At 61.4% G+C, this 57,671-nt stretch carries 47 protein-coding genes, 1 tRNA gene and 1 pseudogene (1 of these 49 running past the window's edge); 36 read left to right on the top strand and 13 right to left on the bottom strand.

What is annotated here, in order from left to right; genetic code table 11:
- Window positions 1-1,122: 1,122 nt before the first annotated feature.
- From VKS22_15725 to VKS22_15740, 4 genes and pseudogenes are all read right to left on the bottom strand, one after another.
- Window positions 1,123-1,452, bottom strand: a pseudogene (locus tag VKS22_15725) (IS1595 family transposase).
- Window positions 1,453-1,478: 26 nt separating this feature from the next.
- Window positions 1,479-2,063 (bottom strand): IS1595 family transposase, encoded by a 585-nt coding sequence (locus tag VKS22_15730; GenBank protein HLW72062.1) that lies wholly within the window; start codon window positions 2,061-2,063, stop codon window positions 1,479-1,481.
- Between the two features lie 266 nt (window positions 2,064-2,329).
- Complete coding sequence (locus tag VKS22_15735; protein HLW72063.1) at window positions 2,330-3,976, bottom strand: NAD(P)/FAD-dependent oxidoreductase; 1,647 nt, start codon at window positions 3,974-3,976, stop codon at window positions 2,330-2,332.
- Window positions 3,977-4,180: 204 nt separating this feature from the next.
- On the bottom strand, window positions 4,181-5,380 hold the full coding sequence (locus VKS22_15740) for an acyl-CoA dehydrogenase family protein (protein HLW72064.1): 1,200 nt from the start codon (window positions 5,378-5,380) through the stop codon (window positions 4,181-4,183).
- A 173-nt stretch (window positions 5,381-5,553) separates the two neighbouring features.
- On the opposite strand from VKS22_15740, the gene VKS22_15745 reads away from it, so the two are divergent.
- The 4 genes from VKS22_15745 (at window position 5,554) to VKS22_15760 (ending at window position 9,802) form a co-directional block, all read left to right on the top strand.
- Window positions 5,554-7,059, top strand: coding sequence for an amidohydrolase family protein (locus tag VKS22_15745; protein HLW72065.1), 1,506 nt, complete (start codon window positions 5,554-5,556; stop codon window positions 7,057-7,059).
- Window positions 7,060-7,205: 146 nt separating this feature from the next.
- Window positions 7,206-7,484 carry a metal-sensing transcriptional repressor gene (locus VKS22_15750; GenBank protein HLW72066.1) on the top strand — a complete coding sequence of 93 codons (279 nt, stop codon included), beginning with the start codon at window positions 7,206-7,208 and terminating at the stop codon, window positions 7,482-7,484.
- The gene (locus VKS22_15755) at window positions 7,481-8,155 is read left to right on the top strand and encodes a hypothetical protein (protein HLW72067.1); all 675 of its coding nucleotides are present in this window, start codon (window positions 7,481-7,483) and stop codon (window positions 8,153-8,155) included. The genes VKS22_15750 and VKS22_15755 overlap by 4 nt, the downstream gene beginning before the upstream one ends.
- A gap of 42 nt (window positions 8,156-8,197) precedes the next feature.
- Window positions 8,198-9,802, top strand: a complete 1,605-nt coding sequence (locus tag VKS22_15760; protein HLW72068.1) for a 4-hydroxyphenylacetate 3-hydroxylase N-terminal domain-containing protein — start codon at window positions 8,198-8,200, stop codon at window positions 9,800-9,802.
- A gap of 589 nt (window positions 9,803-10,391) precedes the next feature.
- Here VKS22_15760 and VKS22_15765 read toward each other — a convergent pair.
- Window positions 10,392-11,579, bottom strand: a complete 1,188-nt coding sequence (locus VKS22_15765; protein ID HLW72069.1) for an acyl-CoA dehydrogenase family protein — start codon at window positions 11,577-11,579, stop codon at window positions 10,392-10,394.
- Window positions 11,580-11,782: 203 nt separating this feature from the next.
- Between VKS22_15765 and VKS22_15770 the strand changes: the two genes are divergently transcribed.
- Window positions 11,783-12,721, top strand: a complete 939-nt coding sequence (locus tag VKS22_15770) for a hypothetical protein (protein ID HLW72070.1) — start codon at window positions 11,783-11,785, stop codon at window positions 12,719-12,721.
- A gap of 90 nt (window positions 12,722-12,811) precedes the next feature.
- Here VKS22_15770 and VKS22_15775 read toward each other — a convergent pair whose 3' ends face one another.
- Complete coding sequence (locus tag VKS22_15775) at window positions 12,812-13,645, bottom strand: enoyl-CoA hydratase-related protein (protein HLW72071.1); 834 nt, start codon at window positions 13,643-13,645, stop codon at window positions 12,812-12,814.
- 103 nt (window positions 13,646-13,748) lie between these two features.
- On the opposite strand from VKS22_15775, the gene VKS22_15780 reads away from it, so the two are divergent.
- From VKS22_15780 to gcvH, 3 genes are all read left to right on the top strand, one after another.
- Window positions 13,749-14,519 carry a 3-oxoacyl-ACP reductase family protein gene (locus VKS22_15780; protein HLW72072.1) on the top strand — a complete coding sequence of 257 codons (771 nt, stop codon included), beginning with the start codon at window positions 13,749-13,751 and terminating at the stop codon, window positions 14,517-14,519.
- 72 nt (window positions 14,520-14,591) lie between these two features.
- A complete protein-coding gene (locus tag VKS22_15785; protein HLW72073.1) occupies window positions 14,592-15,662 on the top strand; it encodes a class I SAM-dependent methyltransferase in 1,071 nt (356 codons plus the stop codon).
- 136 nt (window positions 15,663-15,798) lie between these two features.
- A complete protein-coding gene (gene gcvH / locus VKS22_15790; protein ID HLW72074.1) occupies window positions 15,799-16,191 on the top strand; it encodes a glycine cleavage system protein GcvH in 393 nt (130 codons plus the stop codon).
- A gap of 36 nt (window positions 16,192-16,227) precedes the next feature.
- Here gcvH and VKS22_15795 read toward each other — a convergent pair whose 3' ends face one another.
- The gene (locus VKS22_15795) at window positions 16,228-17,535 is read right to left on the bottom strand and encodes a zinc-ribbon domain-containing protein (GenBank protein HLW72075.1); all 1,308 of its coding nucleotides are present in this window, start codon (window positions 17,533-17,535) and stop codon (window positions 16,228-16,230) included.
- 98 nt (window positions 17,536-17,633) lie between these two features.
- On the opposite strand from VKS22_15795, the gene VKS22_15800 reads away from it, so the two are divergent.
- The gene (locus VKS22_15800; protein ID HLW72076.1) at window positions 17,634-18,752 is read left to right on the top strand and encodes a glycosyltransferase family 4 protein; all 1,119 of its coding nucleotides are present in this window, start codon (window positions 17,634-17,636) and stop codon (window positions 18,750-18,752) included.
- Window positions 18,753-18,769: 17 nt separating this feature from the next.
- Here VKS22_15800 and VKS22_15805 read toward each other — a convergent pair whose 3' ends face one another.
- The gene (locus VKS22_15805) at window positions 18,770-19,618 is read right to left on the bottom strand and encodes a glycosyltransferase (GenBank protein HLW72077.1); all 849 of its coding nucleotides are present in this window, start codon (window positions 19,616-19,618) and stop codon (window positions 18,770-18,772) included.
- A 100-nt stretch (window positions 19,619-19,718) separates the two neighbouring features.
- Between VKS22_15805 and VKS22_15810 the strand changes: the two genes are divergently transcribed.
- From VKS22_15810 to VKS22_15855, 10 genes are all read left to right on the top strand, one after another.
- Window positions 19,719-19,801: transfer RNA gene (locus VKS22_15810), tRNA-Leu, on the top strand.
- A 171-nt stretch (window positions 19,802-19,972) separates the two neighbouring features.
- Window positions 19,973-22,684 (top strand): valine--tRNA ligase, encoded by a 2,712-nt coding sequence (locus tag VKS22_15815; GenBank protein ID HLW72078.1) that lies wholly within the window; start codon window positions 19,973-19,975, stop codon window positions 22,682-22,684.
- Window positions 22,685-22,688: 4 nt separating this feature from the next.
- Window positions 22,689-23,540, top strand: a complete 852-nt coding sequence (gene nadC, locus VKS22_15820) for a carboxylating nicotinate-nucleotide diphosphorylase (protein ID HLW72079.1) — start codon at window positions 22,689-22,691, stop codon at window positions 23,538-23,540.
- A gap of 41 nt (window positions 23,541-23,581) precedes the next feature.
- On the top strand, window positions 23,582-24,256 hold the full coding sequence (locus VKS22_15825; protein HLW72080.1) for an iron-containing redox enzyme family protein: 675 nt from the start codon (window positions 23,582-23,584) through the stop codon (window positions 24,254-24,256).
- Window positions 24,257-24,265: 9 nt separating this feature from the next.
- Window positions 24,266-25,063 (top strand): biotin--[acetyl-CoA-carboxylase] ligase, encoded by a 798-nt coding sequence (locus VKS22_15830; protein HLW72081.1) that lies wholly within the window; start codon window positions 24,266-24,268, stop codon window positions 25,061-25,063.
- A 118-nt stretch (window positions 25,064-25,181) separates the two neighbouring features.
- The gene (gene fusA / locus VKS22_15835; protein ID HLW72082.1) at window positions 25,182-27,290 is read left to right on the top strand and encodes an elongation factor G; all 2,109 of its coding nucleotides are present in this window, start codon (window positions 25,182-25,184) and stop codon (window positions 27,288-27,290) included.
- Window positions 27,291-27,381: 91 nt separating this feature from the next.
- Window positions 27,382-29,646, top strand: a complete 2,265-nt coding sequence (locus VKS22_15840) for an ATP-binding protein (protein ID HLW72083.1) — start codon at window positions 27,382-27,384, stop codon at window positions 29,644-29,646.
- A 49-nt stretch (window positions 29,647-29,695) separates the two neighbouring features.
- On the top strand, window positions 29,696-30,955 hold the full coding sequence (gene lpxC, locus VKS22_15845) for a UDP-3-O-acyl-N-acetylglucosamine deacetylase (GenBank protein ID HLW72084.1): 1,260 nt from the start codon (window positions 29,696-29,698) through the stop codon (window positions 30,953-30,955).
- A 25-nt stretch (window positions 30,956-30,980) separates the two neighbouring features.
- Window positions 30,981-31,715, top strand: coding sequence for an SDR family oxidoreductase (locus tag VKS22_15850; GenBank protein ID HLW72085.1), 735 nt, complete (start codon window positions 30,981-30,983; stop codon window positions 31,713-31,715).
- A gap of 10 nt (window positions 31,716-31,725) precedes the next feature.
- Window positions 31,726-32,448: a 7-cyano-7-deazaguanine synthase gene (locus VKS22_15855; protein HLW72086.1), complete on the top strand. Its 723-nt coding sequence runs from the start codon at window positions 31,726-31,728 to the stop codon at window positions 32,446-32,448.
- Window positions 32,449-32,497: 49 nt separating this feature from the next.
- Here the strand turns inward: VKS22_15855 and VKS22_15860 are convergent, their stop codons facing one another.
- Window positions 32,498-33,679: an amidohydrolase family protein gene (locus VKS22_15860; GenBank protein ID HLW72087.1), complete on the bottom strand. Its 1,182-nt coding sequence runs from the start codon at window positions 33,677-33,679 to the stop codon at window positions 32,498-32,500.
- A 255-nt stretch (window positions 33,680-33,934) separates the two neighbouring features.
- On the opposite strand from VKS22_15860, the gene VKS22_15865 reads away from it, so the two are divergent.
- The 9 genes from VKS22_15865 (at window position 33,935) to VKS22_15905 (ending at window position 41,793) form a co-directional block, all read left to right on the top strand.
- Window positions 33,935-35,059, top strand: coding sequence for a hypothetical protein (locus VKS22_15865; GenBank protein ID HLW72088.1), 1,125 nt, complete (start codon window positions 33,935-33,937; stop codon window positions 35,057-35,059).
- A complete protein-coding gene (locus tag VKS22_15870; GenBank protein HLW72089.1) occupies window positions 35,056-35,331 on the top strand; it encodes an MmoB/DmpM family protein in 276 nt (91 codons plus the stop codon). Before VKS22_15865 ends, VKS22_15870 begins: the two co-directional genes overlap by 4 nt.
- Before the next feature lie 36 nt (window positions 35,332-35,367).
- Window positions 35,368-36,924 carry a hypothetical protein gene (locus VKS22_15875; GenBank protein HLW72090.1) on the top strand — a complete coding sequence of 519 codons (1,557 nt, stop codon included), beginning with the start codon at window positions 35,368-35,370 and terminating at the stop codon, window positions 36,922-36,924.
- A 35-nt stretch (window positions 36,925-36,959) separates the two neighbouring features.
- Entirely contained in the window at window positions 36,960-37,970 is a 1,011-nt protein-coding gene (locus VKS22_15880) for a 2Fe-2S iron-sulfur cluster-binding protein (protein HLW72091.1), read from the top strand.
- Between the two features lie 114 nt (window positions 37,971-38,084).
- Complete coding sequence (locus VKS22_15885; GenBank protein ID HLW72092.1) at window positions 38,085-38,336, top strand: hypothetical protein; 252 nt, start codon at window positions 38,085-38,087, stop codon at window positions 38,334-38,336.
- Window positions 38,337-38,350: 14 nt separating this feature from the next.
- Entirely contained in the window at window positions 38,351-39,766 is a 1,416-nt protein-coding gene (locus VKS22_15890) for a hypothetical protein (protein ID HLW72093.1), read from the top strand.
- A 102-nt stretch (window positions 39,767-39,868) separates the two neighbouring features.
- Window positions 39,869-40,777: an IS1595 family transposase gene (locus tag VKS22_15895; protein ID HLW72094.1), complete on the top strand. Its 909-nt coding sequence runs from the start codon at window positions 39,869-39,871 to the stop codon at window positions 40,775-40,777.
- Between the two features lie 84 nt (window positions 40,778-40,861).
- Window positions 40,862-41,020: a hypothetical protein gene (locus tag VKS22_15900; protein HLW72095.1), complete on the top strand. Its 159-nt coding sequence runs from the start codon at window positions 40,862-40,864 to the stop codon at window positions 41,018-41,020.
- Window positions 41,008-41,793: a hypothetical protein gene (locus VKS22_15905; protein HLW72096.1), complete on the top strand. Its 786-nt coding sequence runs from the start codon at window positions 41,008-41,010 to the stop codon at window positions 41,791-41,793. Before VKS22_15900 ends, VKS22_15905 begins: the two co-directional genes overlap by 13 nt.
- A 170-nt stretch (window positions 41,794-41,963) precedes the next feature.
- Here VKS22_15905 and VKS22_15910 read toward each other — a convergent pair whose 3' ends face one another.
- Window positions 41,964-45,074, bottom strand: coding sequence for an adenylate/guanylate cyclase domain-containing protein (locus VKS22_15910; GenBank protein HLW72097.1), 3,111 nt, complete (start codon window positions 45,072-45,074; stop codon window positions 41,964-41,966).
- Window positions 45,075-45,442: 368 nt separating this feature from the next.
- Between VKS22_15910 and VKS22_15915 the strand changes: the two genes are divergently transcribed.
- From VKS22_15915 to VKS22_15935, 5 genes are all read left to right on the top strand, one after another.
- Window positions 45,443-46,327: a xanthine dehydrogenase family protein subunit M gene (locus VKS22_15915; protein ID HLW72098.1), complete on the top strand. Its 885-nt coding sequence runs from the start codon at window positions 45,443-45,445 to the stop codon at window positions 46,325-46,327.
- A 47-nt stretch (window positions 46,328-46,374) separates the two neighbouring features.
- Entirely contained in the window at window positions 46,375-46,866 is a 492-nt protein-coding gene (locus tag VKS22_15920; GenBank protein ID HLW72099.1) for a (2Fe-2S)-binding protein, read from the top strand.
- 59 nt (window positions 46,867-46,925) lie between these two features.
- The gene (locus tag VKS22_15925; protein ID HLW72100.1) at window positions 46,926-49,217 is read left to right on the top strand and encodes a xanthine dehydrogenase family protein molybdopterin-binding subunit; all 2,292 of its coding nucleotides are present in this window, start codon (window positions 46,926-46,928) and stop codon (window positions 49,215-49,217) included.
- A gap of 20 nt (window positions 49,218-49,237) precedes the next feature.
- Window positions 49,238-49,549: a MoaD/ThiS family protein gene (locus tag VKS22_15930; protein HLW72101.1), complete on the top strand. Its 312-nt coding sequence runs from the start codon at window positions 49,238-49,240 to the stop codon at window positions 49,547-49,549.
- Window positions 49,550-49,643: 94 nt separating this feature from the next.
- On the top strand, window positions 49,644-52,094 hold the full coding sequence (locus tag VKS22_15935) for a xanthine dehydrogenase family protein molybdopterin-binding subunit (GenBank protein HLW72102.1): 2,451 nt from the start codon (window positions 49,644-49,646) through the stop codon (window positions 52,092-52,094).
- A gap of 221 nt (window positions 52,095-52,315) precedes the next feature.
- Here VKS22_15935 and VKS22_15940 read toward each other — a convergent pair whose 3' ends face one another.
- Window positions 52,316-52,618 carry an RNA-binding protein gene (locus VKS22_15940; GenBank protein ID HLW72103.1) on the bottom strand — a complete coding sequence of 101 codons (303 nt, stop codon included), beginning with the start codon at window positions 52,616-52,618 and terminating at the stop codon, window positions 52,316-52,318.
- Window positions 52,619-53,032: 414 nt separating this feature from the next.
- Between VKS22_15940 and VKS22_15945 the strand changes: the two genes are divergently transcribed.
- Window positions 53,033-53,428: a hypothetical protein gene (locus VKS22_15945; protein HLW72104.1), complete on the top strand. Its 396-nt coding sequence runs from the start codon at window positions 53,033-53,035 to the stop codon at window positions 53,426-53,428.
- 177 nt (window positions 53,429-53,605) lie between these two features.
- Window positions 53,606-54,634, top strand: a complete 1,029-nt coding sequence (gene mtnA / locus VKS22_15950) for an S-methyl-5-thioribose-1-phosphate isomerase (protein ID HLW72105.1) — start codon at window positions 53,606-53,608, stop codon at window positions 54,632-54,634.
- 147 nt (window positions 54,635-54,781) lie between these two features.
- On the opposite strand, the gene VKS22_15955 is transcribed toward mtnA, so the two are convergent.
- Window positions 54,782-55,795, bottom strand: coding sequence for a phosphotransferase family protein (locus VKS22_15955; protein HLW72106.1), 1,014 nt, complete (start codon window positions 55,793-55,795; stop codon window positions 54,782-54,784).
- Window positions 55,796-55,813: 18 nt separating this feature from the next.
- Window positions 55,814-56,464 carry a glutathione S-transferase family protein gene (locus VKS22_15960; protein HLW72107.1) on the bottom strand — a complete coding sequence of 217 codons (651 nt, stop codon included), beginning with the start codon at window positions 56,462-56,464 and terminating at the stop codon, window positions 55,814-55,816.
- 446 nt (window positions 56,465-56,910) lie between these two features.
- Between VKS22_15960 and VKS22_15965 the strand changes: the two genes are divergently transcribed.
- Window positions 56,911-57,671 carry the 5' portion of a tetratricopeptide repeat protein gene (locus VKS22_15965; GenBank protein ID HLW72108.1) on the top strand. 235 nt of this gene lie beyond the right edge of the window, so the window shows 761 of its 996 coding nt (coding positions 1-761); the start codon lies at window positions 56,911-56,913; its stop codon lies beyond the right edge, outside the window.

Raw genomic sequence — 57,671 nt, forward strand, 5'->3', positions numbered from 1 at the left:
CGCCGCCTCGTCGGCTGGCACGACCTGACCACAATCAGCGAACAACCGGAGGCAGCGTAATAGCAAGTTGATACTTCAACCGCTCAACTCGTCGCCTGGCCGATGCTTACTGCTTTTCCACCACTTGACCGACACTACCCGTCAAGTCTCGCGGCTGATCTGGACCTAGGTCGGGAACCTAAATTTTCACGCCGCCCGACAGGATATAACTCCTCGGAACTTTTGTGCGCTCATAATCTAAGACAACCTTCGCCTCAAGCCCGCAGTGTCGCGTAACGTCACTCGCAGATAAGGCTGTAAACATGGATACGAGGGGCACTCTAGTAGAGTCCAGCCGTCTTTCGTTGCAGTGCGACTGGCGAGCGGTCCGTCTCACAGGCTCTTTTCAAGGTCATATTTGGATACATCCCAACGAACGGCACCTTTCAGCGACGAAGAGAGTTCATATAGCTTACCCGCCGGAATTGGCAGTACTTGAAGTTCTGTCCAGCCGCCGTCCGGCGAACCGGTTTCTACCCCGAAATCTTCAATCCGAGATGGTACTGGCTGTAAATTTGTGACCTTTAGGAGCATACGGGTCCACGGGCGACATGACGTTCTTGTTGTCGAGACGGTACACCAACATGCGTGGCGCAAACGGGATCAATGGAAGGTAGCCGTTGATGAGCACCGGTCCGGAGATATGTATTCTAAAGGGTTCGGGTCGTGCAAATACCGTTTCACTGAGCTGAAATGCGTCAGGAATAAAGAATACGAAAAATATAGTCAAACACGAAATTACCATCCAGTAATTCGGGTTCTGTTTTTTGTATGTCTTGTGCCGATATTGAAGATGTACCGAAAGCGCCAAAGCTGCAAGGCCAGCGAAAATCCAATGACGAAAATTACCCCACACACCACCGACAATTATAAGCGCAAGGCCAGTAAGCCCAAGAACTGCGTTGACAAACTCTATATGGTGCAAGAGGAAGTGGCGTTTTATATAGCCAGTTTTATTACTATTGGTTTTGGCGTAGGGGGTTCTTGCGACCCTCTGGCTTCATGGCATTTATTAACTCCAAAACTCCAGTTGCTCAGGTTTACTGGCGGCGCGATGCAGGAGCGCTCGCCAGTTCGAGCGCCTCAGCATCCTGCCAATGCCGCCTTGAAAATATCTGGATTCTTGCGGTTGTTATGCCGCCACGAAAATTCGTTCAAATACAGCGGCAGATACTGCTTGCTGACGTTGTGCTGAGTGCCGATGATTCCACGCTTGAGCAACGCCCAGAAGGAATCAAGGTTCGCGGTGTGGACTTCGCCGCGTACATACTCGCCAGCGCCATGGTTCACGCTCTCATGCGGATAACCGATGGCGCTCAGATAATGGTAGCCCTTGTGCTCATCGGTCGCTACCAAGTCAACCTTGTCGCTCACAACCTTGTTGACGAAACCATTGAGCGTCTTGGCGTCCGTGTTTTTCGATGATTTGACAGACGACGTTACCCTTGCGAGCGATTGCGCCGATTAACGGCAACCTTGCCGATCGTGCCGCGTCCAGCATTGAGCCGCTTGTTGGCGTGCTTGTTCTTCTCTTTGCCGCCGATGTATGCCTCATCAACTTCGACTTGACCCATAAGCTTAGAGAAGTCGTTGCCGTTATCCGGCATCGCGCGCACACGATGGCAGATGTAGAAGGCCGTCTTGTAAGCGGTTGGCCTGCCGCTCTCTTTGAGCATCCGCTGGATTTGAAGCGCGCTCATTCCCTTTTTGGACTGGCAAATGAGGTAGATTACCTCAAACCAAATTGGCAACGGGTAGTTGGTGTTCTCGAACACCGTGCCGACCAGAGGCGAGAAGCGGTAGCCATTCTTCTTATGGCAACGCCAGACTTCGCCCGTCTCCCGATTTACGGTCTCAGCGCCGCTTTTGCAGACCCAATTCCAAGCGCGATTCTTTACCTTGAAAACCTTCGCGCTATTGCAGCGCGGGCAGCGCACCCCCTCCGGCCAGCGCAAGCTAACCAGCAATTCAAGGCAAGCATCCTGAGTGTTGTACTGCTCGTGAATCTGTCGAAGGCTAATCATGAACAGACTTTACACCTAAATCAACCAATGGTGTCAAGTCCGTAATAATTCCCAAAAAAACGGGCCACTGATCGAGGGGGAATACTCAATCAAGGCCCGTCATATCAGCCGCCCTCTGGCGCGAGCGACTGTCCGATTGCAAAGGGAGGAGTCTCGCAATCGGAGGACGGAAGCCGAAGCCGCCGTCCTGTAAAGTTGGACGGCGGCCCGATGCGAATTATTCAACTGATCTTGCGCACGCTCAGGGCAAACCGATCGCGTGGAGTTTAGGCGAACTCAAACCCCTCGTAGCCGCTCGCCGCAACCTCCTGCACCTTCTTGCGATAGTTCGGCGCCGTGTTCGCGTAGAGGACCAATGCACGCTTCTTGCCCGGAATATTCGACCCCATAAACCAGGATTCCGCCCCGCTCAGCAGCGTATGGTTGGCCATCTCGATCGTGTGTTCCACCCATGCCTGTTCCGCCTGCGGAGTGGGCGCGACGCGGGCCAGACCCTTCTCGCGCATGTAAGCGATGCAATCGGAAATCCAATCGACCACCAGCTCGGCGCAGACCGGGTAGTTGCAGAAGGCGGAGTTAATCGCCATGAAGAAGTTCGGGAAGCCCGCGGTCTGCATCCCTAGGTAGCTGCGCGGACCATCCGCCCAGGTGTCCTTGAAGGTTTGTCCCTTCAGCCCGCGAATATCCATGCGGGTCAACGATCCGCTGACGGCGTCAAAACCGGTCGCGTAGATGATGACGTCGAATTCGTACTCTTTCTCGCTGGTCCTGATGCCCTTGGGCGTGATGCGCTCGATCGGGGTCTCACGGACATCAACGAGTAGCACATTGTCGCGGTTGAATTGCTCGTAGTAGCCGCTTTCGAGCGGGATACGCTTCGATCCGAATGGATGGTCCTTGGGCACGAGCTTTTCTGCCACCTGCGGATCCTTGACGCGCTCACGGATCTTGTTGCGGACGAACTCGGCGAAGTCCTCGTTGGCCACGCGATCGGTCATAATGTCGTGGAAGTTGGCCAGCCATTTCGAGAAACCGGGCTTTGCCCAGAGCTCCTCGTACAGTGCTAGGCGCTCTTCGCGCGGCACCTGCATCGTGTAGCGGTAGTCGAAGTCGTAAATAAATCCGGCCGGGGTCTCGCGAATCCGCTTGTGGATTTCCGGATAGGTCTCCTTGAAGCGGCGCTGGGTCTCCGGGCTGACCGGCCCGTTGCGCAACGGCGCGCAGTAGTTGGGCGTGCGCTGGAAGACCGTAAGCTGACCGACTTCTTTCGCGATCTCCGTGATGAGCTGGACGGCCGTCGGTCCCGTGCCGATGACGGCGACGCGCTTGCCGGCAAGGTTCACGTGTTCCTGGGGCCAGCGGCCAGTGTGAAAGGTTTCGCCCTTGAAGTCCTTAACGCCCTCGAATGGCGGCGTAAAATCCGCGGAGAGGATGCCGACCGCGGCGATCAGAAACTGGCATCGCGCCCGCCGGCCATCCTTTAAGCCAACGTCCCACCGATTCTCACGCTCATCATAAACTGCCGACGTTACCCGGGAATTGAGCTGAATGTCCTTGCGCAGGTCGAACTTGTCGGCGACATAATTAAGGTAACGCTCGTTCTCCGGCTGGGCGGAGAAATGCTCTTTCCAATCCCACTCCTCATACAATTCCTTCGAAAACGAGTAGCCGTAAGTTTCGCTCTCTGAATCGAAGCGGCAGCCTGGATAGCGGTTCCAGTGCCAGGTGCCGCCGACGCCGCTGCCATCGTCGTAGAGCCGTACCGAAAGTCCGAGCTGCCGGATCCGGTAGAGTTGATAGAGACCGGTGACCCCGGCGCCGATAATGATAACGTCAAATTGATCTACTGATTGCCTGACGGCAGTTGGCGTGGCTTCGAGCGCACTCGACATTTTGACCTCCGTGCTTTCCACCTTTGGACTCATTGTGTGGGACAGAATACTTGTCAACGGACAATATTTACGGTCGAAAGGAATTTGTCAAGAAAATCGGCGGCTGATCAGGAATCTTGACGCAGCTCCAAGGGGCGGCCGAGTCGTGTCTTTCGCTGAGCCTCGCGGACTCGGCCACCCACTGGACGTGCGGCCAAGGTAAAGACTCGCTCGCTCCCTCCTATGTTAGCCTTTGGGCAGGCCCAGCGCGCGTTCGCCGATAATGTTGTGCTGAATCTCGCTGGTGCCGCCCGCGATCGTCATCATCCGCGCCCCGAGCATCCGATTGCTCCATTTGCCGCCGTCGAGGGACAAGCCGGCGTCCCGTTCGAACTGGCTGTAGGGCCCCAGCAGCTCCATCGCAAACTTCGCGATGCGCAGGTTGAGGTCGCTGACCGCGAGTTTGCTGCCCGAGCCTTCGGGGCCGGGCGGCAAGCCTTTCAACCGGCGGGTTAACTGACGCAGGTTCGTATAGCGCAGGCCGGCAGCCTCGCAACTGAAGCCCGCGAGCTTCTGGCGGACGCTCGAGTCCTCCCAGGCGGTCCCGCCGTTGCGCGAGGTTTGGCGCGCGATCGCCGCCAGCTCCTTGAGTCCGCTCAGCGTGTCGCGCACCTGCCCAGAACCGATGCTGCTGCGCTCGAACATCAGGGTGGTCACCGCGACCTGCCAGCCCTGATTCTTTTCGCCGACCAGGTTCGCCTTGGGCACCCGCACATCCTCGAAGAAGACCTCGTTAAAACCGCGATCGCCGGTCATCTGCACCAGCGGCTTAACCGTGACCCCGGGACTGTGCATATCGACCAGTAGATAGCTGATGCCCTTATGTTTGGGCGCAGCGCTGTCGGTGCGGGCGAGCAGGATGCACCAGTCGGCGTGATGGGCGCCGGAGGTCCAGACCTTCTGGCCGTTGACGATGAAATCGTCGCCGTCTTCGACCGCACGGGTCTGCAACGCGGCGACATCGGAGCCGGCGTTTGGTTCGGAGTAGCCTTGGCACCAGATCTCATCGGCGGAGAGGATCTTCGGCAAGTAACGCTGCTTTTGCGCTTCAGTGCCCCAGTGCATCAGGGTGGGGCCGACCAGGGCGATGCCGAGGCCATTGACCATTGTGGGCGCCTTAACGCGTCCCAGCTCCTCGCCGAAGACGATGCTCTGTTCGAGCGTCGCGCCGCGTCCGCCATAGGCTTTGGGCCAGGTGATGCCGACCCATCCGCCCGCGTGCAGCTTCTTATGCCAGGCAAGACGAGTCTTGTAGCCGGCGCTGCCCGCTTCAAGAAATTCCGCGATCTGGTCGTCGTCAGGACGCGGTTCCGGCCGATTGACTTCGAGCCACGCCCGAAACTCCCGCCGGAAGGCCTCCGCCTCTTCGCTAAAGTTGAAATCCATCAATCACTCCCCGGGATTTATTCCCTGCCAGTCTATGGTTCGACCGGGTGGATCGCCAGCACGCCAGTTGCGGGGTACTGACGTAAGTCAGTACCCGTTGCGGGCGCATCTTGTCCTTGGAGTCCTATATCCGGCAAGCTGTCCGGATAGATTGAAACGCGCGGGGTAAGGACATGACCGCACCTCATGCTTCCAAGTCTGCACAAATTCGCGCCCGCCTTAATCATCCGATCATCGATTCCGACGGCCACACGATCGAGAACCCGAATGTTCTGGCCGAGTACATCAAGTCCGAGAGCGGGCCCAAGACGGCAGAGCGATTCCTCGCGCTGCGCGCAGCCTACTCAAACCTGCAAGCGGGCGGGCGCTCGGCTGATGGCAGCCCAGTGGTCCCGGGCGAGAGCCTCGCCGAAGCGCGTGAGCGCGGAATAACGCGCGGTCCGTGGTGGGGCATCCCCGCGGCCAACACACTCGATCGCGCGACCGCGATGCTGCCGAAGTTGCTATACGAGCGGATGGATGAACTCGGACTCGACTATTCGGTTCTCTATACCACGCTCGGATTTACCCTGATCGAAATCGAGGACGAGGAGCTGCGGCGCGCCTCTTGTCGCGCCTTAAATCGCATGCGTGCGGACATGACGGCCGGATTTGGCGATCGCCTCACGGCCGCTGCGGTCATTCCGATGCATACGCCGCAGGAGGCGATCGCAGAGCTCGAATTCGCGGTTGGGGAACTCGGCATGAAAAGCGCGATGATGGCGAGCTTCGTCAAACGGCCGATCCCGAGCATCGCGCGAAAATATCCTGCCGCCGCCCAGTCCGCTTACACTCTCGATGTATACGGAATCGACAGCGATTACGATTACGATCCGTTTTGGGCCAAGTGCCAGGAGCTCGGCATCGCACCGACCTTTCATTCGCTCGGCTATACCTGGGGCAGCCGCCAGTCCTACAGCAATTACGTTTACAATCACGTCGGCAGTTTTGCCGCGAGTGCAGAGGCCATCTGCAAGGGTCTCTTGTTGGGGGGCGTGCCGCTACGTTTCCCCAAACTACGCTTCGGGTTCCTCGAAGGCGGGGTGGCCTGGGCGGTTATCTGCTATTGCGACTTGATCAGTCACTGGCATAAGCGCAACGGCAAGGCGATGCGCGAGTCGCTCGATCCCGCGCTGGTCGACCAAAACCTCCTCGCCAGCCTGGTGGCGCATTATGCGCGGCGTCAGACCGATGGCGACCTGCGGATGCTTCGGGGTTTAGGCGCCGTCCCGGCCGGAACGATTTCCTCAGATATCCCGCTCGACGAGTTCGGAAAGAGCGGTATCCAATCAGCCGAAGACCTCCGCAAAATTTTCACCGAGAAGTTTTACTTCGGCTGCGAGGGCGATGACCCGCTCAATGCGATGGCCTTCAACGCGCGCGGGATTCCATTCGATGCTCGGCTTAGGCCGCTCTATGGCTCCGACATCGGTCATTGGGATGTACCCGATATGGCGAAGATTGCCGAGGAAACTTACGAACTCGTAGAGCACGGAATAATTAATGAAGAAGCTTTGCGCGCATTTGTGTTTGATAACGCGGTTACATTCTGGACCGCGAATAATCCTGATTTTTTCAAAAACACAATAGTGGAACGAGCCGTCGGCCGCAGGCGCGCCGAGCTGCTCGGCTCGAATTGATCTTTTGGCGAAGTTTCGGCCCTTATTTCGTCAACTCGACACGCGCCGCCGGTTCACTATCCAGCGACGGTATGGAGGGCCTGAGATCGAGCACCGGAGTGCGTCGAGCTTGCATATCCAGTCCGGGAGGATAGGATATGCGGAATATGAAGGATAGGCAGCTTCATCAGAGCCATCCGGAGATCCTCAAGCGCCTGCACCGCGCGGAGGGCCACCTGCGCAGCATCTGCACGATGATCGAGGAGGGCCGCCCCTGCCTCGACGTGACACAGCAGCTCCATGCCGTCGAGAAGGCGATTTGCCAGGCGAAGCGTACCCTCATCCAGGACCACGTCGGCCAGTGTCTCGAACGGGCGATGGGACCGATGCAGCGTGAGCAGCGTCAATCGCTGGCCGAGTTCAGCGAGATCACCAAGTATCTATGAGCGCTGCGGCGCCTCAAGTTTCGGCGGCCCTCTTAATCACCGCGGTCGGCGCGGTTGGCGTGCTGCACACGATGGTGCCCGACCATTGGCTGCCGATCACCGTGCTGGCGCGCCGCGAGGACTGGACACTGGGCGAAACCGCCGGGGTCGCGCTACGGGCGGGGATCGGGCACGTCAGCTCGACGCTTGCGATCGCCGCGATCGCCTGGATCGCCGGGGTTGCCGCTGCGCGGCGCTTTGGCGGGCTCGTCGATATGCTGGCGGGCCTGGCGCTGATTGGCTTCGGCGCGTGGATCGCACTGGCGGCCTGGCGCGAGCAACGAGCCGGAGAGCCGACTCCGCCCGACCCGTCCCGCTCCCAGGATCATCAACAGAAGAGCAAAGAGCTCCGGAAGTCGCGTACCGCGCTGATTCTGATCCTGGGCTCCTCGCCGATGGTCGAAGGCATCCCGGCATTTTTTGCGGCGGCCAAATACGGCGCCGCACTGGTGCTCACGATGAGCGTGGTTTTTGGGGCCGCGACGATCATGACCTATGTCGTGCTCTGTGTCGGCTCGATTGTCGGCTTGAAGCGCGTGAGCCGGGGCCGCTTCGAGCGCTATGGCGAGGTCTGGAGCGGCGGTTTTATCGCGCTGGTCGGATTCGTATTTTTAGCCTGGCCGGTACTGTAGCGAGGTCATTTTGCGCTAGTCTGCCGCGGAAGAGGTAGCACGATGAGTCAGGCTAGCGATGCGATCGCGGGCGCAGAAACTACCCGTTTCGAAGGCCGGGAGAACGCGACGCGGCCCTTCACCGGCGCCGAGTTCCTCGCGAGCCTGCGCGATTCGCGCGAGGTCTGGATCTATGGCGAGCGGGTCAAGGATGTCACCGCGCATCCGGCCTTTCGCAACTCGGCGCGTATGCTCGCGCGGATGTATGACGCTCTGCACGATCCGGCCCGCCAAGGGCTGCTGACCTGCCCGACCGATACCGGCAACGGCGGCTTCACGCAGAAGTTTTTCCGCGTCCCGCGCGATACTGCCGAACTGGTCGCGAGTCGCGATGCGATCGTGGAATGGGCGCGGATCTCCTATGGCTGGATGGGCCGCTCGCCCGATTACAAGGCCAGCCTGACCGGCACGCTCGGCGCCAATACTGACTACTACGCGCCGTATCAAAAGAACGCCCTGAACTGGTATCGCAAAGTGCAGGAGCGCTGTCTGTTCCTGAATCACGCGATCATCAATCCTCCCGTCGACAAGAGCCGCCCGCCCGGCGACGTGATGGATGTCTACGTCCATGTCGAAAAGGAGACCGACGCCGGCGTGATCGTCAGCGGGGCCAAGGTGGTGGCGACCGGCTCCGCCCTCACTCACAGCAACTTCATCGGCTATTACGGGCCAACGCCGCTGGGGCGGCCCGAGATGGCGCTGTTCGCGATGATCCCGATGGACACGCCGGGCGTAAAGCTGATCTGCCGTCCGTCATACGAACTTGCCGCGGCGACGATGGGCAGTCCGTTCGACTATCCGCTCTCCTCACGCGTGGACGAAAACGACGCGATCTTCATCATGGACAAGGTGTTGGTGCCGTGGGAAAACCTCTTCGTTTATCGCGACCTGGAGAAGGCCAACGGTTTTTTCCCGGCCTCCGGTTTTACTCCGCGCTTCACGCTGCACGGCTGTACGCGGCTCGCGGTCAAGCTCGATTTTCTCGCCGGGCTGATCCTGAAAGCCGCCGAAGCGATCGGTTCCATCGATACGCGCCCGGCGCAGGTGCAGGTCGGCGAGGTGCTGGCCTGGCGCAATATCTTCTGGGGCTTGTCGGATGCGATGGTGAAATCGCCCGAGCCCTGGGTTAACGGCGCCGTGCAGCCGAACCTCAATTACGGTATGGCCTATCGGTTTTTGGCGACGATCGCCTATCCACGAATCAAGGAGATCGCCGAACAGACGATCTCGAGCGGCCTGATCTATCTCAATTCGCACGCGATCGATTTCAAGACGCCGGAGCTGCGACCCTACCTCGACAAGTACCTGCGCGGCTCGAACGGCTATGACGCAGTCGAACGGGTCAAACTCTTGAAGTTGCTCTGGGATGCGGTCGGGAGCGAATTCGGCGGGCGGCACGAATTATACGAACGCAACTATGCCGGCAATTACGAGAATATTCGGCTCGAGAATCTGCCGACCGCGGTTGCGACCGGTGATGCGGCGAAACTTAAAGCGTTTGTTGAGAGTTTCATGGCCGAGTACGACCTCGACGGCTGGGTCGCCCCGGACTTGATCAACCCGTCAGATGTCAACCGTGTCGGGCTTGGCCGCGGGTCGAAGCGTTAGTCCTTGGGCAAGCCGAGGACGCGCTCGCCGATGATGTCGCGCTGAATCTGATTGACGCCTGCGTCTCGCGTATCGCTCGCCACGCCCGCTTAGCCGCCGCAGCCACTTCCGCTGCTTCTCTTGCGTGGGGCGAGCTTACGGCAATCCGCGCGCCTCGCTGGTAAGATGCCTTCAAATGAGACGACACTGGCGTTTTGCTGCATACGTGATGGTGGTGGTTCTGCTTTCTGCGGCGGCTTGTAGCACGAGACGCTCGCTCGGGGACAAGATGCAGAGTTGGGTAGGCCAGCCTCGCGATAGCTTAATCCAAAAGTGGGGACCGCCTGACAGGGAGACCCTGCTTGAAAACGGGGTACGGGTCTGCTCTACGGTCAAGAGAGCGCAGGCGGCTACACCGGGGGTAACGCAAGACTCTTCGGGGGCAGGTACGCGGCCGGGACGTGTAAAATGATCTTTAATTTAGACCGCGTGGGCATCATCCGATCGTGGTCATATTACGGCCTTTGTCGCCGAAACTCTGGATCATCGGCAGCGGCAGTCCCACTAGAATAGTCCGCGGATTTTTTGTGATGATCTACGTCACGAAGCGCTAGCCCTTGGGTAATCCCAGGACGCGCTCACCGATGATGTTGTGTTGAATCTGATTGGTGCCGGCCGCGATCGTGCCGCCGCGGGCGCTCAGCATCCGGTAGAGCCAGCGCCCCTCGTCGAGCGCCAGCGGCGCCTTGAACTCCATCTGACTGAAGGGGCCGAGCAGCTCCATCGCAAACATCTCTATGCGCAGATTCAACTCGGTTGCGCATAACTTCATGATCGAGCCCTCCGAGCGGGGCGGTAAACCGCGCAGCCGCCGCGTCAGTTGGCGCAGATTGGTGTAGCGGAGGGCCTCGGCTTCACACTTGAACTGCGCGAGCTTCTGCCGCACGCTGGCGTCCTTCGACGCCGGATGGCCGTCGCGATCGATGCGCGTCGCGAGCGCGGCCAACTCATCGACCACCGCGATAAGCGGCTGGCCGCCGCCGCCGACGCCCCGCTCGAACATCAGGGTGGCGATCGCGACCTGCCAGCCCTGATTCTTTTCACCAACCAGCAATTTCTTGGGCGTGCGCACGTCGTCGAAGAAAACCTCGTTGAAGCCCGTCGCGCCGCTCATCTGCACCAGCGGACGCACTGTGATGCCGGGCGTCTTCATATCGACGAGGATATAGCTGATCCCGCGATGCTTGGGCGCCGCGGGATCGGTCCGGCACAAGACGAAAGCCCAGTCGGCATATTGCGCCTGCGAGGTCCAGATCTTCTGCCCGTTGATGCGGAAGTAATCGCCGTCCTCGACCGCGCGGGTTTGCAGCGAGGCGAGATCGGAGCCGGAGTTCGGCTCGGAATAGCCCTGGCACCAGACTTCGGCGCCGCTGATGATCTTCGGCACGAAACGCTTTTTCTGCTCCTCGGTCCCCCACTGCATAAGGGTAGGCCCAACCAACGACGGACCCGAGCCGATGAAGGGCAGGGGCGCGTTAACCCGCTGCAGCTCCTCGTGGTAGATGACCGTCTTGAGGATACTCAGGCCGCGGCCCCCGAACTCGCGCGGCCAATCGACGCAGGTCCATCCGCCCGCCGCGAGCTTGCGGAACCATCCGAGCTTGCGGCGGAAATCGTCCTCGTCCTGCTCGAAGCCGCCGGCCAACGATTGGATCTGGTCGTGAGGGGCATTGACCGCGAGCCACGCGCGCAACTCTTGCCGAAACGCCTCATCCTCGTCGCTGTAGTTGAAATCCATAGGTCACCATTAGCATTCATCACCGGATTTGTCCGCGCGGCCCTTGATGATCCGTCAAGTCGAGTGCCGGTCGATCATTTCCCCTATTCGTGATTGAGGATTCGCCGATGAGCTCGAACTCCAACGGCGACTTGATGAGTCATCAAGAGGCCAATGCGTTGATGACTAAGCGCGCATAAGGGCGTATCCGTCTAGAGAGTGGTATGGCGGAATTCGGCAAGTTCGAGCTGGGTCTGGAAGGGCCGCTTGATTTTGCGCAGACGCTCGCGGGCTTTCGGCGTTCGGGTGACGACCTGCTTGATCGTTGGGACGGCGAATGGCTGTTGCGGACGATCCGGCTTGATCGTGATTCGACCGCTTATGCTGCGCGCGTTGTGGGAACGATCGCGGCGCCCCGGCTCGAAGTCGTCGTCGAGCGGGAAGCTCACGCGGGAAAAGTGCTCAGGGCGATCAAGCGATCCTTTCCGCAGACCTCGCCTGAATTCGCGAACCTCTGTGCACGCGACCCAGTAATTGAACGGCTCGCGCGAAAACACTACGGCTTCCGTCCTGTCCTGCATCCTGAATTAATCGTGGCGCTGATCCGCTGTATCAGTGCGCAACAAGTGAACTTGCGCTGGGCCGCGACGACCCGGCGGCGGCTCGCCGAGCGCTACGGGCGACCGCATGAAATTGCAGGAAACGTCGTCTATAGCCTCGATGCGCAGGTGCTCGCGAATGCCGAGGTTGCAGATGTTCGCGCGTTGCAGTTCACGACGCGCAAGGCCGAATACATCGTCAATACGGCGCGCGCGATCGCTGCGGGCGAACTCGATCTCGAGCGCTTAAGCGCGCTGCCGGACGACGAGGTACTCGCGCGTATCGTTGCGATAAGAGGCCTGGGTGTTTGGACGGCCGAGTGGATACTCGCGCGAACGCTCGGACGTCCGCGCATATCGGCGTGCGATCTCGGCGTGCGCAAAGCCCTGGGCAAGGCCTACTTTGGCGGGCCGATCGCGTCGTCCGACCAGGTACGGCAGGCGACCGCGCACTGGGGCGGCGCGACGGGCTTTGCGCAGGAATTGCTGCTCTACGCGCAGCACGAAAAGACTCTCGATCATGCGACGAACGATTCGCCAGTGCTCGGCGCGGGCGTCCGATAATGCTTAAAAGAAAAGCTCGTATCAGTAGTGAAATGGGTGCGGCGGCGCGGCGTACCGGACCGCGCCGCCGCACCCATTTTGGCGGATGCGCTAACTCTTCGGCCGGACGAAATTCGGCTTGCGCTTCTCGATGAAAGCCTTGACCGCTTCTTCGTGATCGGCGGTTTTGAAGGTCATCATTTCATAAGCCAGGCCTGCGTCCATGATCAGATTAGCCTGATCCTTGAGCCACTTGTTCACTGCGAGCTTGCTTCCGCGAATCGCCCAGGTGGGACCGTCAGCCAGCTCCTGCGCGAGTTCGCGCGCCTTGCTCATGACCTGTTCCGGCGCCACCGCATAATTGACCATGCCGATGCGTCCGGCTTCAGCGCCATTGATGAAGTTCCCGCGCATCAGAAACTCTTTGGCGCGATGCGGTCCGATGAGCAGCGGCCAGATGACGGCGCCGCCGTCACCGGCGACGACGCCGATCTTGACGTGGGTATCGGCGAAGCGCGCCTTCTCCGAGACGACCGTGATGTCGGAGAGCAGCGCCAGCGTGGCGCCCAGCCCGATCGCGTCGCCATTAATGGCGCCGATAATCGGCTGCTCGACGTCGAGCATATTCTCGACCAGGCGGCGTCCATTCGCGGCCGCGATCGGCCCACGTCCGCGCCCACGCCCGATCTTGCCGGAGGCGCCGACGAAGCTGCCTTCTGCCATTCCCTTGATGTCGCCGCCGGCGCAGAACGCGCGCCCCGCGCCGGTGAAGACGATCGCATTGACGTCGTTGTCGGCAGCAAGATCGAGCCAGACCTGTTCAAGTTCATGATGCAGCGGGGTGTTGACCGCGTTGAGCCGGTCGGCCCGGTTGATAGTTAGTGTGGCGACGCGCTCGACCACTTCGACCCTCAGAAATTCATAATCGCTGTAATCGCCTGGCATGATTTGCGTCCTCCTCGGTTTCCCGATCCTATATAACGACTCGCCGCCGGATAGCTAACGCGGGCAAGCCGAATACGCTATGTTGCAAAAACGGAGGCGCACGATGGCATCGGGGATCACACGTTTTGCGGGGAAGGTCGCGATTGTAACGGGCGCGGCGCAGGGGATCGGACGCGCGATCGCAACGCGGCTTGCGGATGAAGGCGCGAGCGTCGCGATCGCAGACATTCAGGAAGCGGCCGCGGCCGCGACCGCAGAGGAGCTCAAGGCCGCAGGCTATGTGGCTATGTCCGTCAAGCTCGACGTCACGAGCCTCGAGAGCGCGTTGGCTACGGCCGAGCGCGTCGCCGCGGAATTCGGCGGGATCGACGTTCTGGTCAACAACGCCGGTTGGGACAAGGTCGAGCCGTTCCTCCAGAGCACGCCGGACACCTGGGACAAGGTGATCGCGATCAATTTTCGCGGCGTTATCCATTGCTGCAAGGCGGTGATTCCGAAATTGCAGGCGCGCGGCGGCGGCAAGATCGTTTCGACGGCGTCAGATGCTGGGCGCGTGGGTTCCACCGGCGAGGCGGTCTATTCCGGATGCAAGGCCGGGATTATCGGATTTTCGAAAACGCTCGCGCGCGAGCTCGCCCGCTACGGCATCAATGTTAATGTGATCTGCCCCGGACCGACCGAAACCGCGTTGTTGCACAGTGCGATGGAAGGCCAACCGAAAGTGCTGGAGGCGATGAAGCGCGGGATTCCGCTGCGACGTCTCGGACAGCCTGAGGATCTGGCTGGCGCTGTGGCGTTTCTCGCCTCGCGCGACGCGGATTATATGACCGGCCAGGTGCTGAGCGTGAGCGGCGGACTCACCATGACCGGCTGATGCGAGCGTTCGGCTGATCCGCGCATCTGGACAATCTCCAAGCGAAACTTTGTCGACGAAAGGAATAGCGAAATGGCTTCGACACAAAAACTCGACCTCGAAAAAGCCAAGCACGTTGCACAGACGGTGGTTGGCGACGTCGCGACGGTCGTGCACGGCGCGCTTTGCTACATCGGCGATCGCACGGGACTGTTCAAGGCGATGATGAATGCCGGCCCGCTGACCGCGGCTGCCCTCGCCTCCAAAAGCGGTTTGAGTGAACGCTACGTGCGCGAATGGCTCGGCGCGATGGCGGCGGCGCACTATGTCGAGTACGAAGCCGGCGCGGAAACCTATCTGCTCACGCCCGAATATGCGGCGGCGCTGGCTGACGACGACTCGCCGTTTTTCGTGGCCAGCTACTTCCAGATGGCGCAAGCGGCGGTGACGGTCGCGCCCAAAGTTGCCGAAGCGTTTCACAATGGCAAGGGCGTCACGCAGGCGGAATATCCACAATCGTTTTTCGAGGCTGCCGAGCGCAACTCGCGCACGCGCTACCTGCACAAGCTGCTACGGAAATGGGTGCCCGCGATGCCGCAGGTGGTCGCCGCGCTGAATTCCGGCGGCCTAGCGGCGGACGTTGGATGCGGCGGCGGACGGGCGGCAATCATGATCGCGAAGGCCTATCCGCAGGCGCGGCTGGCGGGCTACGACGTGCATGCGGAATCGATCGAGCGGGCGCGGCGCAACGCCGCGGCCGAGGGTGTCGCCGACCGCGTGACCTTCGAGGTCGGCAACGGCGCAAACCTGCCGGCCGGCGCCTTCGATTTCGTCGCGACCTTTGACGTGGTGCATGATGCCGTCGATCCTGCCGGCCTGATGGCGGGCATCCGGCGGTCGCTTAAAGCGGACGGCACCTACCTGGTGCAGGAAGTGAACGTCTCCGAGAAAGTTGGCGAGAATCTTCGCCCGATGGGCAAGATGATCTACTCGGTCAGCACGCTCTATTGCATGACGACTTCGTTGGCCCACGGTGGCGCGGGCATCGGCACGGCGATGGGTGAAGCCAAGGCGCGCGAGCTGGCGACCGGGGCGGGCTTCTCACGCTTCACCCGATTACCGGTCAACGATGACTTCGCAGTGCTCTATGAGTTGCGTCCGTGATCGATTGATTGTCGAGCGGCGAAGCAGTTGGATGAGAATCTTGACAAGCGCGCGGATGCCGCGCTTCATGAAACACGGGTAGTGACTGTTTGCCCGCGCGCGGATCGCGAGCGGCGCTGCGCCTCAGGAGGAGAGCATGGAGGCTCCGCCAGGACTCAAGTACTCGAAAGAGCACGAATGGGTCTCGACTGGTGATACGGTGGTGACCGTCGGGATTACCGATCACGCTCAGGAGCAGCTCGGCGAGATCGTTTCGGTTGAACTGCCGGCCGTCGGCGACAAGATCAGCAAGGATGATCCCTTCGGGGTAATTGAATCGGTCAAGGCGGTGTCGGATATCTTCGCGCCGGTCAGCGGAACCGTGCTCGAAGTCAACGAAGACTTGCCCGAGAGCCCCGAGGTGGTCAACGAAGATCCCTATGGGGACGGTTGGCTGATCAAGATAAGGGTGAGCGACCCGGCGGACTTCGAAGACCTGTTGGACAGCGAGGAATATGAGGAGCTGATCGCGCAGGAGAGCGAAGCGTGATTGCGGCGAACTGCTGGAGGACGCGCGCAGCGGCGCTCACGCCCCGTTCGACGCGCCCTCTGCCGGGTTGAGCGGCTGTGCTCCGGTTACTGCGAGTTCGAAGTTGCGCGCGCTCACGGGCGGGTCGAGAAAGACTATCACGAAGCGGCTGTGTTCCGAGCTTTCGAGCGTGAAATCCTTGAGCGGCGGCTGCCGCTGAAAAAACTCGATCTCGTGCGCGGTCATCTGGCCAATCTCGGCCGTGAGGTTGTTGCCGCAATAGGCGTCGCGCTGGACCACGCCGCGCGGCGTCACGATCCGCGCCGTGATCTGAATCGTGTGCAGGCTGCTCGTGCTGACATTCTCCCCTTCGCCTTCGATCACTAGTGCGGGCCGCCCGTCTTTGCTCGACTGATAGCTGGCTGTGACGTTGCGTAATGCGACCATCCGCGCGGGTGCGAGCGGCTGGGCGAAATGATCGCCCAAGATCGGGAGCCGGCCCGCCGCGTCGAGCGCTGCGGCCGGCGCGCCATGGATCGTCAAGGTAACCGCGGCGAAGCCCGCCGCGATCAGGAGAAACAGCGCCAGAAAGAAACGGGAGGAGTGAGTGACGCCGCGATTGTAGACGGGCGCCTCGGCCTCGTCGACGAAGTCGGCGGCGGGCTCATCCTCAGTGTCGAGTGATTCCTCTTCGATATCGCTGGAAGGCTCAGTTCCGATCCTGAATCCGCCGATGCGAGGGGCTGGCGGCGAATTGTCCGTCGCCAAGTCATCGCCGACTTCCCAGCGGACGATTTTTTTTGGCGCAGGCCGGGCAGCCTCGATCGCGGTCCCGGTAGTTCCGCCCAGTGGCTCCTGTCGCGGCAACGATGGCGCGGGTTCGTCACGAAAGTCGAAGGCGAGATTCTCGCCCGACGGAGCTTCGGCAGTTTTGGTGGGAAAGCTTCGATTAAGCAAATCCGCAGTACTGACCGCCTTTGCGGGCAATGATGGAGCGGGCTTGCGCGAGGTGATCATTGTCGGCTTGGATCGGCTCGCAGTGATCGCGGCGTCGGCTGAGAGATCGGAAACCTCTTCCTCGGCGGCCGCCACGCGAGGCGTATCCGCAACGGGCTTCTCATCGCTCGATTGCGGGATGGAACCAATTGGCACGGGTGGGGCGGGTTGCTCGTGCTGCTGCGGGCGCGACGCCCGACGCGGCGCCTCATCGATAATATCGGTGGCGGCGGGCTCGGGCTGGCGCGGTTCGAGCGAAAAGACGTGATTACATCGGGAACACTTGAAAGTCGGCGTCGCCTCGGGCAAAACCTGGTCGTCGATTCGGTAACGGGTATGGCAACTCGTACATTGGATATTGATTATCACCGCATCCCACCGCCTCGGTTGAAGTTTAGCACATGGCGTACGGCGGTTCAGCGTACGGTCATCTCACATCCGCTGGTTGCTACCCGCGCCGGTGACCGATGCGCATCGCTCTGATTGCGCGCCGCTTCGATCCGGCGGGCGGCGGCACCGAGCGCGACCTGATCGCCACGGCGCGGGCACTGCGCACGGCGGGCTACGATGTGACCATCTACGCGGCTGAAATTCGCGGACAGACGTCCGAATTTGCGGTCCGGCAGGTTCGCTCTTTGGGCATCGGACGGACGCTGCGCTTGCTCAGCTTTGCGGCGCGGGCGGCGGCGGAGGCGCGGCGTGACGGGGCGTCACTGGTCTTCAGCTTCGCGCGGATCGCCAACGCGGATATCTTGCGCTCAGGCGGCAGCGCTCATTCGATTTATATTCGATCGGCGCGGTTGTGGCAGGGACCGGTGGCGGCGGCGGCGATGCGAAGCAGCCCGTACCATCGCGCGCAGATCGCGATCGAGCGGCGCGGCTTCGCGTCGCCCACGCTGAAGCGCGCGATCGCGGTGTCGGAACTCGTGCGTCGCGATCTTCTCAGCACTTTCGGCCTTGCGGCTGCAACTGCGGTGACGCTTTACAATGGCGTCGATCTCGAACGCTTTCGGCCCGATGCACGCGCACCTCTGCGCAACGCGGTCCGGCGCGTATTGCGCCTGCCGGAAACCGCACCGATAGTCGCTTTTGTCGGGAACGGCTTTGCCCGCAAGGGTTTGCGCTTCTTGATCGAGGCCTGGCCGCAGCTCAGGTCGGAGGCGATTCTGGTCGTCGCCGGCAGCGATCAGAGCGTCGGGAAGTACCGTCGTCTGGCGCGACGACGCGACATTGCCGAGCGCGTGCGCTTTGTCGGGGTGCAGGCGCAGATCGAGCGGCTCTTTGCGGCCGTGGACGCCTTCGCGCTGCCGTCGCTGTTCGAGCCGTTCGGCAACGTCGTAATGGAAGCGATGGCGGCGGGACTGCCGGTGCTCTGCAGCAGCGCCTGCGGCGCGGCAGAGTTGGTCGCGCCGGCGCTGCGCGAGTTGGTCGTCGCCGACCCCACCGACGTCGGCGAACTCGCTGCGCGGCTGAATGCGCTGATTGAAGCGCGCGAGGATTTAAGCTCGATCGCGCGGGCGACGGCGGAGCAATTTACTTGGGAAAGTCACGACGCGAACCTGCTGAGGATAATCCGTGATTTGTAGAGACTGCTCGGGCTCTGCTAGCGACGGCGTTTGAGGCCGTCGAGGATGCCGCGGGCGACCGCGGCGCGGCGTTCTTCACGGGCGATGCGTGAGAGCGGAGCCCGAACTATCCGCGCCACCGTCAGGCGAGTACAGGCCAGTGCGAGGTTGGCGCGTGAGGCCCATCGCGAATGGCGCTCATGGAGCGTGCGGCAGTAGCCGCGCTCGCGCGCGATACGAATGAAGCGCTCGCGTGAAGCGCGCGCCGGATCAACTTCGTGATAGACGATCGCGGCCGGGGCATAGCCGATCGCGAAGCCGGCGCGCCGGATTCTCTGGGACATCTCGGTCTCCTCCTCGTGGCCGGCGGCGCCCGGACCGAGGCGCTCATCGAAGGGGCCGACCTGGCGCAGCGCCGCGGCGCGGAAGGCCATGTTGGCGCCGAGCACTCCGCGTACCTCGATCACGCGCTCGCCCTCGTCGACGAGCGGGAGGTCGAGATAGGGGGTCAGCTCTCCGACCTTGACCGCAGGGTCTTCGGCGGGCAGGATGCGCCCCTTCATCGCGGCGAATTGCCGATTGGTGTCGAAGAAATTCTCGACTTCAGCTACGTAGTCTGCGCAGACGATCAGGTCGTCGTCGAGGCAGGCGATCAACTCACCGCGGGCCGCGGCGATCGCGCGATTCTGCACGCGGCATTTGCCCGGCCGCGCCTCATAGAGGTGAGTCAGCGGCAACTGTGCGTCGAGCGCGGTCGGCGCCGGCGTTCCATTCTCCGCGATGAATAATTCGTGACGCTCGCGGCGAAGCTGAGGGACGAGGCTGTCGAGCAGCCGGCCCAGCGCGGCGGCTCGCGCGTGCGTCGCTATGATGATCGAGAGTTTCAAGCTGCGGCTCGTTCGATTCTGTTGTGCGGATCGCTCGGGCTCAAGCCCACGCGCTTGAATTAGCGCCGCTGCCCCGATAAACCCATTCATCTACCCGGGCGCGAGAGTGGCGGAACGGCAGACGCGCAAGGCTCAGGACCTTGTGGAGGCAACTTCGTGGGGGTTCAAGTCCCCCCTCTCGCATTTTTTTCGCCGCCCGGAGCGCCGTCCGATAGCGGACTCCATCCCCTCGCGCTGCGCTTTTTTCATTGACCGAAAGCAGTGCGCTCTGTTGTCGCGCGCAATGGTGGACTCCACCATACCCTCGCGCTTCGCTAAGATAGTATCGGTTTCTCAGTGGAGGGTTGCGCGGCGTTGGAGCTCAGCAAGACATTTGATGCGAAGGCGGCCGAGGAGCGTTGGTTCCAGGTCTGGATTGATCGCGGCTATTTCACGGCGGATCCAAACCGCGAGGGGGAGGTTTTCTCTATCGTCTTCCCTCCCCCCAACGTTACCGGGCAGTTGCATCTGGGCCACGCGCTCAACGTTACGCTGCACGACGTAATCGTGCGCACGCGACGGATGCAGGGTTACAACACGCTCTGGCTGCCGGGCACCGATCACGCGGGCATCGCGACGCAGAATGTCGTCGAACGCGAAATCGCCAAGGAGGGCAAGACCCGCCACGACCTCGGTCGTGAGCGATTCGTCGAGCGCGTATGGGCTTGGCGCGAGCGCTACGGCAATCGCATCCTCGAACAGTTGCGCCGGCTGGGTGCCTCGTGCGACTGGAGCCGCGAGCGCTTCACGCTCGACGAAGGGTTGTCGCGCGCGGTCACGAAAGTCTTCGTGATGCTCTTCAACGGGGGGCTCATCTATCGCGATTTCCGCCTGATTAACTGGTGCCCGCGATGCGAAACCGCGCTCTCCGATCTCGAAGTCGAGCACAAAGAGGCGAAGGGCAGCCTCTGGTACATAACCTATCCGCTGACGGAGGGCGCGGGCGCGGTAACCGTCGCGACGACACGGCCCGAGACGATGCTCGGCGACACCGCGGTCGCGGTGCATCCCGAAGATGATCGCTATCGCGACCTGGTCGGCAAGCTGGTGCGATTGCCCCTTATGGGACGGGAGATTCCGATAATTGCGGAGGCCGCGGTGGATCGCGCCTTCGGCAGCGGTGCGGTTAAGATCACTCCGGGACACGACTTCAACGACTTCGAGATGGGACGGCGGCATGGGCTGGCGCAAATCTCGGTGATGGATACGCACGGCCGGATGGCGGCGGCGGCGGGCGTTTATCAGGGGCTCACGCGCGAGGAGTGCCGCAAGTGCGTCGTTGCCGATCTCGAAGCGGCTGGACTGCTCGCCAAAATCGAGCCGCATCAGCACAAGATCGGTGTCTGCTCGCGCTGCGACACGATCGTCGAGCCGATGCTGTCGTATCAATGGTTCCTCGCCGTCAACAAACCCGACGCGGAGGGCGAGTCGCTGGCTGGGCGCGCGATCAAGGCGGTAGAGCAGGGCGCGACGACGTTCCATCCGAAGTTCTGGGAGAACACCTATTTCTCGTGGATGCGGAATCTGCAGGACTGGTGCATCTCGCGCCAGCTTTGGTGGGGTCATCGGATCCCCGCCTATTGGTGCCAGAGCTGCGAGAAGCCCGAGCCGATCGTCTCCGAAGAGCGGCCGGCTTCGTGCGCGCAATGCGGCGGCGCCGACCTGCGTCAGGACGATGACGTGCTCGACACCTGGTTCTCGTCAGGGCTGTGGCCCTTCTCGACCCTCGGATGGCCCGGGGACTCGCCCGACCTGAAGAAATACTATCCGACCAGTCTGCTGATCACCGGCTTCGACATAATTTTTTTCTGGGTCGCGCGGATGATGATGTTCGGGCTTAAGGTGAACCCGAACAATGCCGCATCGATGGAGGATGCGGTGCCGTTTCGCGACGTTTACATCACGCCGCTGGTGCGGGATCAGTTCGGCAAGAAGATGACGAAGTCGCGCGGCAACGTCGTCGATCCGCTCGAGATCATGGACAAGTACGGCACTGACGCGGTGCGCTTCACGCTCGCTCAACTGAGCGTGCAGGGCCGCGATCTGATCCTTTCGGAAGATCGGCTGGCGGCGTCACGGGCCTTCGCGAACAAAATCTGGAACGCCGCCCGCTTCGTGCTGATGAACCTCGAGGGCGCCCCACAGCCGCTCCCGGTCGTAGAACTATCGAAGCTTGATCTCGCCGAGCGCTGGATCATCAGCCGGCTCGACACGGCGACTCGCGAGGTCACCGCCGCGATCGATGCGTACGAATTCAACCGCGCGGCACTAATCGTGTATCAGTTCGTGTGGCACGAGTTCTGTGATTGGTACATCGAATTGGCGAAGGAACCGCTAAAGGCGGGCGGCGAGCGCCAGGCCGCCGCGCGTTACGTGCTCGTCACCTGCTTCGATCGGATGCTGCGGATATTGCATCCGTTCATGCCATTTATCTCCGAGGAAATCTGGCAGGTTCTGCGACCGTATTTCGGCGCAGCGAATCTCCCGGGACACTTGGCGATTGCCGGTTGGCCAGTTCTCAGCCCGGACGATCTGTTGTCAGAATCCGAAACCAAGCGAATGCGCTTCTGCATAAGTGCAGTGGAACGAAGCAATTCGCTGCGCTCTTTCCTGGGCTATCATCCGGGTCAGCGCATCAACGTGAATGTAATTCCCAATGATAACGTTGATATGGGCGATCGCGAACAGTGGTCAGACTACGTAAAGATTCTGGTGAAGGCCGACTCCCTGGGCTTTTTAGCCAGTGATACGCCGCGACCGCCTCGGACTTATGTATATTCAGAAACCCCGTGGGCGCTGATCGGGGTCGAGACGCCCGCTGATTTCGATTTCGGCAGGGCGCGCGACGGCTTGAAGAAAAGGCTCGCAGAGGCGGAGACCCATCTGGAGCGAAATCAGAACCGATTCAACAATCCGGGGTTCCGGGCCAAGGCAGACGAGGAAACGGTTGCAGAGATCGTCGAAAAAATCGAAGAGTTGAAGGTGCAGAAGGCGATGCTTGAAGGGCAGTTGAGCCAATTGCAATAAGACCGTGGAACTGCTGCGGCAAATTGATCTCACCGAGCTCGTGCGGCGGGCGCTCGCCGAGGATATCGGCCAGGGCGACATCACTACCGCCGCGACGGTTCCGGCCGGTCATCGCGGACGCGCGCGCATCACCGTCAAGGAGCCCGACGGGATCATTTTCTGCGGCGGTCTGATGATCGAGCAGGTCTTCGCGCAAGCCGGCGCGGGACCGGTGATCAATTCGCTCGCGTCCGAGGGCGCGCGCTTGCATCACGGCGTTGTCGCGGCCGACCTCAACGGCGACCTCGGCGGCTTGCTGCGCGGCGAGCGCACCGCGCTTAATTTCGCGCAATTGATGTCCGGCATTGCTACTATTACCCACCGCTATGTTGAGGCGGTGAAGGGCACGCATGCGAAGATCATCGATACGCGCAAGACCCATCCGGGGCTGCGGGCAGTGGAGAAGTACGCGGTGCGATGCGGCGGCGGCATGAACCATCGCTTCGGCCTCGATAGCGGCGTACTGATCAAGGAAAACCATATCGCGGCGGCCGGCGGGATTCGCGCCGCGCTCGAAGGCGCCCGCCGCATTGCGCCGCATACGCTTAGGGTCGAGATCGAATGCGAAACCCTCGCGCAGGTGGAAGAGGCCATAAGCTGTGGCGCGGGGGCAATTCTGCTCGACAACATGGCGCTGGACGAGATGCGTCGCGCGCGAACGCTCGCCGGCGCTGGAGTTGTGCTCGAAGCCTCGGGCGGGGTTACGCTCGAGAGCGTGCGCGCGATCGCCGAGACTGGAGTTGATCTGATCTCGGTCGGCGCGCTGACACATTCCGCCCGCGCGATCGATTTAAGTATGAAAATCGTGACGAGTTAGTTATGGATGAATTAGGGCAGTCCGAATAGAGGAGGACCCTGATGGACACGGCAACCTTTCACAAAGAGATCAATCGGATCGTCTCCGAGCGTCGGCTCGACCAGCATCCCTACGTCAAGCTGGTCAAAGAAGGCAAGGCCTCGAAGGCGCAACTCAAGGGCTACCCGATTCAGCATTACGAGATGACCGTGCGCGACTCCGCACCACTCTCCGCCAACATGTATCTGCGTTTACGCGAATTGGACGAAGCGGTCGGCCAGGACGCCGCCAAGGGTTTCGCCGAGGAGGCGCTTGGCCTCTACAGCAAGTCGGCCAGCCACACCGAGCTGCTGTTCGAGTTGTGGGAGGGCGGCCTTGGGCTGAATCGCAAGGAGCTGATCAACTCGTTCGGCTCTGATGACGCGCGCGCCTTCAACGCCTGCATGTATCGCATCCTGCGTTTGAAACCGCAGTTCATCGGCGCGATCGGCCTGATGGAGGAGATCGAAGTCCCGGCCTACCTCGCGCTGATGGAGGGGATGGAACGCAACTACGGGATCCAGCCGAACCATCTGCGGTTCTTTTCGGTGCACTACGAAGCCGACAAGGAGCACGGCGAGGGGGGCCATCGGATTATCGATCACTTTGTGACCGGGACCGGACGCGAGGAAGAGTTCCTGTCGGAGGCGCGCACGCTGGCGCAATTTTTCTGGAAGGGCTTCGACTCGATGCATTAACAGGCACTCATGCCGAGCAATCCGTATAGTGCGATCGAGCGGGGGGCGGCCGGCGCGGTCGGCTGGAAGATTCACTACTTCGATGAAGTTGGATCGACCCAGCGGGTGGCCGCCGAGATGGCCGAGGCTGGGACAGCGTCGGGCACGGCCGTGGTTGCGGAACAGCAGACCGCCGGACGCGGGCGTCTTGGCCGCTTGTGGCACTCACCGGCGGGCGTCAATCTGTATGTGACGATAATCCTGCGGCCGCGGATGCCGAGCGCGGAGGTTCCGCGGCTGAGCCTCGTGGCCGGCGTCGCTGCGGCCGAGGCGCTGGCGACGGCCGCGCCGGGGCTGGTCGCGCTCAAGTGGCCCAACGATGTCTGGCTGAAGGGACGCAAGGCCGGCGGCATCATCGCGGAGGCTGTCACCGACTCGGCGCAGCGGCTGACGTGCGTGCTGCTCGGGATCGGCCTCAACCTCAATCTAGCCGCCGACGACATTCCCGAAGATCTGCGCGACAAGGCGACCTCGGTACGGATCGCCACGGGCCGCCGCTGCGACCGCATCGCGATCGCCGCCGCGCTGTTTAATCGGCTCGACTCGCGCTATATGGAAGTTGAAGCGCACGGCTTCGCGGCGATGCGCGACGAATATGAAAAATATTCGGCGCTGACCGGCAAGCGCGTGACGGTGATCAATGGTGCGGCGCGTATCAGCGGTCGGGTGACGGGAATCGATACGGACGGAGCGCTTATGCTGGAAACGGACTCGGGACCAAATCGCGTGCTGGCCGGTGAAGTGAGCGTCGAAGGAGCTTACGCTTAGGAACCGATTAGGAGCGTCGATTAAGGGACAGTTCGCAGCCTGAGGCGAAGCGTCGCGGCTGTGCGGAGTTGCATGAGCAAGATTTAGTTACGCAAACATTTCCGCGAGGTGAACGGTTATGCCAGTGGAGGAAATCGGACGGCTCAGAACTATCGCGATTGTCGGCCAGGGTGGGACAGGCAAGACGCAGTTGGCCGAGGCGATGCTCTTCAGCGCAGGCGCCACGACCCGTCTGGGGCGTCCGGACGACGGCACGGCGCTGATGGATGTCGAACCGGAGGAGCTCAGCCGGCATATCTCGATCAGTTCGTCGTTTCATCATCTCAACTGGAAAAAAACCGAAGTCATCCTCGCCAACACGCCGGGTTACGCGGCGTTCCTCCCCGATAGCTTCGCCACGATGCGCGCCGTCGACGGCGTAATCTTCGTGGTGAGCGGTGGCGGCGACCTCAAAGTCGAATCCGAAAAGATCTTCGATCAAATTAACAGCCTGAACCTGCCGCGCATCGCCTTCGTCTCCCGGCTCGATCGCGAGCGGATGAATTTCGCTACCGCAGTCGCCGATCTCGAGAAGTCACTGTCAGCGAAGCCGGTCGTCCTGACGCTGCCGATCGGCGAGGAGGCCGCCTTCAATGGCGTCATCGATGTGCTCGCGATGAAGGCGCTGATCTATCCGGATGCATCGGGCAAGGCGAAAGAGGAGGAGTTAAGCGGCGAACTCAAGACGCGCGCCGAGGAAGCCCGCGTCAAGCTCTGCGAGGCGGTCGCCGAGACCGACGACGCGCTGCTGGAAAAATATCTCGACAAGGGAGAACTCGAAGAGGATGAGTTGCGCACCGCGCTGCGCGCCGCAGTGGTCGCCGGCAAGTTGACCCCGGTGCTGTGCGGCTCCGGCGCAAAGGACATCGGAGTCGGCCCGCTGCTCGACGCTGTGACGGCGCTGCTGCCGGCCCCGAACGAACGGCCTGGGCTGATGGGGCAGACCTCGACCAACGGTCCGGTCGAGCGCGCGCCCGATCCTGCGGGCCCCTTCTCGGCCTATGTCTTCAAAACCGTAATCGATCCGTTTGCCGGCAAGCTTTCGATCTTCCGCGTGGTCTCCGGCACGGCGCACAGCGACGCCGCAGTGCTCAACGCCAGCCACGCCTCGAAAGAGCGCTTCGGGCAGTTGCTGCGGCTCGAGGGTAAAAAGCAGTCGCCGCTGGCGATCGCGCTGCCGGGTGAGATCGTCGCGGTGGCCAAGCTCAAGGACACCACGACCGGCGATACGTTGTGCGACGAAAAGGCCTTGGTGACTTTTCCCGTCGCCGAGAAGCCGCATCCGGTGATTTCCTTCGCGATCCGTCCCAAGACCCGCGGCGACGAAGAGAAAGCCTCGCAGGCACTGGCGCGGCTGGTCGAAGAGGATTTGGCTCTGGAAACCCATCGCGACCCGCAGACCCACGAGATAATCCTGTCCGGCACCGGTCAGATGCATATTGAGGTCACGGTCGAAAAGTTAAAGCGTAAGTTTAATGTAGAGGTCGAGCTGAACGCGCCCAAGGTCCCGTACAAAGAGACGATCAAAGGGCGTGCCGAGGCTCAAGGCAAGTATAAACGGCAATCAGGTGGACGCGGTCAATACGGCGACTGTTGGCTCAAGGTCGAGCCGCGTCAGCGCGGCGCTGGTTTCGAGTTTGCGGACGAGGTTGTGGGCGGGTCGATCCCGCGTCAATTCATCCCATCGGTCGAAAAGGGCGTACGCAATACGTTGAACGAGGGTCACGTAGCGGGCTTCCCAATCGTGGACGTCAAGGTGACCGTGTTCGACGGCAGTTACCACGAGGTCGATTCGTCCGATATGGCGTTCCAGATCGCCGGCTCGATGGGTCTCAAGAACGCCTTCGAAAAGGCCAAACCGATCCTGCTCGAACCGGTGATGGCGATCGAGGTGAGCTGCCCCGATGAATGCATGGGCGACGTCATCGGCGACTTGAACTCACGGCGTGGTCGGGTGTTGGGCATGGACTCGAAGGGTCATGGACAGGTGATCAAGGCGCTGGTGCCAATGGCGGAGATTCTCAAGTACGCGCCGGACCTGCGGTCGATTACGTCGGGGCGCGGCTCCTTCGAAGCGCGCTTTTCGCATTATGACGAGGCGCCGCCGCCAATCACCGAAAAGGTCGTCAAAGAGGCGCGCGAGGCCAAAGAGGCTGCGGGAAACCACGCACATGCCGCCGGACATTAGCTCCGGCCGCACCGAGGGAGCACGCACATAAGGCGAAAGCAGGTTATGCGCCGCGACCGGGCCTCGTGCTAAGATGCAGCCGAGGTTGTGAATGGAACGCGGAACCCGCAATCCGCCGAAAGAGGCTGATTCCGCGACAGATCACGTCAAGACTACCGAGTTAAAGCGGCGGCGGCGGGAATTGCTCGCGGTCGCGATCGCCTCTTTGACCCTGATTGCCTTCGTGCTGGCGCAGACCACGCTGCCGCCTCTGCGTTCGCACAACTCCCTGGTCTCGAACCTGGTCGTCATCCTGCTCTTCGACTTGAGCTTCATCCTGCTCGGCCTGATGCTGATCCTCGTCGGGCGCAACCTGGCCAAGGCGATCTTCGAGCGCCGGCGCGGACTGCTCGGATCGCGGCTGCAGGCGCGTCTGGTCTTCGGCTTCAGCGCGGTGGCGCTGGTTCCCAGCGTCTTCCTGCTCTACGTCTCGGGGACCTTCCTCGAGGCCGACGTCGGCAGCTGGTTCAATCCCGAGTACGAGCGCGTGCTCGATGATTCGCTGCAGATCGCGAAGACCTATTATTTGAATTCAGCGAACAACGCCGTGCATTTTGCGCGAGTGCTGGCCGGACAGATCGCAGACAAGCATCTGTTGGCCGCCGATCAGCACGACGCCCTGCGCAGATTTATTGAACGCTCGCAGCACGAGTACAACCTCGGCACGGTCGAGATTTTTTCGACTGACCGCAAACTCGTGATGCATGTCCTGAGTCCGCGGATGCCGACCGGGATCGGGGTCGGTCCGGACTCTGAAATTGTCACCGCGACGCTCGCCGGACGGCCGCAGCCGCGCACCGATCGCTTCGGCAAGTCGGACGTTATCCGCGGTGCGGCGCCAATTTACGCCTCCGCCGATTCCGACGTCGTGACGGGCGCGCTGGTGATCGACTACTACCTGCCGCGCAGTCTGGCCGATCGCGCCGCGGGCATCTCGCGCAGTGAGCAGGAGTACTTCCAACTGCGCATCCTGCGGCAGCCGATTATGCACAGCTACATTCTGGCCCTGGTCCTGATCGGGCTGGCGGTGGTGCTGCTCGCGAGCTGGTTCGGGATCTATATTGCGCGCGGCATCACTGGGCCAATCCGCCTGCTCGCCGAGGGCACGCAAGCGATCGCGGCCGGCAACCTGAACCTGGTGATTCCGGGCGTGGGTGACGACGAGATCGGCCGGCTGGTTGAATCGTTCAACGGCATGACCGCCGACTTACGGGCGTCGCGAGCGGAAATCGAGCGCCGCCGGCATTACACTGAAACCCTGCTGCGCAACGTCTCGGCTGGAGTCGTTGGACTCGATGCGGCGCGGCGGCTCACGGCGATCAATCCCTGCGCCGAGCGGATGCTCGGATTGACTGCGACGGCTGTTGGCCAGGCGTACGATCACTGTTTTCATCCGGCGCTGGTGCAGGCGCTCGAAGATTATTTTGGCGCTAGTATGCCGCGGCGCGAGACTCGTTTCCCATTGGAGTTAGACAGCGGTGGCGCCGAAACTGATCTGATGGTCACGGTGACGCCGTTGGGAATCGAGACCAACGGCGACGGCGCGCCGCACGATTTGGGCGCGGTCCTGTTTTTCGAGGACGTAAGCCAGTTGGCGAAGGTCGAGCGCATGGAGGCGTGGCGCGAGGTCGCCCGCCGGATCGCTCACGAGATCAAGAACCCGCTCACGCCGATTCAGCTCTCTGCAGAGCGCCTGCGGCGCAATCTGGCGACCACCTCGGACGCCGACGCGCGCCTGCTCGACGAGTGTACCAACGCGATCGTCGGCGAGGTTCAGGACCTCAAGCGTCTGGTCAACGAATTTTCGGGATTCGCGCGCATGCCGCAGGTGACGCCGGTGCCGGGCGATCTCAACGCGCTGGCCGAGGAGACCGTGAGCTTTTTCCGCGAAGCTCATCCGGCGGTGGATTTTGCGATCGAGCTCGAGCGGGGGCTGCCACCGATTGCATTGGATCGCGAGGCGCTCAAACGCGCCCTGGTCAATTTGCTCGACAATGGTGTAGCGGCGGCGAGCGCGCAAAAAAACGGGGAACGGCCGCGCATCCGCGTCACCACGCGTCTCGAAATCGCGAGCGGGATTGTGGCGCTCGAAGTCGCCGACAACGGCGTCGGGATCGAACCGCGCCTGCGCGCGCGGATTTTTGAGCCGTACTTCTCGACCAAAAGCGGCGGCACCGGCCTTGGTTTGGCGATCGTCGCGGCGATCGTCAGCGACCATCATGGCTTCGTCCGCGTTTACGATCGTCCGCCGCACGGCAGTAGATTTGTCCTCGAATTCCCCATAAAGGATCAACCAACAACGAATGTTACGACTTGATGATGCAGGTGAGGCGGCGGCGCGCGGCAGACGCGAGCGGTTGAAAAAAATGCGCCCGACCGTGCTGGTGGTGGATGATGAGGCGCGCATCAGGTCGTCCTTGCGCGGCCTCCTGAGCGACGAGGGCTATCGCGTGCTCGACATCGGCGACGCGCCGGCCGCGATGAGCCTGATCGCGCGCGAAAATCCGGCCCTCGTGCTGCTCGACGTCTGGATGCCCGGGCTCGACGGCATCGAACTGCTCCGGCGCATCAAGCATGAACATCCCGCGATGCCGGTGATTATGATTTCGGGTCACGCGAATATTCAGAACGCGGTTGCGGCGACTCGACTCGGCGCCGCCGACTTCATCGAAAAGCCCTTTTCCGTGACCGGGCTGCTCGCTTCGATTGATCGTGTGCTGGCGGGCGTGAGCGATCCTGACCGCGCGGCCGCGGTACCCGGCCACACCATCGCCGAAGCCGGCCGCGAGCGGCTCGATCGGACCGGGATGCGACCACAGCGCACTGTCGCGCAGTCGCTGGTAATCGGCGGGCAGGGGCTGCACTCAGGACTCAAGACCGGCGTGATTCTTCATCCGGCGCCGCCCGGCAGCGGGATCGTCTTTTCGTCGCTGGCCGATCAGTCTTCGATTGTCGCGCGCATCGAGAACGTCACCGAGACTGGTTACAACACCACGCTAAGCGGCGACGGCCACTCGATTCGCACGGTCGAGCATCTGATGTCGGCGCTGCACGGCCTCGGCATCACCAACGTGTTGGTCAAGACCGACGACGAGTTGCCCGCGCTCGACGGTTCCGCCGCGGAATTTTGCAGCCAACTGCGCGCGGCCGGGCTGCGCGATCAGGCCGCGTCGCTCGAGCCCGTGCGGGTCGCCGCGCCGATTCAGGTGGGGGAGGGCGACGAATTTATCCGGGTTGAGCCGGCCGAGCGCCTGATCATCGATTACACGCTCGATTACCCTCAACCGATCGGCGTTCAGCGCGTCCATTTCGAGCTGGATTCGGCCGAAACTTACGAGCGCGAGATTGCGCCCGCGCGCACTTTCGGTTTCGTCAGCGAATTTCACAAGCTCACCGAGATGGGTCTCGCGCGCGGGGGCCGCCTGGATAACCTGATTCTCGTGGACGACGAGAAGGTCGTGAACACGACGCTGCGCTTCCCCGATGAATTCGCGCGTCACAAAATCCTCGACCTGATCGGCGACCTTTACCTGCTGGGGCGCCCGCTCCTCGGACATGTGACCGCGTCGAAATCCGGCCATTCGGACAACCTCGCGATTCTGCGCGCGATCGCGGCGTCGCTCTAAACTCTGTATAACACAGGCTTATTCGGTGGAATTGAAGGGTCGAGTGGCGCTCGTGACGGGCGCGGGCAAACGTGTTGGCCGCGCGATTGCGATCGCGCTCGCAGAGCGCGGCGCAGCAATCGCTATTCATTATCGCAGCTCGCGCGCCGAGGCTGAGGCGGCTGTCGCAGAGGTAACGGGGCAGGGCGGTAGCGCCCGCAGCTTCGCAGCCGATCTCGAAAAAGTCGCCGAAATCGAAAAGCTGATAGAGAATGTGCTCGACGCCTTCGGCCGTATCGACGTGCTGGTCAACTCGGCCTCGATTTTTTTTCGCAAACCGCTGAGCGAAGTCACGGAGCGCGATTGGGACGTCAATCTTGATACCAATCTGAAGGCGCCGTTCTTTCTGTCGAAGTTCGCCGGGGCCGCGATGCGCCGTCAGGGCGCCGGCAAAATCGTCAACATCGGCGATTGGGCCGGCATCCGGCCCTACAACAACTATTTGCCGTACACTGTCTCGAAGAGCGGGCTGATTGGACTGACGCGGGCGTTGGCCAAGGCGCTGGCCCCGGAAGTTCAGGTCAATATCGTCGCCTTGGGTCCCGTGATGCCGCCCGAGGATTATGATGCGGCCGAGATCGAGCGGTTGCGGCAGGCGACCTTGACCAAGACGCTCGGCACGCCCCAAGATGTTGCGCGCGCCGTGGTCTTTCTCTGCGAGAACGCCGACTTCACCACCGGGGCCACGCTGATGATCGACGGCGGCCGCCTCCTCAACTGAAGGCGCGCCAATGGCGTCGTCTGCGCAGCCGGAGAGGATCGATTACCGCATCGCGGTGCTTCCCGAGCGCGTCGCGATCCTCGCCAGCGGCGGCCTCGATAGCTCGGTGATGCTCGGCGTGATCGCGCGTTCAGGCCGCCAGGTCTATCCGGTTTATATTCGCGCCGGATTGAGCTGGGAGACATCGGAACTGGCCACCCTCAGACGCTTTATCCGCACGCTCGCGATGCGCAATGTTCAGCCCGTCACCGTCCTCAAGCTTCCGATGAACGATCTCGCCGGCGACCATTGGAGCATGACTGGCCGCGACGTTCCGGGATACAACGCGGCGCTCTCGTCCAATTACATCCTGGGCCGCAATCTGATTCTGCTGGCGAAGGCCGCGGTCTTCTGTGCGCGTCATCAGATTGGCGAAATCGCGATGGCGCCACTCGAGAGCAATCCCTTCCCCGACGCGCGCCCCGAATTCTTTCGCGCCTTTGCCCGCGCCGTCGATCTGGGCGTCGGGATCAAGCTCAAGGTGTTGACGCCGTTTGCTGGCCTGACCAAGGCTCAGGTGATCGAGCGCGGCGCCGGGATGCCGCTTGAGCTGACCGTCTCGTGCGCACGCCCAACCGGCAACATCCATTGCGGATCCTGTACGAAATGCGCGGAACGTGTCGAAGGCTTCGCCGCCGCCAGCATCGAGGATCCGACGCTCTACGCGCGCAAACCGGGCCGCCGAAAAAGCTGAGCTTGCCTCCACTCAGCCTGATCGGCGCGCCCGCGAATCGCCGGTCGATCTATGCGGCGCGCTTTGCCTCGTCCGCGGCCGTCGGCGACTCGACTTTGTAAAGCCGCTGGCCGTTGCCCCACAGAATCTTCCGCCGCACTGATTCTTCGCAGTCGGAGAGGCCGCTCCTGATCCGGTCGTGAACGTCCTCGCCGTACAGCGAAGTCGGATGAGGAAAGTCCGTTTCAAAAAGAATGTTATCGGCGCCGACCTTGTCGATCAGACGGCGCGGCGCGATCTGCTCGAACCAGTAGCAGGCGTAGATGTTGCGCGTGAAGTATTCCGACGGCAGCCGATCAAATTCCGGACGCTCCTCCGCCACGCTGTTGCCCTGGTACTGGTAGTCCATCGCTTCGAGCATGAAGGGGATCCAGCCGATGCCGCTCTCGACCGAGATGAACTTGATTTTGGGATACCGCGCCAGCACCCCGGACATTAACAGGTCGGCGAGCTGAACGCCGTTGCGCAGAAAGATATCGACGGCCAACTCGGCAAACGCCGCCATCTTGCCGTACATCTGCATTTTGTTCTGCAGCAGACCCTCTTCCATGTTGCCCGATCCGATATGGAAGCTGATCGGCAGGTCGAACTCGCAAGCGACCTCCCACAACGGATTCCAATGCGGATCGCCCATCAGCGGCAGTCCCCAGTACTGCGGCTCGCCGGTGAACAGGATGCCCTTGTGGCCCATCGCGGCGCAGCGCCGCACCTCTTTCACCGATTCGGTGATGTCCCAGAACGGCATCGAGGTGATCGGCAACAGGCGGCGCGAATCGGCCGATGCCCACTCGGTCTGCCAATCGTTGTAGATTCGCACACAGGTCAGCATCAACTCGGGGTCGCCTAACTTCAGGAACTGCTGCGCGCCGAAGCCGCCGACGTTCGGATACATGACCATGGCCCAGATGCCCATCTCATCCATGTACTTGAGCCGCGCCTTGGCGTCGTAGGCCCCGGGGTGCATCTCCTCGAAGGTCTTGGGCGGGTTCTTGATGCTGCCCACGCCCGCGGTCGCGGTCAGCCCCGGACTGGCGAGCATCGAAGTGCCGCCGACCGCCCACATCATCCGGCCGTTGCTGCTGGTCTCGATGCGCGGTACGCGGTCGCGCATACTCGCGGGCGCGCGACTCGTCCAGAGGTCGCCGGTCTCGGTGACGTGCGTGTCAACGTCGATAATCGTATAGCCGCTCATAGGGTTCCTCGCTTGCGCTGGGATTTTGATTTTGAAATTTCAGATTCGCATCAACGGTCGGCAGTTGCAACGCCGCATCGGATTTGGTCGAGAGTCCCCGTGGAGAGTTAATCGTCTCCCTTGACGGCAAAGTAAAATTGGCGGATATACTTTTATTTCCTGAGGAAATGATTTCGACTGGCGGTTAAAGTAAGCAGCCTTGACGGGGATGAGCGGGCTCGATGATCGGGCTCAAGGATCAAAGGCCGACAGCCAATGAACAATGCCAAAGCTCCCTTCCGCTACGTTACCTCGACGCGCAATCGCGCGACCGAATACGAAGAACTGACGCTCCACTGCCAATGGAGCCCGCACAACTTCGCCAAGCAGGGCTGGTTTAATTTAGGTCACGACGGCCGCCCGTCGTGGGACGAGCGCTCGACGCGCCTCAAATGCGTCGCCCTGCCGAAGCCCTCGACCTGGTGGTACGACGCAAGCCGCGCCACGAAGCAGACTGCCGTCGCCTTCGAGCAAGACCATCATATCGAGCAGAGCGCACGCTATTCGCAAGCCGGATGGTGGGGCTACCGCGATCCGTCGCAGATGTGGTTTCGGCCCTACGTCGAGATGCAGGCCGGGCAGGAGAACTCGATCCAGCTCGCGATGGACGGCGCGGCGCGTCTGGGCCTGTACCAGAATGTCGGCGAGGCGTGGCTCGGATTTCTCGGACATTACTATGCTGCCTGGCGCTACGCGGAATACGGGCTCTTCATGGCGCTCTGTTACGCCCAGCGCGAGGCCTTATCCGACGTCGTCGCCACGCCCTATCTCTTTCAGGCGGTGGACAAGGAACGTCACGCGCAGGACATTGCGCTCCATTGCATGGCGCTGGAAGAACAGGTTCAAGGCTTCTCCGATGCGGGTGCGATGGACATCTGGATGGGCGATCCGGCCTTGCAACCAATCCGGCGTTACGTCGAGTATCTGCTCGCGTCGCGTGATTGGGCCGAGATCATCTTCGCGGTTAACCTTGTCTTCGAGCCGCTGGTCGGGCGCCTGCTCGGCAATTACCTGGTAGCGCAACAAGCGTGCGCGTGCGGTGATCCGGTTACTCCCTTGATCGCCGAGACCGTCGAGTCTGATCGCCAGCGCGCCGTCGCCACGACCGCCGAGTTAGCGCGCTTCGTCATTGCCAATCAGCCCGCCAACCGCGTCATTATCGAAGAATGGCTCGATCGCTGGACGCCGCTCGCGCTCGCCGCTGCCGAAGGACTGGCGCCCCTAGCACGTTATCCACGGGAAGATCAGGCGAGTTTCAGAAAAATCCTCGACAAGTTGATCGCCGAGCAGGCTCAGCTGGTCGCCGCCGCCGGGCTGACGCGCTCACGGGTGGCCGCATGAGTTCGAACGGGCACAAGGTTGCGCTCAAGCTGATGGTCGGGCAGGAAGCCGACGCGGTGGTTTCGGTGCTCGCGGAAGCCCATCCGGAGGCTGTGATTCAACGCTATCCCGCCTACGTCTCGATCGAAGGCCAAAATCGGCTCACGGTTGAGATTCCGCGGGTGATCGAGGCCCTCGGAAGCGATTACGACGTTACCCGGTTTCTCGTCATACTGTCGTCCTACGTCGGCGCGATCGACGTCAACGACGACAGCGTCACTCTGACTGCGTAGCAGCGAAAATCTCCGCAACGGTTCAGCGAGGAAAAAATGGCCGCTCTGAACAAAAATTACGACCGCGTCAAAAACATGGATTGGGAGCCGAGCTATATCGATCCGGCGCAAAAGTTTGTCGAGCCCACCCGCTTCCATCTGCCGCGCAAGGCGATCGACCCTTTCAAGACTTTCGTCCGCGAGTATTTTCAGATGGAGCGCGAAAAGGACGTCCGCCACTTCGCCCTGCTCGAAGCCGCCAGCCGCCTGCAGCCCGCCAATCCCGAGCCGCGCTGGATGGAGGCGATGAAGTTTGTGCTCTCCAATCTCTCCGGCGCCGAGTATGCTGCCGGCCGCCAGATGGGCCGGATGGCGCGCACGGTCGCCCCCACCGAGTTGCGCCAAGGTTACATGATGCAGTCGCTCGACGAGATGCGCCATGCGCAACTCGAGCTCAGCGCCGTGCGCCATCATATGCGGACCTGGGAGGATCCGGCCGGGTACGACATCGCGCTCTATGGCGCGGGCACCAACGTCGGTTCCAACGCTTTTCGTGCCTTTCTCGAAGATTCGATGACCGCCGATCCGGTCGAGAGTTCGATCGCGATCCAGATTTTCGCCGAGACCGCCGATTCCAACATCTTCTTCGTCGGCATGACCTCGGCGGCGACCAAGTCCGGCGACCCGGTCCTGGCCTCGACGTTGCTGACGATCCAGTCCGACGAATCACGCCACATGGCCAACGGTTACGCCACTCTGATGACTCTGCTGGGCGATGATCGCAACCTGCCGCTGATCCAGGACGCCCTCGACAAGTGGTCGTGGCGCAATCACATGGGCTTTGAAGTGCCGCTGATGCTCGCGGCGGACTACTTCACTCGCCACAAAGACGAATCCGGCAAAGAGATGTATGAGCGCTGGATTCTGGAAGATTTCTACGAAAACTTTTATCGCAAACTCGAGAAGTACGGCATCCGCAAGCCGAAGTTCATGGACCACATCCTGCGCAATATCGAATGGGCGTCGCATTCCGCCGCAGTCTATCTCTACGGCGCGTGGGGCGAGTTCTATCATCGCTACGATCCGCCCGACGAGCGCGAGATGGAATGGTTCGAGAAAAAATACCCTGGCTGGTATTCCTACTACGGCAAGTTCTGGGAATCCTATAAGGCCACGACCGATCCCAGCGATCGTCGCTTCGTTCTCTCCGAGCTGGGCAAGCTCCCGGCCTTCTGCCAGGTCTGCCAGTTGCCATGGATTTTTCCGCGCCCGGACGCCAGTGCCGGCAGCCGGATCTGGAAAGACGGCCGCTGGATTTCCTTTTGCTCGCCCGGATGCGAATGGATCTACGATCGCGAGCCCGAACACTATGCGGGCTTCAAAGGTTTCTACGAGATTTACGACGGCTATGAATTCTCCGAGGTCGTCCGCGACCTCGGTTACATCCGGTCCGATGGCAAAACGCTAATCGCGCAGCCGACCCTCGCGACCGAGCGCATGTGGACGATCGATGACATGAAGGCCTGCGACTACATCGTCCATTCGCCGCTGAACACCACGCCGGTTTTCAGCCGCGAGCGGGCGCAAGAGTTGGTCCCGCAGGATCAGCTCTAGTCAATCCAGCGGGGTCCGGTCGGGCGGCCACAGCCATGTTCAAGGTGACCCTGCAGCCGGCTGGACGCTCCTTTGACTGTCTCGAGAGCGAGACCATCCTCGACGCCGCTTTCCGCGAGGGGCTGCGTCTTCCTCATGGCTGCCGCTCCGGCGGCTGCGGTTCGTGCAAGGCCAGGCTCATCGAAGGCGAGGTTGACGATTCCCAAGCCTCGCTCAGCGCCCTAATGGACTACGAGCGCGCCGCCGGGATGACGCTGCTATGCTCGTCCTATCCCGAAAGCGACGTCGAAATCTGGCTCGAACACGTCGAGGAGGACGACACACCGCCACGCTATCTCGATGCTCGCGTAATCGATCTCGCCGAAATTGCCTCGGGGCTGTTCCTGATTCATCTTGGTATCGAGTCCTCACTCGGGTTTCGAGCCGGTCAGTATATCGAAGTGAACGTGCCGCGAACCGAAGAGTGGCGCGCCTACTCGCTGGCTAATCCCCCGACGGTCAGGCGCGAACTCGAGATACTTATCAAGTTGGTCCCCGGCGGACTGTTCTCCGACTATCTGGCCGCATCGCGGCTCAAGGCCGGCGACATCCTCAGTATCCGCGGACCTTATGGAAATTTCGCGCTGCGCCCTGGCGAGCCGTCGCTACTCTTCATCACAGGTGGGTCGGGACTAGCGCCGGTGCTATCGATGCTGCGAGAGCTGGCGCCGACCGAAACAACTCGACCGATTCGCCTGCTTTACGGCGCGCGCACTCGCCACGATCTCTGCTTTGTCGATGAGTTGCGCGGCTACGAAAAGGAATTCGCCGATTTGAAATTTGTCCCGGTGCTCTCGCACGCGACCGATGATGCGGACTGGCCGGGCGAACGCGGGATGGTCACCGAGGCGATCTCGCGATGGCGTCACGGCGATGACCTACAGGCTTATCTCTGCGGGCCACCTGCAATGATCGATGCAGCGCTGCCGATCCTGGACCGGCTCGGCGTGCCGGCACACCAGATTTTCTTTGACAAGTTTCTGACCCGCGCCGACCTCGTCAAATAGCTCTTGCCCCATAGGGCAGCTTCGCGACGAGACCGGCGCCTTCGGCCGCCAATTTCAAATTCATCGCATTTCAGCTAAAATCCTCTTGAGAACCTTCGATTAAGGGTGCAGGTTATGCAGCAAAAGTTCAGCGACGAAGCACTCCGCGTACTTGACGTTTTAGGCGAAAAGGCCAGTGACGGCTATGCCGTGATGAGCAAGGCCGGCCTCAAGCCGGATGAGTTGGTTCGCGCTCTGAAGGAACTCCCGACATACCTCGTCATGGTGAAAGGCGAACTGATTCCTGACCGCGTGGGGGATGCCTACCTGGTTCTGCTGCCGAACGCCCGTGACTATGCGAATTCGCTTGTTCGCAGTCTGGCCTAGAAACTGACGCGGAGATGCCGTCGTCTCCGGATATACCGGCCTATTATTCGTACCTTATAGTCGCGCTGGTTGGTGGAGTGGTAGCGCGCTCCACCGTCAACAGCGGATTGGCGGATTACCCCGACGGCTGGAGTTTCTTTGCCACTTGGCAGCTTTTTCTCGCCTATACCGCCCTACCGGTTCTGCTCTTTTGGTTCTTGGACTATACCTCGGTGATCCAGGACACTTCGCTGTTCGCGGCGTTGCTGGTTGCCGCCGGGTATCAATCGATTTTCACAAGCGGTATCCAAAGCATCTCGATGCCTGGTCAGAGCGCCAGCTTATGGAAACCTTTTCAGGCCTGGGTTGCCAGAATTAATGATCGCATCGCCACCAAGCAGAAAGCTGCTCTGGATGAGTTCGTTCGAACGCTGGAAATAAGAGTTTCAAGCGACCCGGAACTTCTCAATAAACTTCAGCAAGTTACCACGGAGCATTTACCTGAAGCGGGGACACGTCCGCCTGGCGCGGCACTATCCGAACCTGCGGACGAGTTGCAAGTTGCGTTAGCGGCGATACCTCCCGAGGCTCGCTTGCAGAGGTTTCGTCTGTTGTGGCGGGCTTTCCGAACGGCCGAGCCAATAAATTATGGATATATTCTTTACCGCGAACGGCTCATTAGCCCTCTTCTTTATTGGTGGCAGTTCAGGCACGGTCTGGCGGACATCATAACTTTCGGACTCTTGTCTCTGGGTTCCGCAATCGTTTTGTTCTCCTGTTTTGAGTCGAGTTTTCCTTCCTATGTTGTGAGTAGGATTGTGTATGGCAGCGTGTCCACATCGAACTGGACGCAAGCTTCGGCAGGCTCAGTCATTCGTTACTACCAGTGGCGACTGCGCAAATTGAATGCTTCGGACAAAGACAATTTCAGGAGTCATGAGTATGTAAAACTCATGGCCTCACATACAAACAGTTGCGACGGGCGTCAGGCCTTCCAGCAACTGATGGCTCCGGTCATCGCGGATCTCTGTTTCAAGGATGAGCCCAGCAAGAAGGTCGACGACGTCGCGAGATTACTCGTAAGCATCCATTCCCCAACAATTGATACAATAGCGATCCCGCGGTTGCTCCAATGCCTGTGGACTGACGACGCCGACAATCGACTGCGAATTCACCAGACCCTTATCGCTCTGCAACAGGCCGACTATCCGTCGAGCCTTTCGGAAGCGGAACAGAAGCAATTTGCGGGCTGGATTCCGGGAAAGGACGAAAAATCCGGCGACATGGCCGTATGGGTAAAACATTGGTCGTCATGGTGGAACAGCGCCCAGGCAAGTCAGAACACGACTTGCTCCGCTGCGCCGTCAAATGAAACCCAACCACGAGCGCTTTCTTCGGAGCTCGGCTTGCCAATCGTTTCTCGCAGCCCCGCGCCCCCCGCCGCCCCATAAAAGATGACGCCCTCCCCGCCCGCGCACGGTTGCCGAGCGGAGCGAGCGCGGGGGGCGGCCGAGTCTGCGAGGCGCGGTCAAGTTTAGGTAAGTCTAAAGGACTTGACTACGGATTCTGCTGGTGCTATCTTTCTTCCCATGATGACCTTACGCGAACTGATGGTGACCTTCCCGACCAGCGATGCTTGCAAACAGTTTCTGATGGATCGCCGGTGGCCTGACGGCAAGGTCAAATGCGTGCGCTGTGGAAACGAAAAGGTCTATGCGTCCAAGGCCCGACCTTTCCACTGGCAGTGCCGTAATCACGATCATCCCTATCGGTTTTCGGTTCTCGTCGGGACGGTTTTCGAGAACACAAACTACCCGCTCAAGACGTGGTTTGAAGTGCTCTGGCAGATGCTCAACAGCAAGAAGGGCGTAAGCGCCATGCAGATTCAGCGGCAGATCGGATCGTCCTATCCGACCGCGTGGTTTCTCTGTCATCGCTTGCGCGCGGGAATGAAAGATGCGGAATTTCAGAAGCTTATGGGTATCGTTGAAATCGACGAGACTGGCCTTGGCGGCAAGGATAAGAATCGCCACTGGGACAAGAAACAGCACATTACTGGGCCAAGCGGAAAAACCACGGTCATCGGCGCGATTGCCCGCAAGGGCAATGTGGTTTGCCAAGTGATCGAGAATGCAGACGCCGCGACGCTCAACAAATTCGTGCACAAGACGGTCAGCGGGAATGTCGATTTGGTCGCGACTGACGAGCACAAGGGCTATGCCTACTTGGATGCGCTCGGATTCCCGCATGAGACAGTCAGCCACAGCGCCGGTGAATACGTGCGCGGGAAGGTCCACACCAACAGCATTGAAGGCTTTTGGTCGCTGTTGAAGCGCGGGATCGTTGGCACCTATCACAACGTCAGCAAGAAGTATCTGCCGCTCTATTTGGCGGAATTTCAGTACCGGTATAACAACCGGAAGAACCCTGACATTTTCGGCGAAGCCGTAGCAGGATGCTGAAGCGCCCGAACTGGCGGACGCTCCTGCATCATTCCAGAAAACCCACACAGTTGACGTTGCACTTGGTTCCGAGGGCGAGACGCCATGTCTAAAATCGGCGAAGCCAAGAAAAAGATCATCTTTTTCTACTGCTACACCTGTAAGGACTACGAACTGAAAACTAGTCCGCACTTCCGCAGCCAGAAAGCGCGCTTTGCGCGACGGCGCAAGGCCGAAGCAGAGGGCAAGAAATGGCCCGCGTGATCGCCCTCGTTTCACTGTTGTTGATTGCGGCAATGCCGTTACCGCCAAACCATTCTGAGGCAGGCCAAACCGAGGCCGCCGCAAAACGACATCACCAAAGTCCCGGCGTAATATCTACGATGGGCGATCAAAGCAGTCCCAAAGACACCACCAAGGCCGTCGAAAACTATACTTATAATTACTATTATCCAACCGCCAAATCGAAGAGTCTGCCGATCTGGTTCCAAGAGGTAGCTACTGGCGCTTTGGTAATCTTCACTTTCGGCCTCTGGCTTACCTCGATTTGGCAATGGTGCGCCGTTAAGGAACAGGGCGAAATCGCGGCAAAGGCGCAGCGGGCTTATCTGTCCATAACGCCGGATGGTGTAGACGATCTCAGGGAAAGCGGCACGCCAACGATCACTTTGATTATCAGGAACGAAGGAAACACTCCGGCTTATGAAGTTAGGTTTTGGTCCTGCATCGCCATCGTAACGGGAGACCCATTTCCTAACCCAACCGAATTTCCAGAGGCCAACTTTGGACCAACCTTTGTCTTGACTCCGCACGCCGAGTTTTTCACCGCCCCAAAGCTCACTAAATGGCTCAGCCGTGTCGATTTTCAGGAGATCCGAACGGGGGACAGGGTGCGGCTTTATGTCTGGGGGCGGGTTGAATATTGCGATGTGTTCAAAAAGCCCCACTTTTTGGCCTTCCGTCGGTTTCTCCACGTCGATCGTGATGGCGTAACGACAAGCCTGTACCCCACCGAAGAAGGCAACAATGCAGATTAAAAATATCCATCGCATCCTCCTAGCTTGCAGTCTTTGCAGCAGAGCATAAGGGTGAAATCTTTCAGCCAGTGAACGTCCGGCCTGTCCGAGCCAGAATACCAGGCCCGTCGTTGTAGTCAAGTCCTTTAGACTTACCCAAGTTTAAGTGTCTGCGAGCTGCGTCAAGGTTCTTAGTTGAGCTCATCGAGCAGCGCTTTGGCGTCTTTGAGGTCCGCGGTATCGAAGCCCTCGGTGAACCAATTGTAGATCCCGGCGAGCATCGCGCGCGCCTCATCGCGACGACCCTGATTCGCGAGCAGGCGCGCGAGACTCGTCGTCGCGCGCAATTCCGGTGATTTAGCACCCTGCGAGCGCGCAATTTTAACCGCCCGCTCGAAGCAATTCCCAGCATCTGCAATGCTGGAGTCATCTCGCTCCAGTAGCAGCTCGCCCCTGAGCCGAAGTAGCTCAGCATCATGAGAACGGTTTTCATTCTGATTGGCGAGCTTCTGCGCTTCCTCCAAAACAGTTAGCCCTTCTTCGAAGCACTTCGTCTTGATGCACGCCTCGACTAGAAGTGAGAGGAAATACGGGCGGCCTATGTCGGCGCCGGTCGTGCGAAAGGTAGCCAGGCCTTCCCGTGTCAACCCAATTCCTCGCGCCGCTTGGCCCTGTTGGACCATTGCCCAACCCAGGAGCACCGTAGCCTGAGCCGACCACAACGCAAACCCGTGCTCGGCGGAGAGCGCGACTAGCTTCTCGGCGCCTCGTCTAACTACTGGAATCTCTCCACGAAGCTTTCCCATATTTCCGGCAAGGCCTTGGGCGAACGCCTGACTATGAGGATGAGCAAGCTCTTGCCCCCATGCCACCGCCGCATCACTGTAGCGCCTAGCTTGCTCGGGGTAGCCGAGATGCCAGAGATTGCTCGCCGCGTATGACAAGCAGTTCACCTTTATGTCCAAGCCAATAAAGCTGAAGGCAAAGGCTCGATGCTGCTCAGGAATGTAGAGCGCTATCCCTGCCTCGAGATGACGCAGTGATTGTGAAAACTCTCCCATTTCAAACAGAGTATCGCCAGCAGCAAGATTACCGAGCATCAGTAACGTTGGATCATTTGCATCTTGCGCCCGCCGAAGTAGCTCGTTGGCAAGCTCTGACGCCATGCGAAAACGACCCCGCACAAGGTAAACGGCATAAAGACCAAACAAGGTCGCAAAGAGCTGCTGCGACTCCCGGAGTTTCTCGCAGAGCTGGCGCGCCCGTATGAACACTCGTTCCACTTCTGGCGCGGCCCAACTCTTTATCGCAATGAGTGCGGGTCCGAGCGCGAGCTGGATTCTTAGTTCCTGTCGATCGCGCTCTGGACTATCGGGCAACGCATGTAGCAACTCTATTGCTGAACTAATATTCTCAATTGCTTCCGCGTTCGCCGATCGCTTAATCGCCTGTTGGCCGGCGCGGCCGAGATACTCGATCGCCTTATCGATATTATCGCTGTGACTATAGTGATGCGCCAACTGCGTCAGGTGATCGTCGAGTTGACCAGCGAACAGCGACTCCACTGCGTGGCCGGCGCGCTCGTGCACTTGCTTGCGCCGCTCGATGAGTAATGAGTTATAGGCGACCTCCTGGGTCAGCGCGTGCTTGAAGACATACTCGACATCGGTCGCGGCCGGCTGCTCGTAGATGAATTCGCCCGCCTGTAGATCGGCGAGTATCCGCTCCAACTGAGTATCCGCGTGTGAGGCAACTTGCCTTAGGAGAGCGCGCGACGACTCCCGCCCGATCACCGCGAGCGTTTGTAATAGTTGCTTATGCTCGCTCGGTTGCCGATCGATGCGCGACGCGAGCATCCCCTGCACGGTCGGCGGCAATCGCAACTGCGAGAGTGAGCGCGTCACCTTCACGACGCCATTGCGCGCCAGCGCGCCGTCTTCGAACAGCGCCTGCACGATCTCCTCGATAAAGAACGGATTGCCGCCGGTGCGTTCAGTGATTAAGCGCTTGAGCGGATTGAGTTCGACGGCCTCACCTAAGAGCGCCGCCAGCATCGCGGCGCCGTCCGCGCCGCCCAGCGGCTCCAGCCGAAGTTGTGAATAGTAACTCTTGTTGGTCCATTCGTGATGATACTCGGGGCGATAGTTCACCAGCAGCAACACATTGGCGCGGGCCACGCTGTCGGCCAGCAGGTCGAGCAACGCCTGGGTCTGCGCGTCGACCCAGTGCAGATCCTCGAAGATCAGCACGACCGGCTGATTGAGGTTTTCGCGCAGGATGATGCGCTTGATCGCCTCAAGCGTCCGCTGGCGCTTGATCTGCGGGTCCATCTGGGCGAGCGGATCGGCGCCCTCGACGACTCCGAGCAAGCCGAACAGATAGGGCAGCGTATCGGTCAGTGCAAGATCGAGTTCAGTCTGCGCGTTGCGGACTTTCTCGCGCCGCGCCGCCGCATCGTCCGTGTCCTGGATGCCGAAGTAATTGCGCAATAGTTCGAGCATGGGCAGCCACGCCGAGGCCTTGCCGTGCGAGACCGAATAGGCTTCCAGCACTTTGCAGGTCGCCGGTATCGTTGCCTTGAACTCGTGAAACAGTCGCGACTTGCCGGTCCCCGCCTCGGCCATCACCGTGACCACCTGCCCCTGCCCGGCGATCGCGAGTTCGAGCGCGCGCTGCATCTGCGCGAGCTCGTGCTCACGCCCGATGAACCGCGTCAACCCGCGCCGCGCCGACAACTGAAAGTGACTGCGCAGCGGACCGAGCCCGAGGACCTCGTAAACTTCGATCGGCGCGCTCAGCCCCTTGACGGTCATCGGTCCCAGGCCGCGCAGCTCGAAGTAGCCCTCGCAGAGTCTGCGGGTGTAATCGCTGACCGCAATCGAACCGGCCGGCGCAATCGCCTCCAGCCGCGCCGCCAGATTGGCCGTATGGCCGACCAGGCGGGACTCGACCTTGCCGCCGGTCTCGACCGAGTAGGCCACGACCTCGCCGGTGTGGACGCCGACGCGGGCGTCGAGCGACTGCAGGCCTTTGGCGGCGCGACGCTCTCCCTCCGCGCGCAACTCCTGCTGCATCGCCAGTGCGGCGTTGAGCGCACGCTGCGGATGGTCCTCATACGCCGCCGGCGCGCCGAACAGCGCGAAGATGCCGTCGCCGGTCGAGCGCGCGACGTAGCCCTCGTAGCGGCGGACCGCCTCAGACATAATCCGCAGCGCCGGCGCCACGATCGCGTGCGCCGCCTCTGGGTCGAGGTCTTCCATCAGCGCGGTCGAGCCTTTGAGATCCGCAAACAGCGCCGTCACGATCTTCCGCTCGCCCTCAGGTGCTGCCGAATCGTCCGGCTGCCCCGACGAGTCGCTATACTGGCTAGCCGTTGCAGCGGTTTGAGTTGAACCCGATGCAGCAGATAACGGGCTGCCACACTCGGCGCAGAACTTCTTGCCGGGCGCGCTTTCGGCTCCGCACTTGGTGCAATACATCGCTCTATCCTCAAGAGACAGCGACGAATGCCCCCCTTGTATCATCGAACGTGACGCAGCGGCCAGCAGGCTTGCGGAAGGAGTTTAGGCCGGAGTGGCCTTTTCGTGAGTCTTTGACTAAGGTGTGTCTCACTGCCGGTCCATCTGATTGCCGGCGAAGATTTTTGCAGAGCGCGGGGAGGGTTTGCGACTTGCACGCGATTAATTACGAAGCTCCAACCACGGTCGATCAGGCGCTCAAGCTGCTCGCGGCGCACGGCGAAAAAGCCCGCGCGATCTGCGGCGGCACCGACTTGATTATTCAACTGCGCGCCGGCGTCCGGCGTCCCGAGCACGTCGTCGATCTGAAGAATATCGCCGACATGCGAAAGCTCTCCTTCAGCCTGCAGCATGGTCTGCGGCTCGGCGCCGCGGTGCCGGCGATTGAGCTGCATGAAAGCGCCGACATGCGCCGTTACTATCCGGGGCTGACCGAAGCCGCTCATCTGATCGGCTCGCTGCAGATTCAAAGCCGCGCCTCGGTCGGCGGAAATCTCTGCAACGGCTCGCCCGCCGCCGACACAACGCCAGCCCTGATTGCGCTCGCGGCCAAGGGGCGGGTAGTTGGGCCCAAGGGTGAGCGGATGGTCGCGGCGGAGGATTTCTGCGTCTCGCCCGGACGCACGGTGCTGAATCCTGACGAGCTGCTGGTGGACCTGCAAATCGCGGCCCCGTCGGGCCATTCGAGTGACGCCTACCTGCGCTTCATCCCGCGCAACGAGATGGATATCGCGGTGGTCGGCGTCGGTGTGGCGGTCACGATCGATCCCGCCGACGATCGCTGTATCGACGCGCGGATCGGTTTGGGCGCGGTCGGCCCCACGCCGATTTTCGCAAAAGAGGCTTCGGCGACGCTGGTCGGCAAGAAGCTCGACGCCGCCGCGATCGATAAAGCGGCGCAGTTGGCGATCGCGGTCAGTTCTCCGATCGACGACATGCGCGGGACCGCGGAGTTCCGCCGTCATGTGGTCGGGGTGCTGACCCGCCGCACGCTGGCGATCGCGATTGAGCGTGCGCGCAGCGCTTCGAGCCGTTAATATCCATATCTAACTTCTCAACCAGGAACGAAATCGGCGCAGCAAAAATGGCGAAGAAAACAGTAATCGAAACCACGCTTAACGGCGAAGTTACGGAATTCCTCTGCGAGCCGCGCGAGAGCCTGCTCGAAGCCCTGCGCGACACGCTCGGGCTGACCGGCAGTAAAGAGGGCTGCCTGACGGGTGACTGCGGGGCTTGCACGGTCGTGATCGACGGGCGCGCGGCCTGCTCCTGCCTGGTCTTCGCGGTGGAAGCGCAGGGCAAAAAGATCGAGACGATCGAGGGCCTCGCCAGCCGCGAGGGCCTGCACGTCTTGCAGCAGAAATTCCTCGAGCACGCGAGTCTCCAGTGCGGCATCTGCACGCCCGGGTTTTTGATGTCGAGCAAGGCCTTGCTCGATCGTAATCCGAATCCGACGGAGGCCGAGATTCGTTACGCACTGGCCGGGAATCTCTGCCGCTGCACCGGTTACGATAAAATCGTCCGCGCCGTAGTCGACGCGGCCAAAACGCTCAACAGTGGCGCTCGCGCGGCCTGATCGCGGAAGACGGAATGCGCCGGCCGACCGCTCACTAATTTTCGTATAGAGGTCACGAGATGGCAGCTTCAAACGGCAAGAACTTCAAGGTAATCGGCACGCGACCCATCCGGCACGACGGCGTCGATAAGGTGACCGGCCGCGCTAAATACGGCGCCGACTACGCCTTCCCGGACATGCTGTTCGGCAAGATGCTGCGCAGCCCGTACGCTCATGCGCGGATCAAATCGATCAATACCGACAAGGCCAAGGCGTTGCCCGGCGTGATGGCGGTGATGACGGCGGCGGACCTGCCGGACCTGCCGGATCGGGTGGAATCCGCCGGCGAAGCTCCGATCAATGTGGCCCATCTGACGCAGAACCTGATGGCGCGTGACAAGGTGCTGTACAACGGCCACGCGCTGGCCGCAGTTTGCGCGACCAGCCCGCATATCGCCGAGGAGGCGGTGGCGCTGATCGAGGTCGACTACGAAATCCTGCCGCCGGTCATGACGGTCGAGGAGGCGATGAAGCCCGGGGCCACGATCCTGCTGCCCAATCTGCGCAATAAAGAGGAGGGCGACAAGCAGACCAATGTCGCCAGCCATCTGCAGTTCAAGCGCGGCGACGTCGCGGAAGGCTTCAAGTCCGCGGACTACGTGGTTGAGCGCGAATTCAAAACCGCGATGGTCCATCAGGGCTATATCGAGCCGCACAATGCCGTCGCGATGTACAACTCTGACGGCAAGGGGACGATCTGGTGTTCGACGCAGGGCACCTTTGCGGTGCGCGGACTCTCGGCCGCGGTCGCGGGAATTCCCGAGCAGGACATCAAGGTGGTGCCCGCCGAAATTGGCGGCGGCTTCGGCGGCAAGCTCACGATCTATCTGGAGCCGATCGCGCTGGTCTTCTCGAAGATGACCGGCAAGCCGGTCAAGATGGTCATGTCGCGCGCTGACGTGCTGCGCGCAACCGGCCCGACCTCGGGCTCGACGATCCGCTGCAAGATGGGGTGCACGAAGGACGGCAAGCTGGTCGCCGCGCAAGTCTGGATGGCCTACGAAGCCGGAGCCTATCCGGGCTCACCGGTCGGCGCCGGCGCGATGACGATCATCGCGCCATACGTCATCCCGAACATGATTATCGACGCCTACGACGTCGTCGTGAATCGGCCCAAGACCGCGGCCTACCGCGCGCCCGGCGCGACCAACGCCGCGATGGCCTCCGAGACGATAATCGACGAGCTGGCCGAGATGTGCGGAATCGATCCGGCGGACTTCCGTCTGCAAAATGCCGTGGCCGAAGGCGCGGCGCAGACCGCCGGGCCGCCGTACAAAAAGATCGGCTTCGTTGAGACCCTCGAAGCGCTGAAGAACACTCCGCATTACAAATCGAAGCTGGAAGGGCCCTACCGCGGGCGCGGAGTTGCCTCGGGCTTCTGGTTCAATATCGGTCTGCAATCATCCGCCGTGGTCAATCTCCACGGTGACGGCACGGCGAGCCTGGTGATTGGCTCGATCGATATCGGCGGCACGCGCGCGGCGCAGGCGATGGTCGCGGCGGAAGTTCTCGGGATCGGGGCGCTGGACGTGCGGCCCCAGGTCGCCGACACCGATACGATCGGTTACACCGACGTCACCGGCGGCAGCCGAACCGCGGTGACGACCGGGGTCGCGGTCTTTCAGGCGGCCGAAGACGCCGTGCGCCAGCTCAAGGAGCGCGCGGCCAAACTGTGGGAGAAGAAGCCCGAAGAGATTGCCTACACGGACGGCGTGCTGAGCACCGCCGCCGACCCGTCGAAAAAGCTGACGCTCAAGGAGATCGCCAAGCAGTTCGCGCGTACCGGCGGACCGATCACCGGACGCGCCAACGTCAATGTGCGCGGCGTCGGACCGTCGTTCGCCACCACCTGCGTCGATGTCGAAGTCGATCCCGACACCGGCAAGGTCAAGATTCTGCGCGCGACCTGCGTGCAGGATGTCGGCAAGGCGCTCCATCCGAGCTACGTCGAGGGGCAGATTCAGGGCGGCACGGCGCAAGGTATCGGCTGGGCGCTCAACGAGGAATACGTCTACGACGACAAGGGCATCTTGCGCAATTTCGGGCTCCTCGACTACCGCATGCCGACCTGTCTTGACCTGCCCGAGATCGAAACCGTGCTGGTCGAGGTTCCGGCGCCCGGCCATCCGATCGGCTCGCGCGGGGTGGGCGAGGTTCCGATCGTGCCGCCGGTCGCGGCCGTCGCTAATGCGATCGCACGCGCGACCGGAATCAGAATGGAAGTGGCGCCGATGTCACCACCTCGGCTGCTGAAAGCGCTGCTCAAGAAACGCAACGGCGCCGACAGCCAGGCGGCGGCAGCTGGCCGCTAACGCGAAGCAATGAATCGAAGGTGAGAGGAAAGGGTTCGAGCCTGCGACGGCTCGACCCTTTTTTAGCGATGGCCATCGTCGTAGTTCCAGCCCTGTTGCGCAAACTCACGGATGGCGTCGAGCGCGTGCCGGTCACGGGTCGCAATCTGGGCCAAGTGATCGAAGACCTTGAACGGCAGTTCCCCGGCTTCCGTGAGCAGTTGGTCCAGAACGGCGAGATGAAACCTTCGATCGCGGTGTCGATTGACGGCGAGATGGGTACCGGCGGCCTGCTCGACCGCGTCAAGGATTCGAGCGAAATTTTTTTCATCCCGGCGATTGGCGGCGGCTGACGCTACCGCCCCTCAGATCTTTTGAAATAAACTGGAGCTGTCAGATCCGACGGCCGGTTTGCTCCTGGCCCGTTTTACCTCCGGAGGTGTCATCATGTCCGAACCCAGCTCGCAGACTCGCCTGCTCGGCTCCGCTGAAGCTCCGCCTAGTGTGTCTGAAGGCAGCTCGCAGAGCGGCTTGCTCGCTCCCGCCGCGACGGTCTCCGCTCGTGCAGCAGAGGTCAACGAAGGCCCCTCGGGGTTTCGTGTAATCGGAACTCGGCCGATCCGGCATGACGGCGAAGACAAGGTCAGAGGCCGGGCGAAGTATGGCGCCGACTACGCGCTGGCGGGCATGTTACACGGCAAGGTGCTCCGCAGTCCGCACGCTCACGCGCGAATCAAATCGATCAATACCGAGAAAGCCGCGCAGTATCCCGGCGTCTTCGCAGTGCTCACGGGAGCGAACTTGCCTGAGGTCAAGGGCGCGATGGCGCAGGTCGGCGAGCTGGTCGTCAACACGCACTATCTGTCGCTCAACATAATGGCCCGCGACAAAGTCCTGTACGACGGCCACGCCGTTGCCGCCGTCGCTGCGATCAACCGTCACGTCGCCGAAGAAGCGCTCGCGCTAATCGAGGTCGAGTATGAAGTTCTGACGCCGGTGATGACGGCTGAAGCCGCGATGCGGCCTGACGCGGCGGTGCTGTTGCCGGAGTTGCGCCAGATGCGGATGGCGTCGCGAGTCGATCCGGGCAAGCTCGAAGGCCCGGACGAGCCCGGCAATGTCGCCGGGCATATTCAGTTCCAGCGGGGCGACCTGGCGGCGGGTTTCAAAGCCGCGGATTTCGTCGTCGAGCGCGAGTATCATACCGAGGCCGTCCATCAGGGTTACATCGAGCCGCAGAATGCGCTGGCGGCCTGGGACGCCGACGATCACGTCACGATTTACTGCTCGACCCAGGGCTCGTTCAACGTGCGCACACTCACGGCCGCGGTGCTCACGATGCCGGAAGGGCGGATTCGCGTGGTGCCCGCCGAGATCGGCGGCGGGTTTGGCGGCAAGACCACGGTATATCTGGAACCGTTGGCGGTGTTGCTCGCAAAAAAAGCCGGACGGCCGGTCAAGATGGTCATGACTCGCGCCGAGGTTCTGCGCGCGACCGGCCCGACCTCGGGGACGCGATTCCGCGTCAAAATCGGAGTGAATCGCGACGGCCGGATTACCGCCGCCGAAGTTTGGATGGCATATGAGGCAGGCGCGTTTCCGGGCTCGCCGTTTGCGCCCGCAGCGATGACCACGCTGGCACCCTACAATATAGAAAATCTGCAAATCGACGCCTTTGACGTCGTCGTCAACCGGCCCAAGGTCGCAGCCTATCGTGCGCCGGGCTCGCCCGCCTCGGCGTTCGCCTGCGAAGCCGCGCTCAGCGAACTGGCGGAGTATGCCGGGATCGATCCGATTGAATTCCGTCTGCGCAACGCCGCGCGCGAGGGGCTGCCGATGCCCGCCGGGCCGCCGTTCAAGAAGATTGGCTTCGTTGAGACGCTCGCCGCCATGCGCGACGGCGAGCACTATTCGTCGAAACTTTCCGGCAAGTGTCGCGGGCGCGGCGTCGCCGCGGGTTTCTGGTTCAACGGCGGCCTCCAGTCATCCGCAGACGTTAATATTCATACCGACGGCACGGTCAGCGTCGTGACCGGATCGGTCGATATCGGCGGATCGCGCGCCGCGATGGCAATGATCGCTGCTGAAGTACTGGGCGTGCCCGTCCGCGACGTGCGGCCGATGGTCGCGGATACCGATGCGATCGGCCACAACGACGTGACCGGAGGCAGTCGCATCACCTTGGCCACCGGTCTGGCCGTGTTCAACGCCGCACACGACGCCTTGCGCGAACTCAAACTGCGCGCCGCCCGCCTGTGGGACAAAACTCCCGAAGAGGTCGAGTTCGACGCTGGAGTTTTTCGCGCACGCGGCAACGGCGTACCGCCGCTGGCGTTGAGTCAGGTCGCGGCAAAGCTGATCGCTACCGGCGGTCCGGTAACGGGCCGCGCCAGCCTCAACGCCGGCGCCGTGGGCGCCGTCGGTAATGCGTTTGCGGTGGTTTGTGTGGACGTCGAAGTTGATCCCGATACCGGCAAGGTGCGGATTCTGCGCGCGACGATCGCGCAGGACGTCGGCCGCGCGATCCATCCGAGCTACGTCGAAGGACAGATGCAAGGCGCACTCGCTCAGGGTGTCGGCTGGGCGCTCAACGAGGAGTACTACTACGACGATCGCGGCGTGCTCCGAAACTCCGGACTGTTGGACTATCGCATGCCCACCTGTCTCGATCTGCCGATGCTCGAGACGCTGATCGTGGAAGTGCCCAACCCGGGTCATCCGCTGGGTGTCCGCGGCGTTGGCGAGGTCGGGATCGTACCGCCGATGGCGGCGGTCGCCGAGGCGATCTATCAGGCCGTCGGCGTGCGCATGACCGAGTTGCCGATGACGCCGGCCAAGGTCCTGAAGGCGATCTTGGAGAAGCGGGCGGGAGAGGGCGAAAGCGCGGCCGCGAGTTGAGAAGCCCTGAAAATCAGCGGCAAAAGCGGCAAGTTGACCCGTAGTCCAGCCGGGGCGTAGAACAAGGCTTCGTCAGATTGGCCATAATTAGTGATTGCAAGTTGTTAAAGACCGCGTACAATAAGAGTTGCTAGCCGGGGTTTGCCCCCCCTTTTCCCGGTTGGCGCGGGGGCCGAGCGAAGGAATTCGCTCGGTCCTTTTTGCTTTGGGAGAATTTGAGCCTAGCGGTCGCGGTCGCCGCCAAAGGAGCGTCCGCTCCCACCGCCCCCACTGCCGCTGCGCGCCTGCGCCTCGTTGACGCGGATGGCGCGCCCCTTGACGTCGCGGCCATTGAGTTTCTTGATGGCCTCTTCGGCAGCGGCATCGGTGGTCATCTCGACGAAGCCAAAACCGCGTGAGCGATTCGTGGTGCGGTCGATAATTACCTGAGAATTCTCCACGCCACCGACCTCCGAAAAGGTATCGTGCAAATCCTGATCAGTGACGGTCCAGGCTAAATTCCCTACGTACAGTCTGCGGCCCATCAGGCTCTCCTCCAGAACGGTGCGCCGGCTTCATTCATCCGGAACCGGATTTCCTTATAGCACCAGGTGACCACACTAACATAGCGTCGAACTCCTTGGCCTCAAGTAGCAGTCCAAAAGTATCACTGCGGCGCCTGCCGATCGCCTGCGGCCCGGGACCTCAGCGAGAGTTTGTTGTCGTCTATAGCGAAAATCCTGGAGAATTCCTGCCCGTATATAGCCACAAGCAAAGTAAATTCCGCACCAGGTGAATGCTCCCTGGCGAATGGAACCAAACCCTCGGCAAGTTCTGACGATCGGAGTTTTAGGCTCATAGGTTCGTAGCACTGTCGCTCAGTGTCTATCTTGTGCATCAGTCCTTTGTTGTGTAGTTTCAAAATATAATTCAAAAGTTGGTCCGCGGGAGAATAGTGAATGCCGCGTAGAAAACGCACTCAGGCCGGTGGTGCACTGCAACAAGTTCAGGAACAGGCGCGCGCCTTGTTGCTCAGTCTGCGCACGGAGATCCGCAGCAAAGAGGCGGAGATAGCAACCCTGCGCGCGGACGCAGCAGCGCTTGATCGGCTGGGTGGCGGCGCGGGCGCATCTCCAGTCGCGGCGGCAAAGCCAGCGCCCGGCAAGCGGCGTTCGCGTCGGGTAAACTGGGGCGGCATCCTGCAGGAATTGCCCAAACAGTTCAAAGCCTCCGACGTTCGCGTGATGCGCTCGGTTGCGCATAAGCGGCCGTCAGAGATTTTCGCCGCGATCACCCGCTGGATCGAAGCCGGTGCGGTAAAACGCAAGGCTCGCGGATTATACGAACGCATCTGAGCGATTGAAATTCGCTCTTCCGTTCACAACGCGAGCAGCTCCGGCCGCTCACCCGATGATGTATCAAGTTCCGGAGTGGCAAACCGTTCCGCGTATTATCTTCGTTCGCCGCGGCGCCTGAGGCCGGAGAGCGTATGCGGCCGCGCGTATAAACCGCACTTGTTGTAGAGCCATGGGATGCCGGTAAAGACTATTGAATGGCGGGCGGACAGCGTCCGCATGATCGATCAGCGTCTGCTGCCGGTGCGCGAGGTGATTCGAACCTATCGGGACTATCGCGGCGTCGCTGAGGCGATTCGCACGATGGTCATTCGCGGCGCGCCGGCGATCGGTGTGGCTACTGCGATGGGCATTGCACTGGGTATCCGCGGGACCGCGGGTGAGGCGGCGCGCAAGCGTTTCGCTGTAGTCGCAAAGACGCTGAGACTGACGCGGCCGACTGCGGTTAACCTGGCGTGGGCGATCGCGCGGATGGGGCAAGTTCTGGAAAGCAACCTCGCGCTGAACGCCGACCAATTATTTCGGCGGATGCGCGCGGAAGCGCTTGCTACCTGCCGTGAAGATATCGCACTGAATCGCGAACTGGGAATGCATGGGGCAGCGCTGATCGATTCGCCGGCGACGGTGCTGACACACTGCAACGCGGGCGCTCTGGCTACTGCCGGCTATGGCACCGCGTTGGGTATCGTGCGGGCGGCGCGCGCACAGGGCAAGCATGTCAGCGTGTTCGCCGACGAGACCCGGCCCTTTTTGCAGGGTTCGCGCTTGACGGCCTGGGAGTTGCGCAAGGATCACATACCGGTCACCGTGATCGCCGATAACATGGCCGGGTCGGTCCTGCGCGATGGCAAGATCGCCTGCGTGATCGTCGGCACCGATCGCACCGCCGCCAATGGCGACGTGGCGAACAAGATTGGCACCTATCCGCTGGCGGTGCTGGCCAATCGCCATCGCGTGCCGTTCTATGTAGCTGCGCCGCTGTCGTCGATCGATCTCGATTGCCCCGATGGCGCCGCGATTCCGATCGAAGAGCGGGCGCCCGAGGAGTTGACTGAGTTTCGCGGCAAGGCGATCACGCCTAAAGGCGTCGGGGTCTTCAACCCGGCGTTTGACGTTACGCCGGCGGAATTAGTAACCGCGATCATCACCGAACGTGGTATCGCGCGTCCGCCATATCGAGAGGCGCTGGCCCGGCTCAAGCGCTGAGGAACGCCCAGCAACAAGAGGAATCCCAGCATACGGCGAGAATGCGAGAAAAGATTCGGGATTCTTCGCCTCGCGGAGTCGGCTCAGAATGACGCCACGATTTGCTCGGTTGATACAGACATTTGCGAAACGCGACATTAGTCGTCGTTAACCGAGCAACTCGAGGCCGCGTTCAAAAAAACGCGGGCCGGTGAGGGCGATATCCTCCCAGGTCGGATCGTGACGTTTGCCGCGCCGATGCAGCATCACGTTGAAGGCGGTAATCACGCCGAAACGGTAGCAGGCGAAGGCGCGAAACCATCGCACTTCGGCGGCGGTTATCGGCATCGCGACTGCGGCGCGATAGACTTCCGCGAGTTCGTCCGGCGGCAGGATGTGCCGGGGTACGAGATCCTGTTTGACCCAGGTTTCGCGATCGGAAAACAGGCAGAGCCAGCCGAGGTCTATGAGCACGGCGCCAATCTGCGCCAGTTCCCAATCGATCACGGCGCGCAGCCGGCCATTCTCGTACAGGCAATTCGACCAGTTCAGATCGCCATGGACGCAGCCGACGAGCGGATTGTCCGGCAGCGTTGACTTCAGCCGCGCGCGCAGCCGCGGCGCCGCGGCGATGATCGACGGTTCGAGCGTCGGACGATCGAGCAAGGCGTCGAGCCGGGTCATCTCGTCGGCCAAGGTGCAGGGCTCCCCCCATGCCGTGCGCCGCGGCTCCCAAGGCACGTCATGCAGCGCGGCCATCATCTGGATCGTGAGACGGGCGAGGTCGCGCTGCTGCGCGGGCGGAAACTCGTGCTCGCCGAGCGCGAGTTTGTCGCCGGTGACGAAGGCCGCGACGAAATAGGGCCGGTCGAACCAATCCGGCTCGTCGCCGAACCACTTGATCGGCGGCACAGGAACGCTGGTCTCGGCGAGCGACGCCATGATGCGCGCCTGCCGCGCGATGTCGGCGGTGCCGACGGCGCGCACGCCAGCTGGCGCCAGTCGCAGCACGAGTTTTTCGCGCACCCGGCCGGCGTCCGCGGCGTACTCCAGCTCAAAGCTGTAGCTCTGCCCGGCGTGACCCGGCAGCGGACTGATCGCGTTCACCTCGGCGGCGGGGTCGGCGCTTTTGGCGCGAACAAAGTCCCGCAGCAGCCGCTCGATCTCGGTCTCTGCCGCCATCGAAGTTCGCGCTCCGGTCTAGCCCTTCATCTTGAGCTGCGCAGAGGCCGGATGCAGGCTCGCCTTGGCGCTGGGACGCGCGTCGACGCGCTTGAACCAGGCGTTGACGTTGGGCAGGGACGGATCCAGCGGTTGACCGACCCCGGCGGCGAAGTCGAGGGCGCAGTACAGAATGACGTCGGCGATAGTGAAACGGTTCGGCACGATGAAGTCGCGGCCGGCGATAAGTCCGTCGAGCCATTTAAGGCGGGCCTGGGTGATGCGCTTGAGGCCCGGGGCGGCGTCGGGCTCGCAGGGGACGCGATTCTTGAAGAGTTCGAGGCCTTCGGCGAAGCGAAAGCCATTGTAGAGGTTTTCGGTGATATTCTGTTCAACCCGCCGCTGCCATTGGCGGGTCTCGGCGCGATCCTCAGCGGTGGCGCCGATCAGCGGAGGCGTCGGGTGCTTTTCCTCGAGATATTCCCAGATGGCGACGGTCTCGCCGATGCACTTGCCGTTATCAAGTTCGAGGGCGGGTAACTGGCCGCCGGGGTTACGATCGGTATATGGCGGTTGACGGTTTTGCGCCTTCATTAGGTCCACGTCCTTCATCGGGAAGGTGAGCCCCTTTTCGATCAGCACCATACGGTTGGCGCGGGGATTGGGTCCGAAAGAGTCATACATTTGCATTGGCGAATCGCTCCATAGTGTTTGTTGATTGCCGAGCGCGCACCGCTTGCGCGAAATGCGTTTCGGCGGACGTGCGATCCTAGCGCATCGAGTGGCTGAGAGGGAACCGCGTCAATGCCGGCGCGGGCCGGAGAGTGGCTGGCGGACCCGCGGGATTTTGCATATCGTGAACGCCGCGAATCCGCCGAGCCATTGGTGCGCGGGCTTTCGGCAATGATCCGGTTATGCGCTTTTGTCCTCAATGCGGTTGCACCCTGATACCGAACGCGCGGTTCTGTGCCGAGTGTGGAACGCCGCTGCGCGCGGAAACGACTCCGCGAGCTCGTGGCGATAAAGCGGGCGGCGCGGCTGTCGGAAGTGACGCGGGCGCGTCTCCTACGCTGGCGCCCTTTGTCGCGATCTTCAGCGCCTTGATCGTATTTGGCAGCCTCGTGAGCTGGTTGATTTTGCGGCAGCTGCCGGCGCGCGATGCCCTGCTCGCAGCCGCGCCGCCGCAGGTCTCGGTCGCCGCTGCCGAGGGCGATCAGTTACCGGCTAACCATCCGAAAGTCGCGCTGCCCCGGGACGCCCTGTCCTTTATCGCCGAAGTGGAGAGCAAGGCCCGCCGACAGCCGCGGGATCTCGCTGCTTGGGATCAGTTGGGCGACGTGACTCTGCGCGCCGCGGCCTTCGACCCGGCTTATTATGCGAAAGCGGCGGATGCCTACGCCCATGTGCTCAAGATCGATCCTGAAAATTCGGACGCCTTGCGCGGGATCGGCAATGTCGATTTTGATCAGGGCAAGCCTGACGCTGCGATCGCCGCGTATGAGCATTACCTGACGCGCAAGCCCGATGATCCGGAGGTACGTACGGACATGGCCACGATGCTGCTTTCCAGCGGCGCCGCCGACGCCGCGATCGCGCAGTACAAGCGCGTGCTGGAAGCTCATCCGAATTTCTTCGAGGCCAACTTCAATCTTGGAGTGGCTTACGGCAACAGCAACAATCCGGCGGCGCGCGCGGCGCTGGAAAAGGCCCTCAAGCTCGCGCCCGACGACCAGGCGCGCAATCGGGTGAACCAGATGATCGCGTCGCTCGGCTCAGCCTCGGCAGCGGGCGGACCCGAACTGGCAGATAATGCGGCGGCGTCAGTGTCGGCGGCGCCTGATACGCAGCCGAGTCCCACCAATTTTCGCGAAGCGATCGAACAGACCATGCGTGACTT

The organism is Candidatus Binataceae bacterium, assembly GCA_035308025.1.
Taxonomy (GTDB): domain Bacteria; phylum Desulfobacterota; class Binatia; order Binatales; family Binataceae; genus JAJPHI01.

Coding starts and splice junctions, on each gene's coding strand:
- VKS22_15730 (HLW72062.1), bottom strand. CDS start 2,063: ATGATTAGCCTTCGACAGATTCACGAGCAGTACAACACTCAGGATGCT.
- VKS22_15740 (HLW72064.1), bottom strand. CDS start 5,380: ATGGATTTCAACTTTAGCGAAGAGGCGGAGGCCTTCCGGCGGGAGTTT.
- VKS22_15745 (HLW72065.1), top strand. CDS start 5,554: ATGACCGCACCTCATGCTTCCAAGTCTGCACAAATTCGCGCCCGCCTT.
- VKS22_15750 (HLW72066.1), top strand. CDS start 7,206: ATGAAGGATAGGCAGCTTCATCAGAGCCATCCGGAGATCCTCAAGCGC.
- VKS22_15755 (HLW72067.1), top strand. CDS start 7,481: ATGAGCGCTGCGGCGCCTCAAGTTTCGGCGGCCCTCTTAATCACCGCG.
- VKS22_15760 (HLW72068.1), top strand. CDS start 8,198: ATGAGTCAGGCTAGCGATGCGATCGCGGGCGCAGAAACTACCCGTTTC.
- VKS22_15765 (HLW72069.1), bottom strand. CDS start 11,579: ATGGATTTCAACTACAGCGACGAGGATGAGGCGTTTCGGCAAGAGTTG.
- VKS22_15770 (HLW72070.1), top strand. CDS start 11,783: ATGGCGGAATTCGGCAAGTTCGAGCTGGGTCTGGAAGGGCCGCTTGAT.
- VKS22_15775 (HLW72071.1), bottom strand. CDS start 13,645: ATGCCAGGCGATTACAGCGATTATGAATTTCTGAGGGTCGAAGTGGTC.
- VKS22_15780 (HLW72072.1), top strand. CDS start 13,749: ATGGCATCGGGGATCACACGTTTTGCGGGGAAGGTCGCGATTGTAACG.
- VKS22_15785 (HLW72073.1), top strand. CDS start 14,592: ATGGCTTCGACACAAAAACTCGACCTCGAAAAAGCCAAGCACGTTGCA.
- gcvH (HLW72074.1), top strand. CDS start 15,799: ATGGAGGCTCCGCCAGGACTCAAGTACTCGAAAGAGCACGAATGGGTC.
- VKS22_15800 (HLW72076.1), top strand. CDS start 17,634: ATGCGCATCGCTCTGATTGCGCGCCGCTTCGATCCGGCGGGCGGCGGC.
- VKS22_15825 (HLW72080.1), top strand. CDS start 23,582: ATGGACACGGCAACCTTTCACAAAGAGATCAATCGGATCGTCTCCGAG.
- VKS22_15830 (HLW72081.1), top strand. CDS start 24,266: ATGCCGAGCAATCCGTATAGTGCGATCGAGCGGGGGGCGGCCGGCGCG.
- fusA (HLW72082.1), top strand. CDS start 25,182: ATGCCAGTGGAGGAAATCGGACGGCTCAGAACTATCGCGATTGTCGGC.
- VKS22_15840 (HLW72083.1), top strand. CDS start 27,382: ATGGAACGCGGAACCCGCAATCCGCCGAAAGAGGCTGATTCCGCGACA.
- lpxC (HLW72084.1), top strand. CDS start 29,696: ATGCGCCCGACCGTGCTGGTGGTGGATGATGAGGCGCGCATCAGGTCG.
- VKS22_15855 (HLW72086.1), top strand. CDS start 31,726: ATGGCGTCGTCTGCGCAGCCGGAGAGGATCGATTACCGCATCGCGGTG.
- VKS22_15860 (HLW72087.1), bottom strand. CDS start 33,679: ATGAGCGGCTATACGATTATCGACGTTGACACGCACGTCACCGAGACC.
- VKS22_15865 (HLW72088.1), top strand. CDS start 33,935: ATGAACAATGCCAAAGCTCCCTTCCGCTACGTTACCTCGACGCGCAAT.
- VKS22_15870 (HLW72089.1), top strand. CDS start 35,056: ATGAGTTCGAACGGGCACAAGGTTGCGCTCAAGCTGATGGTCGGGCAG.
- VKS22_15875 (HLW72090.1), top strand. CDS start 35,368: ATGGCCGCTCTGAACAAAAATTACGACCGCGTCAAAAACATGGATTGG.
- VKS22_15880 (HLW72091.1), top strand. CDS start 36,960: ATGTTCAAGGTGACCCTGCAGCCGGCTGGACGCTCCTTTGACTGTCTC.
- VKS22_15885 (HLW72092.1), top strand. CDS start 38,085: ATGCAGCAAAAGTTCAGCGACGAAGCACTCCGCGTACTTGACGTTTTA.
- VKS22_15890 (HLW72093.1), top strand. CDS start 38,351: ATGCCGTCGTCTCCGGATATACCGGCCTATTATTCGTACCTTATAGTC.
- VKS22_15900 (HLW72095.1), top strand. CDS start 40,862: ATGTCTAAAATCGGCGAAGCCAAGAAAAAGATCATCTTTTTCTACTGC.
- VKS22_15905 (HLW72096.1), top strand. CDS start 41,008: ATGGCCCGCGTGATCGCCCTCGTTTCACTGTTGTTGATTGCGGCAATG.
- VKS22_15920 (HLW72099.1), top strand. CDS start 46,375: ATGGCGAAGAAAACAGTAATCGAAACCACGCTTAACGGCGAAGTTACG.
- VKS22_15925 (HLW72100.1), top strand. CDS start 46,926: ATGGCAGCTTCAAACGGCAAGAACTTCAAGGTAATCGGCACGCGACCC.
- VKS22_15935 (HLW72102.1), top strand. CDS start 49,644: ATGTCCGAACCCAGCTCGCAGACTCGCCTGCTCGGCTCCGCTGAAGCT.
- VKS22_15940 (HLW72103.1), bottom strand. CDS start 52,618: ATGGGCCGCAGACTGTACGTAGGGAATTTAGCCTGGACCGTCACTGAT.
- VKS22_15945 (HLW72104.1), top strand. CDS start 53,033: ATGCCGCGTAGAAAACGCACTCAGGCCGGTGGTGCACTGCAACAAGTT.
- mtnA (HLW72105.1), top strand. CDS start 53,606: ATGCCGGTAAAGACTATTGAATGGCGGGCGGACAGCGTCCGCATGATC.
- VKS22_15955 (HLW72106.1), bottom strand. CDS start 55,795: ATGGCGGCAGAGACCGAGATCGAGCGGCTGCTGCGGGACTTTGTTCGC.
- VKS22_15960 (HLW72107.1), bottom strand. CDS start 56,464: ATGCAAATGTATGACTCTTTCGGACCCAATCCCCGCGCCAACCGTATG.